Below are 56,337 nucleotides of genomic sequence, written 5' to 3' on the forward strand. Positions count from 1 at the left end.
AGGCAGAGGAAGCCGAGCGACAGTGCGATCACGCCAGTGATCTTGCCCAGCCCCGGTTTCAGCTCGCCGTCGCGATGCAACAGTTCGCGTGTTTCGGCTACCGGCCGCGCAGCACGAGTGACGGCGTCGCGCGCCGCTTGACGCCTGGAATGTTCGCTCACGGGTGATTCTTCACTGATGGGCCGGTTGGCGTTGTCGCATGGTAGTGGAAGACCGCCTGCGCAGGCTTTAAAGGGCCGCGCCGCAACCCCATGTGGGATAGTTCCGGAATCGCCACAGACCGAACACATCCCATGGATTCATTGATTGCCCTCGCCGAAAGCAAGCTGTTGTCCCCCGGCGGCATTGCCACCGGTGACCTCGACCGCGTATTCGCCCAGTTGATGGGCCCGTCCATCGACGCGGCCGACTTGTACTTCCAGCATTCGCGCAGCGAGTCGTGGACGCTGGAAGAGGGCATCGTCAAGGACGGCAGCCACTCGATCGAGCAGGGCGTGGGTGTGCGCGCGATGTCCGGCGAAAAGACCGGCTTCGCCTATTCCGACGAAATCGTGCTGCCACAGTTGCTGGAAGCCTCCAAGGCCGCGCGTGCGATTGCCCATGATGGCAACGGTGCCGGCAAGCCGCTGGCGCTGCACAATGCCCGCGCGTTGTACCCGGCGATCGACCCGGTCGAAAGCCTGCCCAATCCCGACAAGATCGCCTTGCTGCGCGAAGTCGACGCCTATGCGCGCTCGCGCGATCCGCGCATCAAGCAAGTCATCGTCAGCCTCGCCGCCACGATGGATACCATCCTGATCGCCGCCTCCGACGGCACTTTGGCTGCCGACGTGCGCCCGCTGGTGCGCATCAACGTGCAGGTAATCGCCGAGCAGAACGGTCGCCGCGAACAGGGTTACGCCGGCGGCGGTGGCCGTTACGGTTATGGCGAACTGATCGAGAACGGTCGCGCGCTCGGCTTCGCCGACGAAGCCGTGCGCCAGGCGCTGGTCAACCTCGATTCGGTCGACGCCCCCGCCGGCCAGATGACCGTGGTACTCGGACCCGGCTGGCCCGGCGTGCTGCTGCACGAGGCCATCGGCCACGGGCTGGAAGGCGACTTCAACCGCAAGGGCAGCTCCGCCTTCTCCGGACGCATCGGCGAGCGCGTCGCCGCCAAGGGCGTCACCATCGTCGATGACGGCACCCTCGCCGGTCTGCGCGGCTCGCTCAGCATCGACGACGAAGGCACCCCGACCGAGTGCACCACGTTGATCGAGGATGGCATTCTAAAAGGCTATATGCAGGACAAGCTCAACGCGCGCCTGATGGGCATGGCGCCTACCGGCAACGGCCGCCGCGAATCGTTCAACGCACTGCCGATGCCGCGCATGACCAACACCTACATGCTGGCCGGTTCGCATGATCCGGCCGAGATCATTCGCTCGGTGAAGAAGGGTTTGTACGCACCGAATTTCGGCGGTGGTCAGGTCGACATCACCAACGGCAAGTTCACGTTCTCGGCCTCCGAGGCTTACCTGATCGAAGACGGCAAGATCACTCGTCCGGTGAAGGGTGCCACCTTGATCGGCTCCGGTCCCGAGGTGCTCCATCGCGTGTCGATGATCGGCAATGATCTGGCGCTGGATGCGGGCGTCGGCATCTGCGGCAAGGATGGGCAGAGTGTGCCGGTCGGCGTGGGTCAGCCGACGCTGAAGATTGATTCGATGACGGTCGGTGGTACAGCGTCGTGATTATTGCCACCTGAATGGCGGGGCCTTTTTAGGGGCGGGCCCTGCGCGCGATGCTCCCGATTGTGCTGCTTCGCTGGTTCGAAAGATCCTGCAAGGGGAAGTACTTTCCGTGTGAACGCCTGAGTCTATCTACTCTCCAGCACACGAAGTTTCTTCAGTGCCACCGGTTTTGCTATTTTGGTGGAGCCAAACGCCAGATAGCTGCGCTGGGCAGTAAATCTAATTGTTGAGCTTCAGGACGAACCTAGGAGAAACACATGCCGGATAGCAGATATCTTGTTGGCATCGAAGCGGCAATGAAGATCGACATCGATCTATACAGAGGTGGAAATTCATCATCGCCACGTTTGGATCACGTTCGGGACAAGGACGTCGTAAAATATAAGGGCGACTTGACGGGGATCATGATGGTCAAGGGTATGTCCGGAGGCATTTCGACGTTCACGGCCCCCAAGGCGGAAACCAATTGGTGGTGGATAAAGGCCGGGACCCGGTGCCAGCCAAGCTGGTCGTTACGCGCGATACAACGGATCCAAAAACCGGGATCACCCACTACACCATCTGCCCAGCTTCAGACATTTTTCTAACGGAATTCGTCACCCAACTTCAGTCATTCCTGAATATTGAGAGACTTCCGATAGAGCGCGCGATTGAGCTCGGTGGGCGCTGGGAGAATAGATAAAATGATGACTATCGAATGGTCCGAGGTCAATTGTCTGATAGAGGCGTTGGTGCTTCTGGAAGCAAAACATAAAGTGATTCTTGAGGACGCTTCTATCGACGAAGATACTCGCTCTGATCATGTGAATGATCTGGCATACGTCGAAATTCTCATGCACAAGTACGAGCAAATGCGTGATCAAATCCAGGCCGGATAGGCCCCGGTAACAGGCATGACTCCCGGCCCGATCGTCATTCCGGCGAAGGTCGAAATCGCACTTGCTTCTACTCTGCATGCAGAAAAGCATCGCCCGCGAGCGGTGACGGGAGGTAACACCCGGAGAGTCAATCACGAAAACGGGGTCGGGTTCAGTTATCGCAGGGCTGCTTCGGTTGACCGGATGCCGCCGGTGAAGTCTTCGGGCCATCGACTAAGTGTTCGGCCGCTTGCTCGGCCACGTGCGAGGCGGCGGGCGTCGTGGTGAGCAGGCGTCGTTGCGGATTGGCAGGGCCGGGCTGCCATTCCTCGGGGGTGGCGCGATCTTGCAGGTCGGTGCGCAGCTCGTCGCTGCAGCCGGCGAGGAACGCATCCCAGTCATGCGCCGATTTCAGGGTGATCGGTGCCGCCGTGCCGTGAATCAGCACGGTGGCCTTGCCGGCGCGTATCAGGCGCAAAGTATTCAACACGGTGCCGGGACTCTTGCCGTCCCAGATCATCAGGCCGAAGTCGGCGGCCGCGGCCATCTCGCGATCTTTGGCGGCGTAGAACTGGAAGCCCCTGGCTGCCTTCGGCGGCGTAACGGCATACAGGCTCCACTGCCCGAGGTTGTTGCGTGGACGATCGCCCGAGCAGTACACGGTGACCTTGCGGTAGTTCGCCTCATGCAGAAATTTCTGCACCGCCTTGTCGGCACCGTTGGCATCGCCGACGACCACGTCATGGTTCTTGTCCATGACATTGTTGATCCGCTCCCTGACTTGGCTGGACAGGCGCGACACATGGCGTGAGCCACCGATAAAGATCGTGCTCAATGATGGCTCCGCGTGCGGGTGATGGTGTGGAAAACGGGGTCATGTGGAATACGGGGTGCAAGGGAAAACGGGGTCAGGTTCACTTACAAGCGTTTGATTTTTATGTGGCACCCGGCGCCTTACCGCAACCGTAGTGCCTGCGGCAGAAAACGGGGTCAGGTTCACTTACAAGCGTTTGATTTTTATGTTGCAACCGGCGCCTTACCGCAACCGTAGTGCCTGCCGTGTGCTGCCATCTCGGCTCTGCTCTGGCCCTTCTGGAAAACGGTGGAAAACGGGGTCGGGTTCAGTTATCGCAGGGCTGCTTCGGTTGACCGGATGCCGCCGGTGAAGTCTTCGGGCCATCGACTAAGTGTTCGGCCGCTTGCTCGGCCACGTGCGAGGCGGCGGGCGTCGTGGTGAGCAGGCGTCGTTGCGGATTGGCAGAGCCGGGCTGCCATTCTTCGGGGGTGGCGCGATCTTGCAGGTCGGTGCGCAGCTCGTCGCTGCAGCCGGCGAGGAACTGATCCCAGTCATGCGCCGATTTCAGGGTGATCGGTGCCGCCGTGCCGTGAATCGAAAACGGGGTCAGGTTCACTTACAAGCGTTTGATTTTTATGTGGCAACTGGCGCCTTACCGCAACCGTGGTGCCTGCCGTGTGCTGCCATCTCGGCTCTGCTCTGGCCCTTCTGAAACGTGCGGGCCACGATGGCCCGCTGCTCTACCCAGGGTCCCTTGTGCGGCGGTGAGGCGGGGACGACAGGCCGCGCAGCGGGAGTTGACAGGGATGTCGGCTCCTTTTCGCACGGGCAGGAGCCCGTTCGAAAAGCCCGGCCCCGGCTCACGTACTTGTTGGGCAGGATGCCCAACAAGCGCCAAGCGGGGTGGCCTTTCTCTTTGGTTAGCTTTCTCTTTGGCCACGCAAAGAGAAAGTAACTCGCCCTCCGAAGGAGGACGAAAGCTCTGACCCTGGAAGCGGCAAAAGCATCGCGCACAAGGTGCGCTCCTACAGGATACAAACAGCGAGCCGATCAGCCCTCGGCTGAATCATACGTCTGCACCAGATCCTTCAACAACTGAAAAATTTCCCGGTACGCCTTTGGCGGCTTGTTCGGTATGTCCTTCTCGACGCGCGCCTGCCGCACCAGCGAACGCAGATGTTGGCGATCGACCTGCGGATGCTCGGCGATCAATTCGGACAACGCCGCTTCGTCTTCGGCGATCAACCGATCGCGCATGGACTCCAGCCGATGCATCGCCGCGGTTTCCTGCCGCTGCTTCTCGCGGTTTTCGCCGAGCTCGGCGCGCACGGCGGCGAAGTCTTCTTCCTCGAAACGGCGCATGACCTTGGCCAGGAAGGCGAGCTGACGCTTTTTTGCGCCGTGCGAGGTGGTGCGGCGGGTGACGTCGATTTCGTGGCGCACGTCGTCGGGCAGCGGCAGCTTGGCCAGCCGACTCGGTTGCAGGTCGACCAGTTGCTGGGCCAGGGCGAGTACGGCCAGCGCATCGCGGCGCTGCTGGGTGCGGCTGGGGCCGTAGTCCGCTTCTTCTTCGAGTTCGTATTGGTTGCGGCTGCGGCTCGGGCTCACGGTGTCATTCCAGAATAGGGGTGGATCAGGTGTGCGGGTCTTCGCGGCCAGTCAGGTTGACTGCGTGGTTGCCACCGGCGGGCGCTGTGTCAGCTTGTTCCAGTGCGAAGCGGGGTAGCGGTTCGCCATCCAGTTCGACGGTCTCACAGAACATGGCTGCCGGACGTACCCACAGGCCGAAGTCGCCGTAGAGTGCCTGATAGACCACCAGTGGCTCCATCGTTTCGCTGTGTCGTGCGGTGCCAAGCACGCGATAGCGTTGACCCTTGTAGTGGCGATAAATGCCGGCGGCAGGTTGCATGGACGTGCTCCGCAGCTCTTTCATTTGGCGTTCGTGCCCCCAATTCGGGAGCCGACGGTCGCGAACCGCCTATTCTACCCGCCTAATAGCCAGGAATGCCCAACGTGAGCGAAGTTGCCATCTGCCAGACGCCGGACCGCAGTGAACAGGAAATGGAGCGACTGGCCGAACTTGCCGCTGACGTGATCCGCCGTACCAAGGCCGCGGGCGCCAGCCAGGCCGAGGTGGCGGCCAGCATCAGCAGCGGGCTGAGCGTGAATGTGCGGTTGGGCGAGGTGGAGACGGTTGAACATACCCGCGACCGCGGCTTCGGGCTGACCGTGTATTTCGGCCAGCGCAAGGGCTCGGCCAGCACCGCCGATCTCAACCCCGATTCGATCCAGGCGACGATTGACCAGGCCTGCGCGATCGCCCGCTATACCGAGGAAGATCCCGCCGCCGGGCTGGCCGATGCGGCGCGCATGGCGACGGCTTTCCGTGATCTGGACTTGTGGCATCCGTGGCCATTGGATACCGCGCAGGCGATCGAGCTCGGTATTGCCATCGAGGATGCCGGCCGCGCGCATGCGGGCATCAGCAATTCCGACGGCGCCAGCGTGCAGGCCGGGCAGGGTGTGTCGGTGTATGCGAATTCGCACGGTTTTGTCGGACGCGAGCGCGGCACGCGGCACTCGCTGTCGCTGGCCTTGATCGCCGGTGACGACGACGGCATGCAGCGCGACTACTGGTACGACAGTGTGCGTGCTGCCGGTGACTTCATGAGTGCGCAGGCGCTTGGCGACAAGGCGGCCGAACGCACGCTGGCGCGACTGGGCGCACGCAGCCTGTCGACGCGGCAATGCCCGGTGCTGTTCGTGCCGGAGCTGGCGCGTGGCTTGATCGGCCATTTGCTCGGCGCGGTAAGCGGCGGTGCGCTGTATCGCCAAGCCAGTTTTCTGCTCGACCACGTCGGCAAGTCGGTAATGCCGGGGTGGCTCAATATCAACGAACGCCCGCATCTTCTGCATGGCCAGGGTTCGGCCAATTTCGACGCCGAGGGTGTGGCCACGGTGGACAGCGCGCTGATTGAAGGCGGCGTGCTGGCGCGTTACATGCTGAGCAGTTATTCGGCGCGCAAGCTGGGCTTGTCCTCGACCGGCAATGCCGGTGGCATCCACAACCTGATCGTGGATGCGGGAGCGGCCGACGGCGAGTCTTCGGATTTCGAAGGCATGCTGGCGCGGCTGGGTACCGGTCTGCTGCTGACCGAGGCGATGGGTCAGGGCGTATCCATCGTCACTGGCGATTACTCGCGGGGTGCTTCGGGTTTCTGGGTCGAGAACGGCAAGATCGCTTATCCGGTGGAAGGCGTCACGATTGCCGCCAATCTGCGCGACATGTTCACCGGCATTGTCGCCGTGGGCAGCGATGTGGACCCTCGGTCGCACCTGCTCACCGGTTCGATCCTGCTGGAGCAGATGACCGTGGCTGGCGAGTAGGTCGTAATAGCTTTCGCCTGTGCCGCAAGTTTACTCGGCAAGCCGGAGGAAGCTTGCTAGGATCGTCAGCACCGGTGTTCGATCGCCGACCTGTTGATCACGTTTCGATCCTGAAGGAGATGCGCATGAGCGTTCCACCCGAGTCCGTGATTCCGCCGCCGCCGCCGAGCGAGCCGCCGATGGCCAGCGGGCCTTCTGCTGAAGAACGTCAGTGGGCCATGTTTGCGCATTTGTCGGCGCTGGTCGGTCTGCTCATTCCCTTTGGCAGCATCATTGGTCCGCTGGTGATCTGGCTGATCAAGAAAGACACCATGCCGTTCGTCAACGATCAGGGCAAGGAAGCGCTGAATTTCAACATCACCATGGGTATCGCGGCGATTGTGTGCTCGATGCTGATGTTGATTCTGATTGGCTTCCTGTTGTTGCCGGTACTGGTCATTCTGTGGCTGGTGTTCGTGATCATCGGCACGATCAAGGCCAACGAGGGCACCGCGTATCGTTACCCGTTCACCCTGCGTCTGGTCAGCTGAGCGTCAAGCAACACGTAACGAAAGGGGGCGGCGCGAGCCGCCTTTTTTTATGGGCGTCGCCCGTCAGTAGTGGCGGTGGGCCGCGTACAAGGCTAGCTCACGCAGCCCGCCCGCGTGGTTGCCCAGTGGCGCGATCGCCGCCAGTGCATGGTCGGTGAGTTCACGCAAGCGTGCGCGTGAAGCGTCCAGGCCGATGATCGAGGGGAAGGTGGGTTTGTCGGCGGCGGCGTCCTTGCCGGCGGTCTTGCCGATCACTGCCGATTCGCCTTCCACATCGAGAATGTCGTCGCGCACCTGGAAGGCCAGCCCGACAGCGTGGGCGTAGTGATCCAGCGCTTTTTGCGTGTTGGTGTCGGCGCCTGCAGCGAGCGCACCCAACTGCACTGAGGCGCGAATCAGCGCGCCGGTCTTGCACGCGTGCATGTGTTCCAGTTCGGTCAGGCTCAGTCGCTGGCCCACCGCAGCAAGGTCGAGTGCCTGACCGCCGGCCATGCCTTCCGCACCGCACGCCCGGCCCAGTACCTGCAGCATGGCGATGCCGGTGGTGGCGTCGGTCTGGCGCAGCGTGTCGTCGGCCAGCAATTCGAAAGCCAGCGCCTGCAGTGCATCGCCAGCAAGAATTGCCATCGCCTCGCCGAACACGATGTGGCAGGTCGGGCGACCGCGGCGCAGCGCGTCGTCGTCCATCGCCGGCAGATCGTCATGCACCAGCGAATAAGCGTGGATCAGTTCGACCGCGCAAGCCGGTGCATCCAGCGCTGTGCTGTCATGTCCCAGCGCGTGGGCGGCGGCGTAGACCAGCAACGGGCGCAGCCGCTTGCCGCCGCCGAGCACGGCATAGCGCATCGCGCGGTGCAGTTCGGCAGGGGAATGGTCGGCTGGCGGCAGATGCCGGTCCAGCGCCTGTTCGGCGCGCTGGATCAGGGACTGCAACGCGGGGCCGAGCTCGGCGTGATCAGAGTTCGGGTTCAAACGGTTGGGCGCCGTCGGGGGCATCGGGATCGAGCAGCAGGCGCACGCGCAATTCGGCTTGTTCCAGTGACTGCTGGCAATGACGAAACAGGCCGATGCCACGCTCGAACGAGGCCAGCGAGTCGTCGAGACTCATGTCGCCACCTTCCATCTTGGCGACCAGTTGTTCCAGCTCGTCGAGCGAGTGTTCAAAGTCGGCGGCGGGCGGAGTCTTGCTGGTTGCGGAAACGGTCTTGGCCATGACCCGCAACGCTAACGCAGAGGGGCCCGGGAATCAATCCAGAAAGCCAACCCATCAACAAGACCCGATCCACCATGCCACGGTGATGCACGAAGTCCCGACCCCCGCTCGGCACCTTCGCCTGCTCTCCCACTGGCGGGAGAGGATCGAGGAGAGGGTACGCGGCCAAGCCGATCCGTCAACGCAGATCAACGTCCCGGACGCCAAAGGGGGCGGGCACCGGCCTGCCGGAAAAGAGCCGCGCCGCGTGCGCTGATCCATCGATCGGCGACCGCGACCAGTTCGCGGTCGGCATGAATCATGGGACAGGCCTGGCGCTGCCATGGCGGCAGCCGCGCCTGCTGGAACAGATCGCGCAGTTCGCGGGTATGCGGGTTGCCTTCGGGCTTGATCCGTTCGCCACCGCGGCGCAGTTGCACGCGCAACGGCTGGGCCAGTCGCGCGCCGGGGTCGTCCAGCGACAGTTCACCGCCATCCGGCAGGGCCAGGGGTTCGCCGTGCCAGTCGGCGCACCAGTCCTCGACGATCTCGTTGGCTGCCGGCAGTGACCACAAGCGATCCTTCCAGATATGCAGCTCGGTATCGTCCCAGCGCACGCACGGCAGTCGGCCGGCGCGCGCCAGGCATTGCTGCTCTATCTGTCGGCGCTGCGCGGTGGTCGGTGCGCTGCGGCCTCGCGCATGCAGCCAGTGATCGAGCAGCGGTTCGCGCAAGGCCGGTGCCAGGGCCAGCCAGCCGCTCGCGTCCAGGCTGCCGCTGGCCGGGTCGCGCAGCGTGGCGAAGGCGAGCAGCCACTGGCTGCGCAACGTGTCGGCTGCGGCGCGGCTGAGTGCGGCGCTGTGCAGGATCGAGTCGCTGGCCTGCGGCCAGTAGTGCGCCAGTTGCGGCAAAATTTCGTGGCGCAGGCGATTGCGTGCCAGTCGGGTGTCGGCATTGGAGGGATCGTCGAGGCAGTCGAGCTGATGCGCGGCGACATAGTCGTGCAATTGCTGGCGAGATAGTTCGAGCAACGGTCGCCACAACTGGCCGCGACCGAACGGACGCAGCACGCGCATGCCGCCGAGTCCATCGGGGCCAGCGCCGCGCAGCAATTTCAGCAGCACCGTCTCCACCTGATCGTCGCGGTGATGGGCAAACAGCAGCAGCTCGCCGTTGCCCAGTTCACTAGCCAGTGCGGCATGACGCACTTCGCGTGCGGCGGCTTCCAGGCCCAAACCGCTGCCACGTTGTACCTGCACCGGCAACACGTCGCAGCTGATGTCGAGCGCGCTGCAGAACGTCCGGCAATGTTCAGCCCAGGCGGAACTGTCGGCATGCAGGCCGTGATCGACATGCAGCGCGCGCAGCCCTCGCGTGCGTGCTTGCGGCATGTGCGCCAGCGCGTGCAGTAGCGCGGTGGAATCGGGGCCGCCGCTGAGCGCGACGCACAGCGGCGCCGGTGGCATGCCTGTCAATGCGACGAGCAGATGCTTCTGCAACGTATCGCTCACTTTGGATCGCTCATTTCTTTGCGACACGCTGGCGCACGTAGATATGCTTGCCGTTGCCGATCTGGCGTTCCTCGGCATCGAACAAGCCGATGCCCTTGATCAGTCCACTGAGCTTGGCGTAACCGTAGTTGCGCGAATCGAAATCGGGCGATTGCTTGTTGATGATGCTGCCGATGGTTCCCAGCCCGGCCCAGCCGCTTTCATCGGAGGCCGCTTCAATGGCGTGGCGCAACAGGTTCATCAAATGCGTGTCGCCACGCAATTCCTTGGCCGAACGCTGCTTTGGCGGCGCTTCGGTTTCAGCGGTGCTGGGTGAGGTGCCGGCCAGTACTTCGGTGTAGATGAACTTGTCGCAGGCGGTGCGGAACGGTTCGGGCGTCTTGCGCTCGCCGAAGCCATAGACGGTGAGTCCGGACTCGCGGATGCGCGAGGCAAGGCGAGTGAAATCGCTGTCGCTGGAGACAATGCAGAAGCCATCGAAGCGATCGGCGTAGAGCAGGTCCATCGCGTCGATGATCATCGCCGAGTCGGTGGCGTTCTTGCCCACGGTGTAGCGGAATTGCTGGATGGGCTGGATCGAATGGCGCAGCAGCACTTCTTTCCAGCCATTCAGATCCGGCTTGGTCCAGTCGCCGTAGATGCGCTTGACGTGGGCGGTGCCGTACTTCGCGACTTCGGCCAGCAGGCCCTCGATGATCGCTGGTCGCGCATTGTCGGCGTCGATCAGGACGGTGAGCTTGTCATGGGCCATGGCGGGTTCCGGCAGTCAGAAGGTGCTGCCGATGGTAGCGCCAAGTGCGTGATGGCTGCGGGAGCGCGGCCGGCACTTATTCCTGATACGCGCCATAGCTGCGCAGCCGCTTGTAGCGCTGCGCGAGCAGGTCGCTGACGGGCATCGCTTCGAGCTCGTCGAGCTGCTTCAGCAGCACCGCCTTCAAGCGAATCGCCATCGAACGCGGGTTGCGATGGGCGCCGCCGAGCGGCTCGCGCACGACCTTGTCGACCAGGCCCAGTTCGAACAGGCGTGGTGCGGTCATGCCGAGTGCTTCTGCCGCATCTTTCACTTTGTCCGCGCTCTTCCACAGGATCGAGGCGCAGCCTTCGGGCGAGATCACCGAATAGGTCGAGTACTGCAGCATGTTGGTGCGGTCGCCCACACCAATCGCCAGTGCGCCACCGGAGCCACCTTCGCCGATCACGGTGCAGATGATCGGCACCTTCAGCTCGGCCATCTCCAGCAGGTTGCGCGCAATCGCCTCGCTCTGCCCGCGCTCCTCGGCACCGACGCCGGGATACGCTCCCGGAGTGTCGATCAGGGTCAGCAGCGGCAGGCCGAAACGTTCGGCCATCTGCATCAGGCGCAATGCCTTGCGGTAGCCCTCGGGGCGCGGCATGCCGAAGTTGCGGCGCACCTTGGTCTTGGTATCGCGGCCCTTCTGGTGGCCGATGATCACCACCGAGCGGCCGTTGATGCGGCCCAGACCGCCGACGATGGCGGCGTCTTCGGCATACATGCGATCGCCGGCCAGTTCGTGGAATTCCTCGCAGATCACGCCGATGTAATCGAGCGTATACGGCCGCGCCGGGTGGCGCGACAACTGGGTGGTTTGCCACGAGTTGAGGTTGCGGAAGATGTCGGCAGTCTTGATCTTCAGCTTCTCACGCAGCCGGCCGACCTCATCTTCGATATTGAACGCCTGGCCGTCGCTGGCATGGCGAAGCTCTTCGATCTTCGCGTCCAGTTCGGCGATGGGTTGTTCGAAATCGAGGAAGTTAGGGTTCATTCGTAGAAATTCATCGTGCTGAAGCGCTCCAGTATACCGTTCCGCAGCAAAACGCGAGAACGCCTCCGTATGGCTGGGATCGGTCGGAGGCGACCTGCCGCGGGCGCCGGGATTGGGTTATCTTCCGCCCATCACGCATCTACCGCCGGATCACCGTCATGCCCAACCCGCCCGTCATCGACAACGCGAAACTTGACCGCATCGTGGCCGAGGCCCGGCGTGCTGCCGAGCAGCGTGAACTGGGTTACCGCGAGCGGGCGCTGAAGATGTACCCGTGGATCTGTGGCCGCTGCGCGCGCGAGTTCACCCGCACGAACCTCACTGAACTGACCGTGCATCACCGCAACCACGATCACGACTTCAACCCGGCCGATGGCAGCAACTGGGAGCTGCTGTGTGTGTATTGCCACGATAACGAGCATTCGCGGCATATCGACCATGTGCGCGGTGGCGTGATGGCGGTGGAGGAAGCGCCGCCGGCTACCGGCAATCCGTTCGCGGATCTGAAGGCACTGATGGAGCGGGGCAAGAAGTAGTCCGCGTCATTGCCGCTGATAGGTGCCGTTGAAGCGCACATTCATGCCGCCGCATTGTTGATTGTCGCTGACCACCAGAAACTTGCCGGCCAGAATCGCCGTTACGCGGCAGTCTTCTTCCACGAACCGCACCTGACGACCCTGCGGCCGTGCCGTGCCACCCATGGAGCCCAGATTGGGGCCGCCCGGGAACTGCTCCAGCGGTGGGTCGGCCATCGGGTAGTACGCCTCGCCATCGGCGTGCAGCGACGACCCACGACGTGAGAGGGTGATGACGTTGTCATCCAGCGTCCAGCGCCCCTCCCAGTCGCTCAGTGACGGCGTGTCGGATCGTGGCAGCAATCGATCCTTGCGCAGCCAGCCGGCATGACCATCATGGCTATCGGGGAAGAATGCGCAGACATACTCACCGACCGGCTTGGTGGTCAGTACCGTGTCGCCGGGAACGAGATACGCCTTTTCCCGGCATGCTGACTGATCACTGGGGCAGCCTATGCCCTTCCTGATGAAGAACAGAGGTCCTTCACCTTGCACCGTCGCCACGGCGATGGCCGTCTCTGGAGTTGCGTTGCCATCACAGGAAAACGGGGCTTCGGGGTTCTGGCTTTGTGCGTGCGTCGTGCCGCCGGCCACGCTGAGGAAGCCCAGAAGCAGGAGTTGGGGGACGGGTCGGATGACGCTCTCCTTGTCGTTGGAATGTGCCGAAGGAATCGCTGTGTTCCATCTTGGTGACCCGCCTTGGCTCGGGTGGCGTTCAATCTTGTTGCTTGACGATACGCAGTCGAGCGGCTTGCACGCCGGGGAGTGCACGCACCGCACGCAGCAGGTCGGGTACGGCTTCCACGCGCCACGCCTCGCCCAGTTCCAGGTCGGCCTGGGCGCTGCGGTTGCGGTAGCCGTGGAGGGTCACGCTGGCGCGACCGCCACGATAGCCGGCCAGGGTCTTCTGCAATTGCGCGATGAAATCGGGGCCGATGCCGTTCAATTTCAACTGCAGCAATCGCGCGTGCTTGCGGCAGGCATCGGCCAGTGACAAGGCGCTGCGTGCGCGCAACTGGAAGCCGCCGCCGGAGAAGTCGTCGATGCGCAGGCCGCCTTCGACAATCAGCATCTGGTCGCGGGTGAGCAAGGGCGCAATCTGCTGGTATAGCTCCCCGAAGAAACTGACCTCGATGATGCCGCTGCCGTCTTCCAGGCGCACGAAGGCATCGCTGTCGCCGCGCTTGCGCACCGCGGTGACCATGCCGGCGACGGTCCACGGTGTATCGGGGCCACGGCGGAAGCGGTTGTTGTCGCCATCGTCATTCTTGCGCGGCTTGGGCGGTTGGTAGCGATCGACGATTTCACCCAGCGGGCAGGTCGACAGCTGCGCCAGTTCTTCCTTCCACGGATCGGTCGGATGACCTGATAGATAGTGACCGAGGGTGTCGCGCTCGCCCTGCAGCTTTTGTTCCAGTGGCCATTCGGCCACCGTCGGCAGATCGATCTTCACGACCGGCGTGGTGCTACCCATGGCCGCACCGAACATGTCGTTCTGGCCGGACTGGCGATCGCGCAGATGTTGTTCGGCGGCCTTGATCGCATCGGGCAGTTGCAGCATCAGGCTGGCGCGATTGGCGGCCAGTGCATCCAGCGCACCGGCCATGATCAGCGCTTCCAGTACGCGTCGGTTGAGCTTGGTCGGATCAACGCGGCGGCAGAAGTCGGCCAGGTCGGTGTACTTGCCGTTGGCGCGTTCGGCCACGATGGCTTCGCAGGCGCCTTGCCCGACACCCTTGATCGCGCCCAGACCGTACTGGATCACCTTCGGCTCGATGGCGACGAACATGTAGTCGGACGCATTGACGTCTGGCGGCTGCACGGCGATGCCAATGGCGCGCGCTTCGTTGAGGAAGGTCACGGCCTTGTCGGTGTTGTCCATATCCGCGGAAATGGTCGCGGCCATGAATTCGGCAGGGTAGTGCGCCTTCAGCCAGGCGGTCTGGTAGGAGACCAGCGCATACGCGGCCGCGTGCGACTTGTTGAAGCCGTAGCCGGCGAATTTTTCCATCAGGTCGAAGATGGAATCGGCTTTCTCGCCGGTCAGCCCGTCCTTCGCCGCACCTTCGCGGAACTTGGCGCGCTCCTTCGCCATTTCCTCCAGCTTCTTCTTGCCCATCGCGCGGCGCAGCAGGTCGGCGCCGCCGAGCGAGTAACCGCCAACGATCTGCGCCATCTGCATGACCTGCTCCTGGTAGACCATGATGCCGTAGGTCTCTTTCAGGATCGGCTCGACGCGCGGGTCGGGATATTCCACTTCCTCGCGACCGTGCTTGCGCGCCACGAAGCTGGGAATCAGGTCCATCGGGCCGGGTCGGTACAGCGCCACCAGCGCGATGATGTCCTCGAAGCGGTCGGGCTTGGCGTCCTTGAGCATGCGCTGCATGCCGGAGGATTCGAGCTGGAACACGGCGATGGTCTGCGCCTTTTTCAACAGCTCGTAAGGCTTGGGGTCGTCCAGCGGCAGCTTGGAAATATCCAGCGGCTCTTCGCCGGTCTTGGCGCGACGCCGATTGATCGCCTTCACCGCCCAGTCGATGATGGTCAGCGTGCGCAGGCCGAGAAAGTCGAACTTCACCAGGCCGACCGCTTCGACGTCGTCCTTGTCGTACTGGGTCACCACGCCGCCACCGCCGGCTTCGCAATACAGCGGTGCGAAGTCAGTCAGCGGCGTCGGCGCGATCACCACGCCACCGGCGTGTTTGCCGGCATTGCGGGTGAGGTTTTCCAGGCTCAGCGCCAGATCGATCAGCGCGTGCGCGTCCTCGTCCTGCTCGTAGGTTTCGCAGAATTCCTTGACGACGCGGTCAGGCTCTTTCTTCGATTTCTCGGAACGGCCCAGCGCATCGGACAGGGTGAGATCCAAGGGGCGCGGCGGCACCATCTTGGCCAGCCGGTCGACCTGACCGTAAGACATGCTGAGCACGCGACCGGAGTCGCGCAGCACGGCCTTGGCCGCCATCGAGCCGTAGGTGATGATCTGGCTGACGCGGTCGCGACCGTATTTGCGCGCGACGTAATCGATCACCTCGTCGCGGCGATCCATGCAGAAGTCGATGTCGAAGTCAGGCATCGACACGCGTTCGGGATTCAGGAATCGCTCGAACAGCAGGTTGAACTGCAGCGGGTCGAGATCGGTGATCTTCAGTGCCCAGGCGACCAGCGAGCCGGCACCGGAACCGCGGCCCGGGCCGACTGGAATGCCGTTCTGTTTGCCCCAGTTGATGAAGTCCGCCACGATCAGGAAGTAGCCGGGGAAGCCCATCTCGATGATGACGTCGAGCTCGCGCTCCAGCCGGGCGTCGTAGTCTTCGCGGCTGTGGTCAGCAGCCAGGGGAGCAAGCGCCAGGCGCTCTTCCAGGCCCTGGCGCGACAGCTCGCGGATGTGGCTGTTGAGGTCGTGACCTTCGGGCACCGGGAAGTCGGGCAGGTAATACGTGCCGAACTGCAGCTCAAGCGTGCAGCGCCTGGCCAGCTCGACGGTGTTTTCAAGCGCTTCGGGCAAGTCGGCGAACAACGCCGCCATTTCGTCCGGAGTCTTCAGATACTGCTGGTCGCTGTATTCGCGTGGTCGCTTGGGATCAGCCAGCACGCGGCCCTGGTTGATGCATACGCGTGCCTCGTGTGAACTGAAGTCATCCTGCTTGAGGAAGCGCACGTCGTTGCTGGCCAGCACGGGCAACTGAAGTTCGCTGGCCATGGCCAGCGCGGCGCTGTTCCAGTGTTCTTCACCGTCGCGCCCGCAGCGGGTCAGTTCCAGATACAGCCGCTCCGGGAACCGCCGCGCCAGTGGACGCAGTTTGGCCAGTGCAGCATCGTGGCCCTGGCCGATCGCCAGTCGCGCGACTTCACTGTCGCGACCGAGCAGCGCGATCAGGCCGTCGGTGGCGGCGGCGGTGAGCCACGCGGAGTCGATCAGCGCACGACCACCGTGCTGACCTTCCTGCCATGCACGGGAAACCAGCCGCGACAGGTTGAGATAACCGTCGCGGTTCTGGCACAGCAGGGTCAGTCGCCATGGGCGCGGGTCATCCGATGACGAGACCCACAGGTCGCAACCACCGATCGGTTTGATGCCGGCCGCGCTGCATGCCTTGTAGAACTTCACCAGCGCGAACATGTTGCTGTCGTCGGTCAACGCCACCGCGGGAATGCCATCGCGCACGCACGCGGCGACCAGCGCCTTGATGCGGATGGTCGAATCGACCAGCGAATATTCGCTGTGCAGGTGCAGGTGGGTGTAGCTGACGGTCATGCAGATTTACGCGCTGAATCCATGCAGGCTACCTGTCGCTGCGTGCAGCGGCAAGATTGACTTGTGCGCCGTTTGCGCGAAGCGCGCCAGAGCTGCTTATGGAGCTGAACTCATGGCCTTGTGACGGCTGCGGTGGCTGCCGGCTGTTCCAGCATCAGGGCATTGATTTCGCCAAGCAGGCTATCGAGCATGTCCTCGCCGTAACCGACATGGATATGGGCAATCGTGCCGTCACGATGCAACATCACCATCACCGGAATGCCGCTTACGCCGTACGGTTTGCCGATCGCACCATCGCGATCCCAGGTGACCAGCAGTTCCGGCAGGCTGCTGCGCAGCACGCGCGACGTACGCACGAACGTCTCGCGGTCCTCGCGATAGTTGACCGCAACGACTTGCAACGGCAGTCCGCGCTGGGTAGCCACGGCCTGCAACTTCGCCAGTACCGGAATTTCTTCCATGCAGTAGCCACACCAGGTGGCCCAGAAACTGATTACCACCACCTTGCCGTGCAACGACGAGACGGTTACATCCTGCCCGTGTTGGGTGCTGCCCAGCGTGTCCGGCGGGGTATCACCAGGCTGCAGTTTCGGTCTTGCGCTGGCGACTGCGTTGAAGCAGAACAACAGGCCAAGCAATGTGATCGCGATTCGGCACATGTCATGCGTTCCGCAGAGGAAGTGGCCAGCGTAGCAACAGGGATGCAGGTGAGGAAGGCGGCACGCGGCGTCTTGCTGCCGCGGGCTACGCCATCGCCGCGAGTTGGCGATAGCGTAGCCCGCCGCTCAGAACAGTCGCGCCTGATCAAGCAGTAGGCGTACCGGGGCAAAGCTGCGGCGGTGCTGGGGGCAGGGCCCCAACTGTTGCAGCGCTGCCAGATGCGCCGGTGTCGGATAACCCTTGTGTACGGCAAAGCCATAGCCGGGGTGCAGTGCATCCATCGCCACCATCAGCCGATCACGGCTGACTTTGGCAAGGATCGATGCGGCGCTTATCGACGGCTCCAGCGCGTCGCCACCGACGATGGCGCGACCGGCGCAGGGCAGGTCCTTCGGCAGCTTGTTGCCGTCAATCAGTGCTTCGTGTGCGGCAGGTGTGAGGCCGACAACCGCCCGGCTCATGCCGGTCATGGTGGCCTGGAAGATGTTCAGCCGATCAATTTCGTCCGGTTCGATCAGGATCACGCACCAGGCCAGCGCGCGCTCGATGATCTGCGGGTAGAGCGCTTCGCGTTTCGCTGCGCTGAGTTTTTTCGAATCGTTCAGTCCGCTGATTGGACGCGTCGAATCGAGGATCACGGCGGCGACAGCCAGCGGGCCGGCCAGCGGGCCGCGTCCCGCTTCGTCGACACCGGCGATGAGCACGCCCGCGCTGCTCAAAGGCGGGGCGGCAGCGGGATGCTCAAGCACCGTCTTGCGCTTGATCAATCAACTCGGCAATCGCCGCCGCGGCACGATCACCGGCGTGGTCGTGAAAACCACCTTGCAGCACGTGATGCAGGTGCTCGAACGCAGCGACAATGGTGCCGCGTCGCTCGCTGTTCTGAAACAGCGCCAGCGTGGCGGCCGCGAGCTTGTCGGCGGTGCAGTTTTCCTGCATCAGTTCCGGTACCAGCATGCCGCCGCCGATGTCGATGCCGCTGGCACGCGCCAAAATGTTCGGCAACGAGTAGACGTCGGTCTTCAGCATTTTCAGGGCGCGCGCAATCCGGTAACTCATGGGCGCCACGCGATAGCCGACCACCATCGGACGCTTGGCCAGCATTGCCTCGAGTGTGGCGGTACCCGAGGCCAGCAACACCACGTCGGCAGCGAGCATGGCCTCATGTGCCTGACCGTCCATCAGCACCGGTTTGCTGCCTTGCTGCGGCAGGCTGGCCAGCAAGGCAGCGAGTCGGTCGCGCACTTGCGGGTTGGCAGCCGGAATGATCACCTGCAGCCCGGGTATCGCCGCTGCCACGCGGACGGCGGCATCAATGAAGGGTTGGCCCAGTCGGCCCACTTCAGACAGCCGGCTGCCCGGCAGCACGGCGAGCACGGGTGCTTGCTGCGACAACTGCAGCGTGTCGCGCGCGCCGACGCGGTCGGAGACCAGCGCGAAGCGATCGGCCAGCGGGTGGCCGACGAAGCGCGCGTCGATGCCGTGCTTCGCATAGATCGCCGGTTCCATCGGGAACAGACAGAGCACACGCTGCGCGCTGCGGCCGATTTTTTCGGCGCGTTTCTCGCGCCACGCCCAGACCGAGGGACTGACGTAGTGCACGGTCAGCAGACCCGCCTGTTTCAGCCGTTGTTCCACGCCGAGGTTGAAATCCGGCGCGTCAATACCGACCACCACATCGGGCTTTGCCTTGAGCAGTCGCGCAACCAGCGTCTTGCGCAGGCGCAGCAGTCGCGGCAAATGGCGAACGACTTCACTGAAGCCGAACAGCGACAGCTCGCCAATGTCGTACCAGGACTCAAACCCCTCGCGCTGCATGCGCGCACCGCCGATACCGACGAAGCGTGCTTGCGGGTAGCGCTTGCGCAAGGCGACGATCAGGTCCGCGCCCAACTGGTCGCCGGATTCTTCGCCGGCAAGCATGGCGATCAAGGGAGTGTGCTTGGAGACGTCGATGTCTTGCATTTCGTCTCCTGGGTGAAGCGGACGCCGTGGCGTGTGTGGGTTCTTCCGACCAGCATGCAACGCTGGTCAGTCACATGTCAGCGCGCCAGCGACCGCTCGCTCTGGTCGACGAACTCCAGCATGGCGCGTACATCGTCGCTTTCGCGGGCCTGTTCGACCAGCTTTTCGCGTGCCTCGGGCAGCGACAGACCGGCCATGTACAGGGTGCGGTAGGCACGTTTGATCGCGGCGATGCGTGGCGCATCGAAGCCGCGACGCTTGAGGCCTTCACTGTTGATGCCGCGTGGACGACCGTGCTGCTCGTTGGCCATCATCACGAACGGCGGTACGTCATGACCGACCAGACAGCCCATGCCGATGAACGCGTGGGCGCCGACCTTGCAGAACTGGTGCACGCCGGAGTAGCCGGAAAGGATGGTCCAGTCGCCGATGCTGACGTGTCCGGCCAGCGCCGAGTAGTTGGAGAACACCACGTTGTTGCCGATCTGGCAGTCGTGGGCGATATGCACATAGGCCAGCACCCAGTTGTCGTTGCCAAGCCGGGTGAGTGCACCACCGTCACCGGTGCCGCGATTGATGGTGGTGAATTCGCGAATCAGGTTGCGGTCGCCAATCACCAGTTCGGTGCGTTCGCCCTGCCACTTCTTGTCCTGCGGATCGCCACCCAGCGAAGCGAACTGGTTGATCCGGTTGTCGCGGCCGATTCGGGTCGGTCCTTCAATCACCACATGCGGACCGATCACGGTGCCGTCGCCGATCTCCACGTCGGCACCGATCACGCTGTACGCGCCGATGCTGACGTTGGCGCCGATGATGGCTGACGGGTCAATCACCGCGGTGGGATGAATCATTTGCCCGACCTCGCTGCGCACATCAGTTCGCAGCTGGCCACTTCCTTGCCGTCGACCAGCGAGCGTGCGGTAAAGATGCCCATGCTGCGCATCAACCTTTTCAGACTGACTTCCATGCGCACCTGATCACCCGGAACCACCGGCGCACTGAAGCGTGCGTTGTCGACCTTGACCAGATAGAACAGCGCACTGACCTGGTCGCCTTTCATGTGGCGGCTGATCTGGGTGAGCAGGCCGGCCGCCTGCGCCATCGCCTCGATGAGCAATACGCCGGGCATCACCGGGTGACCGGGGAAGTGCCCCTGGAAGAACGGTTCGTTGATGGTCACGTTCTTGATCGCCACCACGCTGACGTCGGGTACGATCTCGACCACCCGGTCCACCAGCAGGAAAGGGTAACGATGCGGAAGCAAGGCCTGGATCTGCTCCACATCGATCGGCAGGGTCAAGAGGTCGCTGTTGTCAGTCATTGTTGTTGTCCTTCTCCAGCGTCGACAGGCGACGCGCGTACTCGTCCAGATGTTTGAAGCGTGCAGCATTCTTCCGCCACTGGCGGTTGTCCTGCAGCGGCACGCCCGATGAATATTCGCCGGCCTCGCGGATGGAATGCGTCACCAGGCTCTTGGCGGTAATGGTAACCCCGTCGGCGAGTTCCAGATGACCGAGCACGCCGGCGTTGCCGCCGATCATGCAGTAGCGGCCGATCTTCGCGCTGCCGGCAACCGCGGCGCAACCGGCCATGGCGGTGTGCGCGCCGATGTGGACGTTGTGGGCGATCTGGATTTGATTGTCCAGTCGCACGTCTTCTTCCAGCACGGTGTCGTCCAGTGCGCCGCGGTCGATCGTGGTGTTGGCACCGATCTCGCAGTCGTCACCGATGCGCACGCCGCCCAGTTGCGGCAGCTTGATCCAGCCACCGTGGTCGGACACGCTGCGATCGAAAGCGAGGCCGAAGCCGTCCGAGCCGATCACTGCGCCGGGATGCACCAGTACGCGCTGGCCAAGCGTCACTCGGGTGACCAGGGTGACCCGGGCCACCAGACGGCAGTCGGCACCGATCGTGCAGTCTTCGCCGATGATGCAGTGCGGGCCCAGCACCACGTTGTCGCCGATCACGGCGCGCTCGGCGATGACGCAGCCGGGACCGATGCTGGCGCTGGAGCTGATCTGCGCACTGTTGGCCACTACCGCAGCAGGATGAATGCCTGCAGGGGCGACGGGCACCCGCTCGAACAGCGTAGCCAGCTTTGCGTACGCCACGTAGGGATCGCTAGCGATCAATGCAGCGGTGGGACACTGCGCCAGATCGGCTTCGCGCAGGACGACCACGCCGGCGCGGGTCGCCGCCAGCTGGACGGTGTATTTGCTGTTCGAGAGAAAGCTGAGCTGGCTCGGTCCGGCCGCTGCCAGGGTGCCGACGCCGTCGATCACCCGGGTGCCGTCACCGTTGGCGACCAAACCCAGGTGCTGTGCCAGTTCGGCCACCGTGTAATGGATTGTGCTCATGCTTGCTCCGGAACTGCCGGCCATTGTAAAGGGTGGCGGCATGGCGTGCAGTCGACCCTTCCGGCAAAAGAAAGCGCGGCCAGGCCGCGCTTTCCTGATTCAACGGATGGACGTGTTCAGAACTGGCTGCCGAAGGTGAACTGGATGCGTTCCTGATAGTGACGGTCGGCCTCCTGCGAGCGTAGCGGCACGGCCAGGCTGATGATCAGCGGTCCGATCGGTGCTTGCCACTGCAGCGACAGGCCGGTTGATGCCCGCAGTTCCGAGGAGTTGAAGCTCTTGTAATCCTTGAACGCGTTACCGACGTCCATGAACCACGAGACGCGTGCGGTGTTGACGTCCTTGAGGAACGGCAGCGGCAGGAACACCTGCGCCGTGCCCAAGACCTTGAACGCGCCACCGATTGGCTGAGCGTAGTAACCGCCGCCGCCGCACATGCCCTTCAGATCAGGGACGCTGCCGTCGATGCACACGCGTGGTCCCAGCGTGTTGTCCTGGAAGCCACGCACGTCACGCACACCGCCGGCATAGTAGTTCTGCCAGAACGGCAGGTCCTGGCGCATGTCGGTAAGAGTACGGCCCGGGGTTTGTGCCTGGGTGGCCGTGTTCAGCGCATCGAAGGCAGCATCGGTGATGCCGTTCTTGCCGTAGGTCTTGCCGTAACCGAGCTGACCATCGAGGTAGAGCACAAAGCCCTTGCCGATCGGCCAGTAATGATTGAGTTCGGTGGTGAGCTTCCAGTACTGCACGGTCGAGCCGGGCAGGGCGACGTCACTCGACGCCGACATCAGGCCGCCGCGGGTCGGAGCCCAGTAACTGTTGCGGGTGTCGTGGTTCCAGCCCAGCGTGCCAGTCCAGGTATGGATGGTCTTGTTGCCGATCTGGTTCTGGTAGTCGACCAGCACCCGAGGGCTGTATCCCGGGAACAGGTTTACCTTGTTGGTACTGATGCCCAGACCCACGCGCAGACCATCGGTTTCGCTGATCGGAATGCCCAGGTAGGAAGAGAAACTCTTCGCGCTGGTGGCGTAGTTCGCGAAATCGGTATTGCCGTAGTCGGTCTTTGAATACGACGCGCTGTAGCCGAGGCCGATGCCGCTGTCGGTCAGATACGGGTTGTAGTAATTCATCGACAGGCGCGTGTAATAGCTGCTGCGCTCGCCGCTGACCGAGACACTGTCACCGGTGCCGAACAGATTGTTCTGCGACACCGAGGCATTCAGGATGATGCCGGAGTATTGCGAGTAGCCCACGCCGAACTGCATGCTGCCGGCGGATTGTTCTTCGACCTTGACCGTGACATCCACCTTGTCCTGGGTTCCAGGCACGAGCTTCTTGTCGATGTCGACTGTCTTGAAATAGCCAAGCCGCTGCAGACGCACCTTGGAGCGGTCGATGGCCGCCTGCGAATACCACGAGCCCTCAAGCTGACGCAGTTCGCGGCGCAGCACGCCGTCTTCGGTGCGCGTATTGCCCTGGAACACCACGCGGCGCACGTAAACGCGCTGGCCGGGCTCGACGTACATGGTCAGGTCGACCGTGCGCTTTTCCTTGTCCAGCTTCGGGATCGGAGTGACCTTGGCGTAGGCGTAGCCGATATTGGCCAGTACCGCCTTGATCGCCTTGCTGCTCGCTTCGATCGCGGCGCGGTTGAAGGTCTCACCTTCCTTCACGAACACCAGCTGGCGCATGGTCTTCTCAGGCAGGATCAAGTCACCGAGCAACTTGACGTCGGTCACCTTGTAGATCTCGCCTTCCTTGATCGAGGCGTCGATGTACATCGCGCGCTTGTCCGGCGAAATAGCCACCTGGGTGGAGTCCACGCCAAAGTCGGCATAGCCGCGATCCATATAGTAGGACTGCAGCTTTTCCAGGTCGCCGGAAAGCTTTTCGCGTGAATACTGGTCGTTCTTCGAGTACCAGGACATCAAGCCAGTGGTGTCTGATTCGAAATTTTCGCGAATGTCCTTGTCGGTAAACGCATGGTTGCCAAGGATGTTCAGCTCCTTGATCTTGGCGGCCTTGCCTTCGCGGATTTCGATTTCCACGGCAACGCGGTTGCGATCCAGACGGGTTACGTGCGGGTCGACCGAGACGTTGTACTTGCCGCGGTTGTAGTACTGCCGGATCAGCTCTTGCTGCACATTGTCCAGTGCCAGTCGATCAAAGGTCTCGCCTTCGGTGAGGCCGATCTCTTTCAGGCCCTTTTTCAGGTCGTCGGTCTTGATGTCCTTGTTGCCGCGCAGGGTCAACTTGGCGATTGACGGTCGTTCGACCACCTTGATCACCAGGATGCTGCCTTGGCGATCCATCTCGACGTCGCTGAAGAACTTGGTCTGATACAGCGCGCGGATGGCGCGCTGGGCGCCGTCGTTGGTCAGCTGGTCGCCCTTGTTGATCGGCAGATAGTTGTAGACGGTGCCGGCGGAAATCCGGCTGAGGCCGTCGATGCGGATGTCGGACACCACGAACGGGTCGAACGCAAACGCATTGGCGGAGAGGGAGGCAAGCAGGATCAGCGCGGCGATACGCTTCATCGTCGATTCCGTTAGGTTATTTCGATGAAGCGGCCAGCGCGGCCGCTCCGATCAGAAGCATGAGGCAGGGCCAGGCCCTGTCTCGAAAAAAGAAAGCTGCTCCCTGCCAGGGCAGGGCGCGACCAGGAACGTTGTTGCACCACATTGCGGCTGGTGCAGCCCGCCGTGTCGCGTGAATGCCGCAGTCGTCGTGCAGGAACATCACGACGGCAGCATGCGGTGAATATCGTTGTAAAAAGCCAGCCCCATCAGGGTGAACAACAAGGCAATGCCGATGTACTGGCCGATCACCATCGTCTGTTCGCTGACCGGGCTACCCTTGACCAACTCGACAACATAATACAGCAGGTGTCCGCCATCGAGGACCGGGATCGGCAGCAGGTTGAGGATCGCCAGGCTCAGCGATACCAGCGCGAGGAAATTGAGGAACCAGGGCAGGCCCATGCTGGCGGACTGGTTGGCAACCGAGGCAATGCCGATGACGCCGGACAGGTTGTTCGTCGATGCCTGACCGCTGACCATCTTGCCGATCAGGTTGAAGGTCTGCGCGGTGTTGCGCCAGGTGGCTTCGAGCGAGGCGGAAAACGCCTTGATCGGCCCATAGCGAAGGGTGACCTGTTCCGGGCCCGTGCCCATCACACCGATGACCCAGCGAGCCGGCTGGCCTTGCAGCGACTCGTGTCGCGCCTCGACGCTCAGCTGCACAGGCTTGCCATGGCGGTCGATGGCCAGGGTCAGGCGTGGCGACTTTGCCGCTTCAACCGGCACCAGCGTCTGGAAGGCGGCATAGTCGGCCACCGGCAGGCTGTTCACCGCCACGATGCGATCACCGGCTTGCAGACCGCCCAGGGCCGCCGGTTGCCCGGGCATGACGCTGGCGACCACAGCCGGTGACGACGCGAGCTTCAGGCCCAATTGGTCGAGGTATTTGGCCACGCCTTCACCAGCCGGCAGTTCGTCCAGCGGCAATACCAATTCGCGCGAACGACCGTCGGCTCCGCGCACGGTCAGTGGCAGTGGCGTGCGCCCAAGCAGCGCGTTGACCACGCCGTCCATCGCGTCGGTGTACGTGCTGACCTGTTCACCATCCACGCTGAGGATGCGGTCGCCGGGCAGGATGCCGGCCTGGGCGGCGATGCTTTGCGGCGTGGCGGTCACCAGCGGCGCGGCATCCGGTCGGCCGAGCATGAACATCAGCCAGAACGCAGCAATGGTGAAGATCAGATTGAAACCCGGGCCGGCGGCGACAATGGCGATGCGTCTCCACACCGACTTGCCGGTGAATTCCTGGCCCTGCAGCGCGGGGTCGACCTCGCCCTCGCGGGCGTCCAGCATCTTGACGTAGCCGCCCAGCGGGATCGCGGCGATCTGGTATTCGGTGCCATCGCGGCCGATGTGCTTCCAGATCGCGTTGCCGAAGCCGACCGAAAAGCGCAGCACCTTGACCCCACAGCGGCGCGCGACCCAGTAGTGGCCAAATTCATGAAAGGTCACCAGGACGCCAAGCGTCACCAGCAACCAGAACACCGAGCCGAAGAAGGAAGTCATCAAGTACCGGGGCGGAAAGTCATCGAAGCAAGAATATCAGCAAGCATTGCGCAGGACGCGACGTGCGGCAGCCCGCGCCATGGCGTCGCGTTCACAAAGCGTTCCAACATCGACCACGGCTTGCGCCGGCAGTTCCGCAAGCACGGACTCGACCACGTCAGCGATCGCCAGGAACGGCAGCGCACCAGCGAGGAAGGCTTCCACGGCAACCTCGTTGGCCGCGTTCAGTACTGCAGGGGCATCGCCGCCGGCGCGCAGCGCCTGAAAAGCCAGGGCCAGGCAGCGGAAGGTGACCAGGTCAGGTTGCTCGAACTGCAGCGGGGCGCAACTGGCGAGGTCCAGCGAGGCTACGCCGGACTCGACCCGTTCCGGCCAGGCCAGTGCGTGAGCGATTGCCGTGCGCATGTCCGGGTTGCCGAGCTGGGCGAGTACCGAGCCATCGACATACTCGACCATTGAATGAATCAGGCTTTGCGGATGCACCACCACGTCGATGACATCCGCTGGCGCGGCGAACAGATGGTGGGCCTCGATGACCTCCAGGCCCTTGTTCATCAGGGTGGCTGAATCGACCGAGATCTTGCGCCCCATCACCCAGTTGGGGTGTTTGCAGGCCTGCTCCGGCGTGATCTCAGCGAGCTCAGCACGACCGCGACCCCGAAATGGTCCGCCGGAAGCGGTCAGAATGATTCGACGCACACCGTGCTTGCCAAGGTCGGGTCGGCCGCCTGGAAGGCACTGGAAGATCGCGTTGTGTTCGGAGTCGACCGGAATCAGCACGCCACCGCTGGCAGCCAGTGCTTCGAGCAACAGCGAGCCGGCCATCACGATGGATTCTTTGTTGGCCAGCAACAGCCGTTTGCCGGTGCGTGCGGCGGCCAGCGTGGATTCCAGTCCGGCGGCGCCGACGATGGCGGCCACCACGGTGTCACACAGCTCACTGGAGACGGCGGCAGTCAGCGCGTCATGGCCGCTGGCCACCTCGCAATGCACCCCGGCCGCAGCCAGACGACGCGCCAGCTCGGCTTCCAGCGCCGGATCGGCAATCACCGCCAGCTCGGGGCGATGCTTCACACACAACGCGACCAGTGCCTCGACCTGGCGGTGCGCGGTCAACACAGTGGCGCGAAAGTGCTGCGGGTGGCGTGCGATGACATCAAGCGTGCTGCCACCGATGGAACCGGTGGCGCCCAGAACGGCAACCTTGTGCATGTCAGATATCCAGCAGCAACAGACCGGCGGCGAATACCGGCAACGCGGCGAACACGCTGTCCAGTCGATCCATCAAGCCGCCGTGGCCGGGGAAAATGCTGCCGGAATCCTTCACCTGGGCATGTCGCTTCATCAGGCTTTCGAGCAGGTCGCCGACGATTGATATGGCAACGGTGATGGCCGCCAGCACTGACAGCGCGAGCAGCGAGCTGCCGCGGACACCGAGCAGCCAGCCGCCGATATCGGCAATCAGGACGCCGGCCACCATCGCGCCATAGGCGCCAGCCCAGGTCTTGCCGGGGCTGATCTGCGGCGCCAGTTTGCGTTTGCCGAAGGTGCGCCCGCTAAAGTACGCGCCGATGTCCGAAGCCCACACGATCAGCAGCGCCAGCAAGGTCCACCAGTGACCATGCGGCAGGCGGGCATGGATGCTGGTCAGGGCGACCCAGGTGGGAAAGATCACGAACGCACCGGCAATCAGTTTCAACGCGAGGTTTTCACGGGTCGGCGCCGCGCCAAAGGCGAAATGGCGCAACCACCAGCAGGCCACCACCCACCATGCCACGCCGGCGGCCAGTAGCCACGGTGTCCAGGCGCTGCCTTGAACCAGCCAGAGCAAGCCAAACACGATGGCGGCGACGGCCATCAGGGCCATCCGCGCGGAGCGGTTCGTCAGCCCGCTCAGCTTCGCCCATTCCCACCAGGCACCAAGGAAGGCCAGTGCAACGATCGCGCCGAAGATCCCGGTGGGTGCCAGCATGATGATCAGGATCGTCAGCGGCGCGAGCACCAGGGCGGTGAGAATGCGCTGAAGCAGCATGGGAATCCTCTACGTAACAGGGGCGACCTGCTCACCGGTGCGGCCAAAGCGGCGCTCCCGGCGGGCATAGTCTTCGATGGCCCGACGCAGACAAGTCTGGTCGAAGTCAGGCCACAGGGTATCGGTAAAGTACAGCTCGGCGTAGGCCACCTGCCACAGCAGGAAATTGCTGATGCGGCATTCGCCGCCAGTGCGGATGAACAGATCCAGTGGTGGCAGTTCGGCCAGGCTCATCCACTGAGCCAGTCGCGCCTCGTCGATGTCGTCAACCTGCAGTTCACCGCGAGCTACGGCGAGGGCAGCCTGACGACTGGCTTGCACGATGTCCCAGCGACCGCCGTAGCTCACTGCAATATTTACCTGCAGCTTGCTGTTGCTGGCGGTACGTGTCATTGCGGCCTGCATGCGTTCGCGCAGGTTCGGCTCGAACGCCGCCAGGTCGCCGATGAAGCGCAAGCGCACGCCATGACCGTGCAGCTCGTCCACTTCCTTGTCCAGCGCACGGACGAACAGGCTCATCAGTGCGCCCACTTCTTCCTGCGGGCGCTGCCAGTTTTCGCTGGAGAAGGCGAACAGGGTCAGCGCCTGCACACCTTCGCGCACGCAGGCCTCGATCACTTCACGCACGGCTTTGCGGCCGGCGTTATGGCCGAAACTGCGCGGGCGATGCCGCGCTTTTGCCCAACGCCCGTTGCCGTCCATGACGATGGCAATGTGACGCGGAACCGTGGCCGCTGCGGCGCCGGTCATGGTGGCTGTGATGACGCTCAGAGCGCCATCAACTCATCTTCCTTCGCCTTGACCACGGCGTCGATGTCCTTCACCGCGCGGTCGGTGAGCTTCTGGATATCACTGTCCGCGCCGCTTTCGTCGTCTTCGGTGATCAGTTTTTCCTTGAGCAGATCCTTGACCTGCTGCAGGGCGTCACGACGCACGTTGCGGATCGCGATCTTGGCGTTCTCACCTTCGTGGCCGACTCGTTTGGCCAGCTCGCGGCGACGCTCTTCGGTGAGTGCCGGCATGTTCAGGCGAATCACGGTGCCTGCCGTGGTCGGCGTGATACCCAGGTCAGAAGCCATCAAGGCCTTCTCGATCGGCGCCACCATGTTCTTTTCCCACGGCGTGATCAGGATGGTGCGTGCGTCGGACAGCGAGACCGAGGCAACCTGCGACAGCGGCATGTCCGAGCCGTAGTACGACACCTTGATGCCGTCCACCAGCGAGGTGCTGGCACGGCCGGTGCGGATGCGGGTGAGGTCGTGCCTGAGCGAGTCGATGCTCTTGCCCATGCGGGTTTGCGCATCTGTCTTGATGTCATTGAGCATGTCGTGCGTCCCGGTGAATCGTGCAACGTTTGATTATAGCAGTGGCTGCCTGCGCGGCTGCTTGCGGCGCGTTCAGCCGTTGTCGACCAGGGTGCCGATCGACTCGCCACGCATGATTCGCATGAGGTTGCCGGCCACGGTCATGTCGTAGATGCGCAGCGGCATCTGCTGGTCACGGCACAGCGCGATCGCCGCGGTGTCCATCACGGCCAGCTTGCGCTCGATCACATCGTCGTAGCCAAGACGATCGTAGCGGGTGGCTTCCGGGTGCGTGGCCGGGTCGGCGGTGTATACGCCATCGACCTTGGTGGCCTTCAACAACAGGTCCGCGCCGATTTCCACCGCGCGCAAGGCGGCGGCCGAATCGGTGGTGAAGAACGGATTGCCGGTGCCGGCAGCGAACAGCACGATGCGGCCTTTTTCGATGTGACGGATCGCGCGGCGGCGGATGTAATCCTCGGCCACGTCGTGGATCTGGATGGCGCTGGTCACGCGTGCGTAACCGCCGCGCTTCTCGATCGCGTCCTGCATCGCCAGCGCGTTCATCACGGTGGCCAGCATGCCCATGTGGTCGCCGGTAACCCGGTCCATTCCGGCGGCGGCTAGGCCGGCGCCACGGAAGATGTTGCCGCCGCCGATCACGATGCCGATCTGCACGCCGGTCTTCTGTACTTCGATGATTTCATCGGCCAGTCGGCCGATCACCTTGGGATCGATGCCGTAATCGGCCTCGCCCATCAAGGCTTCCCCGGAGAGCTTCAGCAGGATGCGGCGGTATTTCGGCTGGTCGCTCATGGGGGCTCCGGATTGTGTGGGGTAAACCGGCTTATTGTAGCGGCAGCCGCGTGGGGCAGGGGCGTTTGTTGGGCCTGGTCAGCATATTTTTCGACCAATCAGACGAGGAAGGTCTGGATGCAACGGCATGACGCGCAAAACACGATGGGTGGGAAACCCTGGAATACGGCCGAAAAGCAGCGTCATCTCTTCATGGCCGTTGGTTCTTCGCCGGGTCGTGACCGGTCAGGGCCCGCAGCATGTCGGCGACCGGGCTTTGCGTTGCCCGATGCAGATTGTCTGCGGCTTTCGCTGGCTCAGGCTGCGGTGCGGCTCGCAAGCAGATCGCAGCGGGGAATCCGCTTTTCGGAAGGCATCGACAAGGCAAATAAAAAAAGGCCGCGATTGCTCGCGGCCTTTTCTGTAGCGGAATGACTTGGCAGGCTTAGCCCTGCATCGCCTTGGCCACTTCGGCCAGGTAGTCTTCCTGCACTTTCTCGATGCCTTCGCCAACCGCCAGGCGGGCCACCGAGATGACGTCGGCGCCTTCCTTCTTCAGCGCATCGGCGACGGTGACATTGGTGTCCAGCACGTAGGGCTGGCCGAGCAGGGTCACTTCGGAGACGATCTTCTGCACCTTGCCGGAGATGATCTTTTCGAGGATCTCGGCCGGCTTGGCCTTTTCCTTGTCGGACATCAGGCTCAGCGCGATCTCTTTTTCCTTGGCCAGGAATTCGGCCGGGACGTCTTCAGCGCGGATATGCGCCGGGTTCATCGCGGCCACGTGCATCGCGATGCCCTTGGCCAGCTCTTCGGAGCCGCCGGTGAGCGTCACCAGCACGCCAATGCGGCCGCCGTGGATGTAGCTGCCGATCACGCCGTCGGTGTTGACCACGGCCATGCGGCGCACGTCGATCTTCTCACCGATGGTAGCGATCAGCGTCTTGGCGGCTTCCTCGACATTGCTGGCACCCGGGTAAGCGGCGGCCTTCAGTGCGTCGATGTCCGTGGCACCGGAATTCAGCGCGACGTCGGCGACGGTGTCGCTGAATTTCAGGAAGCTCTCGTCCTTGCCGACGAAATCGGTTTCGCAGTTGATTTCGACCAGCACGGCCTTGCCGGCGCTCTGCGCGGCCACGATGCGGCCTTCGGCGGCGACGCGGCTGGCCTTCTTGTCAGCCTTGGCGAGGCCGGACTTGCGCAGCCATTCCATCGCGGTTTCGATGTCGGCATTGTTCTCGACCAGTGCCTTCTTGCATTCCATCATGCCGGCACCGGACCGCTCGCGCAGTTCCTTGACCAGTTGGGCGGAAATATTGCTCATCGTCATTCCTCTAATACGTGAATGGCGCGATGGCGAACGAACGCCACCGCGCGGTGATCTCGGGCAGGACCGGACGGCGGTCAGTGACCGCCGTCGGTGCGCTTACCTGGCGTCGTTGCGCGGACCGCGGCCGCCGTCACGACCACCGTCACGGCCGCCTTCGCGGCGCGGGGCAGACTTGCGCGGAGCAGCATCGCGACGCGGACGATCAACCTTGGCCACCGGGTTGCCTTCTTCGTCCAGTTCGACGAAGTCGTTGCCGTCACCCTGGGCGGCAGCCGGCGCAGCGGCCTTGCCTTCGAGGATGGAGTCGGCGGCAGCACGAGCGTACAGCTGGATCGCGCGGATCGCGTCGTCATTGCCCGGGATCGCATAGTCGACCAGTTCCGGGTTGTAGTTGGTGTCGACCACGGCGATCACCGGAATGCCCAACTTCTTGGCTTCCAGCACGGCGATGTCTTCGTGGCCGATATCGATCACGAACAGCGCGTCGGGCAGGCGATTCATGTCCTTGATGCCGCCCAGCGAAGCCTGCAGCTTGTCGCGTTCGCGACGACGGGCCAGCACTTCGTGCTTGACCAGCTTCTCGAACGAACCGTCGGTCTCAGCTGCTTCCAGTTCCTTCAGGCGCGAAACGGACTGCTTCACGGTGCGGAAGTTGGTCAGCATGCCGCCGAGCCAGCGCGAGGTGACGAACGGCATGCCGGCGCGGGCAGCCTCTTCGGCCAACGGCTCACGGGCCGAACGCTTGGTGCCGACGAACAGGATGGTGCCGCGCTTCTGCGCCAGCGCCGACAGGAAATTCATCGCGTCGGTGAACAGCGGCAGGGTCTTTTCGAGATTGATGATGTGGATCTTGCCGCGGGCGCCGAAGATGTACGGAGCCATCTTGGGGTTCCAGTAACGGGTCTGGTGACCGAAATGGACGCCGGCTTCCAGCATCTGACGCATGGTGACTTGTGCCATGGGTGTCGCTCCGAATTGTCGGTTCCCTTCAAAGAAGGAACCTGGGGGTTGGGACCTCCACGCATCCCCGGCTTCGACCGCGACTTGCCCGATTTTTTGAGTGGGTGAGGCGCAGCACCCCGAAGGCGGTGCCGATGCGTGTGTGGCGTTGGTTTGGGTGTTGAACCGCTGAGGGTTACAATCCCGGTTCGCTTTGCGCTGAATGACTGCCAAAACAGTTACGTCAGATCAGCAAAACTCGGAAATTGTAGCCGGTTCGCCGGCGCTGCGGCAAGTCACTGGATTCAGAGGGCTTTCGCCGCCACATCGAAAGTGGAATGCATGGCTATTACCCTGAAATCCCCCGAAGACCTCGAAGGCATGCGCGTTGCCGGCAAGCTGGCTGCCGAAGTGCTGGCCATGCTGAAGGAGCACGTCAAGCCGGGCGTCTCCACCGAAGAGCTGGATCGGCTTGCCTACGAGCACATCGTCAATGTACAGAAGTCGATCCCGGCGAATGTCGGCTACCACGGCTTTCCGAAGACCCTGTGCACCTCGGTGAATCATGTGATCTGTCACGGCATTCCGAACGTGGGCAAGGTGCTCAAGGATGGCGACATCGTCAATTGTGATGTCACCGTCATCAAGGATGGCTGGCACGGGGATACCAGCCGCATGTATATCGCGGGCACGCCTTCGGTGCTGGCCAAGCGACTGGTTGATACCACCTTCGAGGCGATGATGCGCGGCATCCAGGCGGTGCGCCCGGGTGCGACGCTGGGTGATGTGGGTCATGCCATTCAGCAACATGCCGAGGCGGCCGGTTTTTCGGTGGTGCGCGAGTACTGCGGCCACGGCATCGGCAAGATTTATCACGACGAGCCGCAGGTACTCCATTACGGCAAGGCGGGCACCGGCATCGAGCTGAAGAAGGGCATGACCTTCACCATCGAGCCGATGATCAACGCGGGCAAGCCGCAGACGCGGCAATTGCCGGACGGCTGGACGGTAGTCACCCGCGACCACTCGCTGTCGGCGCAATGGGAGCACACCATCGCGGTGACCGACGATGGCTTCGAGATTCTCACCGCGTGGCCTGATCAGGCTTAAGCGGAGCACGAACGAGGGGGTGGGGAACGGGGTCAGGCACGATGTGCTTTACTCGTTGCCACGCCCTTTTTTTGTTCTTCAAGGTTTGCCATGCCCGCGTCCATTGTTGCCTTGCCACCGCTGCCACGCCTGCCTGTGGCGGTGCCGCGTTCAGGCGTTGCTACCGAGGCGCGGCGTGCGCTGAGGCAGCTGCTGGGTGATGTTGACCGGGCCCTGGCTACCGCATTTCGTGATGGTGCTGACGCCACTGCACTGGCGCATCGTCGTGGCGAATCGGTGGCGCGTGTCGTTGCTCACGTATGGATGGCCTGCCTGGGTGAGGTGGCTGGCGCCGCGCTGTTTGCGGTCGGTGGATTTGGCCGTGGTCTGCTGTTTCCCTGTTCCGACGTGGATCTGCTGGCGCTGGCCGAGGCGCCGGACCCGGCACGGCTGCGCGCGATTGAACAGTGCTTTGCCACCTTGTGGGATATCGGTCTGAAGGTCGGTCACGCGGTACGCGATCCTGCTCAGTGCCGCGCGCTTGCGGCGCAGGAAGCGAGTGTCTTCACCAGCCTGCTGGACGCGCGTCGACTGGCGGGCGATCCGGAAATGGAAGGTGTGTTGCGCACCATCGTCGATGATCCGGGACTGTGGCCGCCGCGCGAGTATCTGGCCGCGCGACTGGCCGAGCGCAATGCGCGGCATGCGCGTTACGACGACACGGCCTATAACCTCGAACCGAATCTGAAGGATGGCCCCGGCGGCTTGCGCACGCTCGATTCGCTGCGCTGGATGGGTCGTCGGCTGGCGCATGCCAATGACCTGGCCGACATGGTGACCGAAGGCTTGCTCGACCCTGCCGAACAAGCCGTTCTGGAAGAGTCCGAGGCGACCTTGCGCCGCTATCGCTATGCGCTGCATCTCGAAGCGGGCCGGCCCGAAGAGCGTTTGCTGTTCGACTATCAACGGGGGCTGGCCGAACGACTGGGTTTCGAGGACGAACACGCGAAGAATCTCGGCGTCGAGCAGTTCATGCAGGGCTATTATCGCGCAGCCAGCCAGGTGGAACGGCTTGGTGTGCAGGTGGCCGAGCGCTTCGAGGAAATGCTGGAGTCACCCGGCGAGGCGCTACCCGTCGGCGAGGCGTTCGTGCGTTATGGATCGCGACTGGCGGCGATCGATCCGCAATTGTTCATGCGACGCCCGGCCGCACTCGTGGAAATTTTTATTGCCCGGCTGGATCAGCCTGGCTTGGTCGGCTTCACCGCGGACACCATGCGCCGCATCCATCAGGCCACCGCCGTGCACGCGGACGCGCTGGCCGATGACCGCGAGGCGCTGGCGGCTTTTCTGCATCTGCTGCGTCGGGGTGCGCCCGCGGTGGAGGCATTGTGGCGAATGAATCGACACGGCTTGCTGGCGGCGATCCTGCCGGCTTTCGGCAAGGTGTTCGGGCGCATGCAGTACGACCTTTTCCATGTCTATACGGTCGACGAGCACACCTTGCGCGTGCTGCGCAACCTGGCGCGCTTTGCCGATCCGGCGGCGCAGAGTGAGTTTTCGCTGGGCTGCGAGATATGGGCCAGCCTGCCGACGCCTGAAGTGCTGCTGCTGGCCGGGTTGTTCCACGATATTGCCAAGGGACGCGGCGGCGATCACTCGATCTTGGGCGAGCAGGATGCGAGAGCATTCTGCAGCCGTCTTGGCTTGCCACCTGCCGATGTCGAACGGATTGCCTGGTTGGTACGCCACCACCTGCTGATGAGCACCACGGCACAACGCCAGGACATCACCGATCCTGACGTCGTGCATCGTTTTGCCGAGTTGGTGGTCAATCGCGAGCAGTTGGGCCAGCTCTACCTGTTGACCGTGGCGGACATCATCGGCACCAGTCCGCGGCTGTGGAATGGCTGGAAGGACCGCCTGCTGGCTGACCTGTATACCGGCACTCGCTATGCGCTGCGCAGCGACGTGGAACTGCCTCGCGACATCGGCGAGCGTGTGCGCGATTGTTCCGAATATGCGCTGGCGCTGTTGCTGGATGAGGGACATGTCGAAGCAGAAGTGATTCGCGTGTGGGCGGGCTTTCCGCAACTGAGCTTCCTGCGCCACCGGCCCGAGCAGATCGCCTGGCAGACCGCGGCCATCCTCCATGCAAACGGCGCCGTGCCGTTGGTGGCCGTGCATCCGTTGTCGGTGCGCGGCAGTACCGAATTGTTTGTTTATACGCCCGACCGCGATGGTCTGTTCGCCACGGTGACCGCGGTGCTCGATCGCTTGCGTTTCTCGGTGATGGAGGCGCGCATTCTCAGTTCAACGACCGGCATGGCGCTGGATACTTTCCTGTTGCTCGACGCAGACAGCCAGCAGCCGGTAAGCCTGGCCCGCGCTGAGGAATTGCAGCAGCGGCTACAGCGTGCACTGGCACAGTCCACTGGCGTGCAGCCGAGCAAGCGCGGCATGTCGCGCCATCAGAAGCACTTCCAGATGACTCCGCGCATCAGCTTCCATGCGGCGGGTGATCGCACGCAACTGGCACTGATCGGTACGGATCGTCCGGGGTTGCTGGCCGCGGTGGCCCAGGTGATGTCGAGCGCGGGCGTGCGCGTGCACGATGCGCGCATTGCCACCTTCGGCGAGCGCGTGGAGGATTTCTTTCAGCTCACCGATCGGCACAATGCGCCGCTCAACGAGGCCGTGCAGCAGCGCTTGCTGCAGGCCTTGCTGGAACGCGTGGGGCCGGCGGCAGGTTGAGCAACCGCGCCCGCGCTATCATCCCGTTGCTGCACGCCGCAGTGGCCATTCGTTTCCTTCATGACCTATCTGTTGATCAAGTCGTTGCACCTGCTGTTCGTTATCGCCTGGATGGCTACGGTGTTCTACCTGCCGCGGATACTGGTGAATTTGTCCGAAAGTGCCGGTGAGCCCGCAGTGCAGGCGCGACTGCAATTGATGGGGCGACGTTTGTACAAGTTCGGCCACAACATGTTCGGCATCGCCTTCGTGTTTGGACTGGCGCTGTGGCAGGGCTGGCGGGTGTTTCCGCAAAGCTTGCCGAACGTCAGCGCCGGCATGCACTGGATCGACGCCAAGCTGACCCTGGTGGCGCTGCTGCTGGCTTATTTCATCTGGGCCGGGCGCCTGCTCAAGCGCAGCATGAAGGGTGTGGCGCTGCCGTCGTCAAAGGCGATGCGTTGGTTCAATGAGTTGCCGGTGCTGCTGTTGCTGGGTGTGCTCTGGCTGGTGATTGCCAAGCCGTTCTGAAGCCGTGATGTCCGCGCCGGATAACCCTCGGTATCGACCATGCGCCTGGGTCAAGCCGAGGCGTTGGCGGAGGGGATTGACGGCAAATTTGGGCTAAACTAGCGTTTCAGCAGCATCCACAAGCCCAAGGTGGCCTGCGCGCAGGTCGAGTGTGTGACATGACGACTACCTGCTTGCACGGTTAATCCACCGCGCCTTGTGTTGTTATTTTCAGAGAAGGGCGGACGCCCTTTTTTGCTTTCCAGAGAATGGTTCCCATGATTGAAATTACGCTACCCGACGGCAGCAAACGGCCGTTCGATCACCCCGTTACCGTGCAAGACGTGGCCGCTTCCATCGGCGCCGGTCTGGCCAAGGCGACGTTGGCTGGCAAGGTCGACGACAAGCTGGTCGATGCCGGCTACCTGATCGAACATGATGCCAGCCTGCAGATCGTCACCGAGAAAAGCCCGGAGGCGCTGGAAATCCTGCGCCACTCCACGGCCCATCTGATGGGTCAGGCGGTGCAGCGGCTGTTCCCCGGCGCACAGGTCACGATCGGTCCGGTAATCGACAACGGGTTCTTCTACGACTTTGCCTATGAGCGTCCGTTTACCCCGGATGACCTACCGAAGATCGAGGCGGAAATGCTGAAAATCGTCGCCGAGCAGTTGCCGGTGACCCGCAGCGTGAAATCGCGCGACGAGGCGGTGGCGTTCTTTCGTGGCATGGGCGAGAACTACAAGGCCGAGATCATCGAAGGCATTCCGGCCAACGAAGACCTGTCGCTGTACTCGCAGGGCGAATTCACCGACCTGTGCCGCGGCCCGCATGTGCCAAACACCGGCAAGCTGCACTCATTCAAGCTGATGAAGGTAGCTGGTGCCTATTGGCGCGGCGATTCGAACAACGCAATGCTCAGCCGCATCTACGGCACCGCGTGGCTCAACGACAAAGACCTGAAGGCGCACCTGTTCCAACTGGAAGAGGCCGAGAAGCGCGACCATCGCAAAATCGGCAAGCAGCTCGACCTGTTTCACCAGCAGGAAGAAAGTCCGGGCATGGTGTTCTGGCACCCCAACGGCTGGGCGATCTGGCAGCAGGTCGAGCAGTACATGCGCGGTGTCTACAAAAAGAGTGGCTATCAGGAAGTGCGTTGTCCGATGGTGCTGGATGTGTCGCTGTGGAAGCGTTCCGGCCATTGGGACAATTACGCCGAGAACATGTTCTTCACCGAGTCGGAAAAGCACACCTTCGCGCTGAAGCCGATGAACTGCCCGGGTCACGTGCAGGTGTACAACACCGGCCTGCACAGCTATCGCGAGCTGCCGATCCGCTACGGCGAGTTCGGTGGCTGCCATCGCAACGAGCCGTCTGGCGCGTTGCACGGCATCATGCGCGTACGTGCATTCACCCAGGACGATGGACACATTTTCTGCACGCCGGAGCAGGTCGAGGCGGAAGTCACCGCGTTCCACCTGCAGGCGATGAAGGTCTACAGCGATTTCGGCTTCACCGACCTGGCGATCAAGCTGGCGTTGCGCCCTGAAAAGCGCATCGGATCGGATGAATTCTGGGATCGCACCGAGGGCATGCTGCGCAATGCGCTGCGCGCCGCGGGCGTTGAATGGGAGGAATTGCCGGGCGAGGGTGCGTTCTACGCACCGAAGATCGAGTACCACCTGAAGGACTCGATCGGCCGCGCCTGGCAGGTCGGCACCATGCAGGTCGATTTCATGATGCCGGAGCGTCTGGACGCCGAATACGTCGACGAACATTCGCAAAAGAAGCATCCCGTGATGCTGCACCGGGCCATCGTCGGCTCGATGGAGCGCTTCATCGGCATTCTGATCGAGCACCATGCCGGCCTGTTGCCGGCCTGGCTGGCCCCGGTACAGGCGGTGGCCTTCAATATCACTGACGCGCAGGCCGATTACGTCCGCGAAGTGACGCAAACCCTTGTCGATAAAGGTTTCCGGGTACAATCGGATTTGCGCAACGAGAAAGTCGGTTATAAAATCCGCGAACATACGATGCAGAAAGTGCCGTACCTGCTCGTGGTCGGTGACCGCGAGAAAGAGATGGGAACAGTTTCTGTGCGTACCCGTTCCGGTGAGGATCTGGGCAGCATGACGCTGGCCGACTTCGTCGAGCGATTGGAGACCGAAACCCGGCGCTGAGCGAAAACGCTCAGCCTTGGCGGTCAGTGACATTACTTCTTCTGGAGGATCGTGGTATCGCAACCACCGACAACAAGGGCAATCGTCGTAACCTGGAAATCCGTGTGCCGCGGGTGCGTGTCATTGGTGCGGATGCCGAACAGCTTGGCATTCTGACCCGCGACGAAGCGCTGGCGCTGGCGCAGGAAGCTGGCATGGATCTGGTCGAGATTCAGCCCAACGGCGATCCGCCGGTATGCCGCATCATGGATTTCGGCAAGTTCAAGTTCGAAGCCCAGAAGAAGGCGCAAGCCGCCAAGAAGAAGCAGAAGCAGGTCGAGATCAAGGAAGTGAAGTTCCGTCCGGTCACGGACGTGGGCGACTACCAGATCAAGCTGCGCAACATGCTTCGATTCCTGGAAGAAGGCGACAAGGTCAAGGTCACCATCCGCTTCCGCGGTCGCGAGATGTCACATCAGGATCTGGGCCAGAACCTGGCCAAGAAGATTCAGGAAGACGTCGGCGAGAATGGCCAGATCGAGTCCTTCCCGCGTCTGGAAGGTCGTCAGATGGTCATGATGATCGGCCCGAAGAAGAAATAAGCTGACGCGACACCCTTGGGTGTCGCGTTGCCCGCAGGAGCGCACCCTGTGCGCGATGGTTTTCGGCTTCGTGGCCAGGATCATCGCGCACAGGGTGCGCTCCTACTGGTATCGGAGTGGCGAACTCCGTATAATCGCCGGTTCGACCCGCCTGGATGGGTCGTGCACCGATCATGGCAGGACGGAAAGTGTGGCTGGGCCCTCGGGGTACTGGTCGCCGCCAGATCAGTCAGAAACCGGGACCTCCATATCGGAGTCGTCCCACTCAAGGAGCATTCCATGCCCAAGATCAAGACCAACCGGGCGGCTGCGAAGCGTTTTCGCAAAACCGCGTCGGGCAAGATCAAGTGCGGTCACGCGTTCAAGTCGCACATCCTGACCAAGAAGTCGACCAAGCAGAAGCGTGGTCTCCGTGCACCGAACCACCTGAAGGCGTGTGATGCGCCCGGCGTGGCTCGCATGCTGCCCTACTTGTAAGGAGATAGACCATGGCTCGTGTAAAGCGTGGCGTCACCGCCCGTCGTCGTCACAAGAAAATCATCGGCCGCGCGAAGGGTTACTACAATGCCCGCCGCAAAGTCTTCCGCGTAGCCAACCAGGCCGTCATCAAGGCTGGACAGTACGCATACATCGGTCGCAAGCAGCGCAAGCGCCAGTTCCGTGCACTGTGGATCGTGCGCATCAACGCTGCCGCTCGCATGTTTGGCCTGTCCTACAGCCGCCTGATCAATGGCCTCAGCAAGGCCGGTATCACCGTTGACCGCAAGGTCCTCGCCGATATCGCCGTGCACGACATCAAGGCGTTTGAAGTGATCGCCGAGAAAGCGAAGGCCAGTCTGGCGGCGTAATTTGTGTGCAGCCCTTTGGGCTTGCGCCTTCAGGGATGAAGGAACAAGTTAAGTGCGGGGAGGAGGCCAATGCCTCCTCCCCGTTTTCGTTTTGGATAGTGATTTTTGCGTTTGCCTTCTCTCTCTTTGGGAGAGGATCGAGGTGAGGGTACGGGGCTTGCCCCATACTTCAGTCGAAGCATGCTTCGATCAGGCGACGGCGCAGAGTGACCCCTCACCCCGCCCTCTCCCGAAGGGGAGAGGGGAAGTAGCGAGAAGCGCATCTTATGGACGATCTGGACAGCCGCGCCGCGCAGGCGCTGGCCGATATCGACAAAGCCGATACGCTGGAGGCGCTCGACGCGCTGCGCGTGGGCCTGCTGGGTAAAAGCGGCATTGTCACTGCCGCGCTGAAGACGCTTGGTGCACTGGCGCCGGATGAGCGCAAGGCGCGTGGCGCCGAGGTCAACCGGGTCAAGGAACAACTGGCTGACGCGCTGGCTGCGCGCAAGCAGGTGCTTGAACAGGCCGAGCTTGATCGCCGACTGGCTTCCGAAAAGCTTGATATCAGCCTGCCGGGGCGCGATGGCGAGCGCGGCGGCATCCATCCGATCACCCGCGCGCTGGAACGCATCAGTGCGATCTTTGCGCGGCTGGGGTATCAGCGTGCCGACGGTCCGGAGATCGAGGACGACTGGCACAATTTCGAGGCGCTGAATTTTCCGCCGCACCATCCGGCGCGCGCCATGCACGACACGTTCTACTTTGGTGACGGCCGCCTGCTGCGCACGCATACCTCGCCGGTGCAGATTCGCTCCATGGCCGGTCGCCAGCCGCCGATCCGGATCATTGCGCCGGGCAAGGTCTATCGCAGCGATTCGGATCAGACCCATTCGCCGATGTTCCACCAAATCGAAGGCCTGCTGATCGACGAGACCTCGAGCTTTGCGGATCTGAAGGGTACGCTGGCCGAGTTCATTCGCGCATTCTTTGAGCGTGATTTCGAGATGCGTTTCCGACCCAGCTATTTTCCGTTCACCGAGCCGTCGGCTGAGGTGGATATTCGCTGGGATGCCGAAGATGGCTCCACCCGCTGGCTCGAAGTGCTCGGCTGCGGCATGGTTCATCCGAACGTGCTGAAGAATTGCGGCATCGATCCGGAGCGCTATACCGGCTTTGCGTTTGGTCTGGGCGTGGAGCGCTTTGCCATGCTGCGTTACGGCGTCTCCGACTTGCGCGCGTTCTTCGAGAACGACCTGCGCTTCCTCAAGCAGTTCGCGTAAGCCGGCAAGGAATCTGAAACGATGAAATTCTCCGAGAACTGGCTGCGCGAGCTGGTCGAGATCCAGGCCGATCGCAGCACCCTGTCCCATGCCCTGACCATGGCTGGTCTGGAAGTAGAGGAACTCACTCCGCTGGGCGACGATCTGGCTGGCGTGGTGGTGGCTGAAATCATTGCTGCGGAAAAGCATCCCGAGGCGGATCGCTTGCAGGTGTGCAAAGTCGACACCGGGCAGGGCGAACCGCTGCAGATCGTTTGCGGCGCACCGAACGCGCGGGTGGGCATCAAGGTGCCGCTGGCGACGGTCGGCGCGAAGCTGCCCGGCGGTATCGCCATCAAGGCGGCGAAACTGCGTGGCGTCGAGTCAGCCGGCATGTTGTGCTCGGCGAAGGAACTCGGCGTCGACGCCGATGCCTCCGGGCTGCTGGAGCTGCCGCTGGATGCACCGATTGGTCAGTCGCTGGCTGATTATCTGGGTCTGCCCGATGCCAGCTTCGAACTGAAACTCACGCCAAATCGTCCCGACTGCCTGGGTCTGGTGGGATTGGCTCATGACGTGGCAGCGCTGTTTGGTAGTTCGGTGAAGGTGCCGGTTCAGGCCGCAGTAGTGGTTACCAGCGAAGCGCGTCGTGGCATTCGTCTGGAAGCAGGCAAAGACGCGCCGCGCTACCTCGGCCGTATCGTCGAAGGCATTGATCCGGCCGCGCGCACGCCGTTGTGGATGGCTGAACGTCTGCGTCGCGCGGGCCTGCGCCCGATCAGCGCCGTGGTCGACGTCACCAACTATGTGATGCTGGAACTCGGCCAGCCGATGCATGCATTCGACAACGATGCGCTCGAAGGTGACATCGTGGTGCGCCACGCGCGTGCGGGCGAAACCTTGAAGATTCTGGATGGCAGCGAGGCGCAGCTCGATCCGGGTTTCGTGCTGATTGCCGACGAAAAGAAAGGCCTGGCGGTAGCCGGAGTGATGGGTGGTCATGCCTCACGCGTCACCGATGCCACGCAGAACATCTTTCTTGAATCGGCGCATTTCGCCCCGGCGGCGATCATGGGGCGCGCGCGCAAGCTGGGCCTGCATACCGACGCGTCGCATCGCTTCGAACGCGGGGTTGATCCGGAACTGCCGCGGCGTGCGCTGGAACGTGCCACCGAATTGTTGCAGGCGATTGCCGGTGGCAATGCCGGCCCAGTGCTGGTAGCCGAAAACCTGGCCGACCTGCCATCGCCAATGCCGGTGACCTTGCGTCGCACGCGCCTGCAGCGGGTTCTGGGTGTTGTGGTGGCTGATGCTGAAGTGGCGCGTATCTTCACCGCGCTGGGCATGCAGGTGGTGGTGGTTGCGGAAGGCTGGCAAGTCACCGCGCCGAGTAGCCGCTTCGACATCGAGCGCGAGGAAGACCTGATCGAGGAAGTCGCGCGGATCTTCGGTTACGACAACATTCCTACGGCCACACCAGCCGGTGCATTGACCCTGGCGGTCGAGCCGGAGGCGCGTATCAACGAGCTGGCCTTGCGCGAGCAACTGGCAGCACGTGGCTACTTCGAAGCCGTCAACCTGTCCTTCGTGGCGGCCGACCTGCTGGCAAGCTGGGGTTTCGGCAAAAACCTGGTGCCGCTGGCCAATCCGCTTTCCGCTGATCTGGCGGTGATGCGGCCGTCGCTGCTGCCCGGACTGATGGATGCGCTGCGCCACAACCGCGCCCGTCAGCAGGAACGCGTGCGTTTGTTCGAGGTGGCCCGCGTATTCGCGGCCGGTAATCCGCCTGTCGAAACACCCTCGCTGGCGATCGTCGCCTGTGGCAACGCTCGTGCCGAACAGTGGGGCGAACCCTCGCGCACGCTGGATTTCCACGATCTCAAGGGTGATCTGGATGCCCTGATCGCCTGGGGCGGCGAACCCCAGCGCTGGTCGGTGCATGCCGACGACCTGCCGGGCTGGCTGCATCCGGGGCGCAGTGCACGGGTGGCTTGTGATGGCGATACCGTGGGCTACCTCGGAGCATTGCACCCGCAACTGGCCAAGGCGCTCGATCTGGGAGCCGACGTGCATGTGCTGGAACTGGCACTGGAGCCCGTGCTTCGGCGCCGGCTGCCGCAAGCGAAGGCGGTCGCCCGGTTCCCGGCCGTGCGCCGGGATATCGCCATGGACGTGCCGGAAGCGGCAGCCTGGTCACAGATTGAGCAGACAGTTCGCAGCACGCTGGGCGAACGGCTGCAGGAACTTCGGCTGTTTGACCGCTACAGCGGGAAAGGGGTCGAAGCAGGCCGAAAAAGTCTCGCTATGGGCTTGATTTTACAGGACGCTTCACGCACCCTTACGGACGACGACGCGGACCGCTGCGTACGAGAAGCGATAGCTGCGTTGGAGCAAACATGCAAGGCGAAGTTGCGAGGATGAGATGGCGCTGACCAAGGCGGAGATGGCCGAGCGGCTTTTCCTCGACGTGGGCCTCAACAAGCGTGAGGCCAAGGAATTCGTGGATGCCTATTTCGAGGTAGTTCGCGGAGCGCTGGAAGAGGGCGAGCAGGTGAAGTTGTCCGGTTTCGGCAATTTCGACCTGCGCCTGAAAAACCAGCGACCAGGGCGCAATCCCAAGACCGGCGAGGAGATTCCGATCTCCGCCCGCCGTGTGGTGACGTTCCGACCGGGACAGAAACTCAAGGTGAGAGTCGAGGGCTATGCTGGATCAAGGGAATAACACCGAACTACCGGCCATTCCGGCCAAGCGCTACTTCACCATTGGTGAAGTGGGCGAGTTGTGCGGTGTAAAACCCCACGTGTTGCGCTACTGGGAGCAGGAATTCCCGGCTCTCAACCCGGTCAAGCGTCGCGGCAACCGACGCTACTATCAGCGCCACGACGTGTTGATGATCCGCCAGATCCGCTCGCTGCTGTACGACGAGGGTTTCACCATCACCGGCGCGCGCGCGCGACTGGAAGGCCCGCAGGCCCGGATGGAGCAAAGCATGTCACACCAGATCGTGCGTCAGGTGCGCATGGAACTGGAAGAAGTCCTTACTCTGCTGCGTCGCTGAAGGCTTCCGAACACACTGCGCAAGCTGTTAGACTTGCCAGCTTGCCAAATCATCGGGGCGTAGCGCAGCCTGGTAGCGCATCTGCCTGGGGGGCAGAGGGTCGTCGGTTCAAATCCGGCCGCCCCGACCAATTCGGCAAGAGAAAAAAAGCGCCCTTGGGCGCTTTTTTGTTGGGAACGGGGAACGGGGAACAAGGCAAACGCGTTCAAGCTTCGTTCCCCGTTCCCGCCCTCAGTACAGCACCCGGCTGCGCAAGGTGCCCGGAATCGCCGCAAGTTGCGCCTTCAGCACGTTCGCCTGTGCCTCGTCGGCGCTCACATCGATCACCACGTAACCCACTTCGCTGTCGGTCTGCAGGAACTGCGCGTCGATGTTGATATTGCCGGCCGAGAACAGTTCGTTGATGCGCGACAGCGTGCCTGGCACGTTGCGGTGGATGTGCAGCAGGCGTCGGCTGTGCGGATGTTCCGGCAGGGTGACTTCGGGGAAATTCACCGCCGAGAGGGTGGAGCCGTTGTCGCTGTAACGCACCAGCTTGCTGGCCACTTCGATACCGATGTTGTCCTGCGCCTCCAGCGTGCTGCCACCGATATGCGGGGTCAGAATCACGTTGTCCATGCCGACCAGCGGTGACACGAATGGATCGTCGTTGCCCTTCGGCTCGACCGGAAACACGTCCACGGCGGCACCGGCGAGATGGCCGTCGCGCAGCATGGCAGCGAGCGCGTCGATATCCACCACGCTGCCGCGCGAGGCGTTGATCAGCATGGCACCGGCGCGCATTTTCGCCAGTTGCTCATGGCGGATCATCAGTTGTGTTGCAGGCGTTTCCGGCACGTGCAAGGTGACCACGTCGGAGCGCTCGAGCAATTCGTCCAGGCTTGATACGGCGCGCGCATTGCCCAGCGACAACTTGGTTTCGATGTCATGGAAGATCACCCGCATGCCGAGGCCCTCGGCGAGCACGCCGACCTGGGTGCCGATGTGGCCGTAGCCGATGATGCCAAGCACCTTGTCACGCGTTTCGTAACTGCCGCTGGCGGACTTCGACCAGCCGCTGCGATGGCACTGCGCATTTTTCTGTGGAATGCCGCGTAGCAACATGATGGCTTCGGCAATCACCAGCTCGGCGACGCTGCGCGTGTTGGAGTAGGGCGCGTTGAATACCGGCACGCCGGATTTGTGTGCGGCGCCCAGATCCACCTGGTTGGTGCCGATGCAGAAACAGCCCACCGCGATCAGTCGCTTGGCATGACTCAGCACCTCGCCGGTGAGCTGGGTGCGTGAGCGGATGCCCACGATATGCGCGTCGCTGATGCGTTGCTTCAGTTCGTCTTCCGGCAGTGACTTCGCATGCAGTTCGACATTGCTGTAGCCGGCCCGGTGGAACACGTCCACGGCACTGGCACTGACTCCCTCCAGCAGCAAAACCTTGATGTCCTGGCGCGGGTAGGAAGTCTGCATGTCTTGTTCCATTTCGGGTGGCGGCGAAGACCCTCAGAGTAGGCGAGCTTTTGTCGCACTGCAACACTGGACGTGGCGCGGAGCTGCTGGCAGTCTGTGTGGATACTGGGAGCCGAAGCATGTCCGACCCGCGTCTCGCTGATTTGTCCCGTCGCCTTCCTGACCTGCGCCTGCTTACGGCATCGGGTGAATTGGAACACTACGGCCGCGACTGGACCCGCCGCTGGACACCAGCCCCACTCGCGATAGCGCTGCCTTCAACAACAATGGACGTCCAAACGATTGTGCGCTGGGCCAACGAGCACCATGTAGCCATCGTGCCGTCCGGTGGTCGCACGGGTCTGTCCGGCGGCGCGGTGGCGGCGAATGGCGAGCTGGTGTTGAGCCTGGAACGGATGAACCAGGTGGTGGATTTCAACGCGGTGGACCGCACGCTGACAGTGCAATCCGGCATGATTCTGCAGCACGTACAGGAGACCGCTCGCGGGCATGGCCTGCACTATCCAGTCGATTTCGCGGCGCGTGGTTCCTGCTCGATTGGCGGCAACATAGCCACCAATGCCGGTGGTATCCGGGTGATTCGGTATGGCAACACGCGCGAATGGATCGCTGGCTTGACGGTGATAACGGGCAGCGGCGAGTTGCTCGAACTCAACCGCGGGCTGGTCAAGAATTCCAGCGGCTATGATTTCCGCCAGCTCATGATTGGTTCGGAAGGCACGCTGGGCATCGTGGTCGAAGCGACCCTCAAGTTGACCGATCCACCACCACCATCGCAGGTGATGTTGCTGGCCCTGCCCGATATGGAAGCATTGATGCAGGTGTTCGCGCTGTTTCAGTCGCGGCTGGCCTTGCAGGCATTCGAATTTTTTACCGATCACGCGCTGGATCACGTGCTGGCGCACGGCGCGCAGCGCGCCATCGAGGGCGAGTATCCGTATCACGTGGTCACCGAGTTTGATGCCGTGGATGAGCGCATGCAGGACGCGGCGTTGGCTGCCTTCGAACATGCGCTGGAGCAGGGGTGGGTCAGCGACGGCGTGATCGCCAACAGCGAATCGCAGGCGGCGGCATTGTGGCGGCTGCGCGAAGGCATCACCGAGAGTCTGGCGCCGCGGCGGCCCTACAAGAACGATGTGTCGGTGCGGGTCAGCGCGGTGCCGGCGTTCCTGCAGGAGATGCAGGCACTGCTGGCGCGCGAATATCCGCAGGCCGAAGTGGTCTGGTTCGGGCATATCGGTGACGGTAACCTGCACATCAACGTCTTGCGGCCCGACGGACTTGCCGAAGACGCTTTCATCGCCCAATGCGAACACGTGACGCGGTTGCTGGCCGAAACCTTGCAGCGACATGGCGGCAGCATCTCGGCCGAACACGGCATCGGACTGGTCAAACGAGCCTACCTTGGCAGCACCCGCAGCGCGGCAGAAATCGCCTTGATGCAGGGCGTTCGCAAGGTGTTCGACCCGCTCGGCGTTCTCAATCCCGGCAAGCTGTTCGAGCAGGGCTGAAAAGCCGGAAAAGCAGTCCCATGCTAGTCTTCAGGGCTTGCCTGAGCTCATGAGGAACCGCCATGTCGTCGTCATTGCGTTCGCTTTATCCGGAAGTCGAGCCGTTTGACAGCGGCATGTTGCAGGTCTCGTCGCTGCACACGCTGTATTACGAGCAGAGCGGCAACCCGAACGGCAAGCCGGTGGTATTCCTGCACGGTGGTCCTGGCGGTGGTACCAATCCGAAGTGCCGACGTTTCTTCGATCCGGCGGTCTATCGCATCGTGCTGTTTGACCAGCGTGGTTGCGGCAAGTCGACTCCGCACGCGGAACTGAGCGGCAATACCACCTGGGATCTGGTCGCTGATATCGAACGCGTGCGCGAACACCTGTCGGTTGATCGCTGGCAGGTCTTCGGCGGATCGTGGGGCTCGACGCTCGCGCTGGCGTATGCGCAGACGCATCCGGACAAGGTCACCGAGTTGGTTCTGCGCGGTATCTTCATGCTGCGCCGCGCCGAACTGGAGTGGTTTTACCAGAAGGGTTGTGATGCCTTGTACCCCGACGCGTGGGAAACCTATCTCAACGCGATTCCGGAAGTTGAGCGAGGCGACTTGATGAGCGCCTACCATCGCCGCTTGACCAGCACGGATGCGAAGACGCGTGCCGACGCGGCACGCGCCTGGTCGGTATGGGAAGGCGCCACCAGTTTCCTGTGGCAGGACAAATCCCATATCGAGTCCAGTGGCGAAGATGAATTCGCGCTGGCGTTTGCGCGCATCGAATGCCACTACTTCGTCAACGGTGGTTTCTTCGAACATGACGACCAGCTGCTACGCAATATAGACCGCATCCGCAATATTCCGGCGGTCATCGTGCAGGGTCGCTATGACGTGGTCTGCCCGCTGCGCAGCGCATGGGATTTGCACCGCGCGTGGCCCGAAGCCGATCTGCATATTGTGCAGGATGCCGGTCACTCGGGGTTCGAGCCGGGCATCCTGCATCAGTTGATCGAAGCGACTGATCGCTTCGGAAGCGCAGCGCCATAGACGTTCTCCCTCACCCGGCCATCTCCCCGTCGGGGAGAGGGCCGGGTGAGGGGCAGAGCCACAGATAAAGTTGATCGAAGCTCGCGCCGCCTGTCAGTCTGCCGCTGGGCATGCCGGCTGGAGAAGACAGGTACTCAGTCGTTGGCCGGCAGTTGCTTGGTACCGAAAATCTTGTCGCCGGCATCGCCGAGGCCGGGCAGGATGTAGCCCTGTTCATTGAGTCGTTCGTCGATCGACGCGGTATAGATTTCGATATCGGGGTGGGCGGCGGTAATTCGGTCCAACCCCTCCGGCGCGGCAACCAGAAACAGGCCCTTGATGCGTTTGCAGCCGGCTGCTTTCAGCATGTCGACGGTAGCAACCAGAGTGCCGGCGGTGGCCAGCATCGGGTCGACAATCAGCGCAATGCGCTCGTCCATGCGACCGGTGAGCTTCTCGTAGTAGGTGATCGGTTTCAGCGTCTGCTCGTCGCGCTGCAGGCCAACGACGCTGACCTTGGCAGCAGGGATGAGGTCGAGCACGCCCGGCAGCATGCCCAATCCCGCGCGCAGGATCGGCACAATGGTAATTTTCTTGCCCTTGATCCGGCGCACCTTGATCGGCCCGGCCCAGCCATCGATCTCTTCCTCGACGGTTTCCAGATCTTTGGTGGCTTCGTAGGTGAGCAGGGCGGCGACCTCGGAGGCCAGTTCGCGGAATTCCTTGGTACTGATGCCGGCACGACGCATCAGGCCCAGCTTGTGCTGGATCAGCGGGTGGCGAACTTCGACGATCTTCATGGCAACTGACTTCAATGGCAGCGCGTGGCGCAATAGTCAGTGAGCTTAGCGAAGCTCGGTTGCCCACGCACGCATCGCCTGCGTGGGCAACGGCCGGGGTAACTTAGTGCGCGGCAGGTGCGGCAGCGTCACCCTTCAGGCAGCCGCTCATGAAGGTCTTGCGATCGGCACCCTTGAGCGCCTTGGTCTTGGCATCGGCGTTGCAGGTTTTCATCTTTTCCTGCTGGGTGGCTTTGGCTGAAGGCGCGGCCATCATGGTCTGACCCTTCAGGCAGGAACTCATGAACGCCTTGCGCTCGTCGCCCTTCTTGCCAGTTGCCTCTTTGTTGCAGTCAGCCATGCGCTGCTGCTGTGCGGTGCGTGGCTTTGCCGGTGCAGCGGTGCTGGCTTGCGGCGTGGCGGCGAAGCTGGCGCCGGCAAAGGCGAAGGCGGCACCGATTACAAGCAGACGAAGTGAAATCGACATCGTTGAGGTCTCCCTGGGAAACCGGCGGCTGCCGGCTGTACCAGTCTAGGCCTGGTGGGGGCATCCGGGGAGTAGGTGAAACCCGGCATGCATGAAGTATTCATCTGCGGCGACGCGTCATGGGTGGCGGCCCCTGAACCATCGGCGCAAGCGGTAGACGCGCTTCGGGCCTGGCATCGTCGAGCTTTTCAAGCAAACCCCTGGCCGATTGCCACGACCGGGCCACTTCCGTGCACCACGGAGCGAAGGTCGCTCGCCCGGAAGCGATTTGCCGCCGCAAGAGATCACGCCGATATTGCGTCCCCGCAGGTACTTCCTGCCGCAGCTCGGGCGTGGGCTTGGTCCAAGCGTGAACTTCGTGCCATATTCACTTTCGAGTCCGTGTCCCCAAAACCGTGGACGCACGTACGACAAAGACTCGGCAAGCCACGTCTGCTCACGAAGCTCAAGGGGAAACGGATGCCTGCAGGGTCAGCGTTCGGGTTGGCGTCCGCTCTACGGCCGCAGCAAGCCCTGCCTGTGCGGCAGGTGCTCGCGGTGGTGGTCGGCAATGCGATCGAGTTCTACGACTTCGTCACCTATGCCTTTTTTGCGGCCCAGATCGGCCGGGCCTTCTTTCCCTCGCACGCACCGGGCGCCAGTCTGCTGGCCTCGCTGGCCACGTTCGGTGCAGGTTTTCTGACCCGTCCGCTGGGTGCCTTCGTGATCGGTCGCATGGGCGATCGGGTCGGTCGCAAGCCGGCGATGTTGTTGTCGTTCACCCTGATCGGCATCGCGGTAGTCGGCCTGCCGCTGACGCCCTCGTATGCCAGCATCGGAATCGCCGCGCCGATTCTGGTGATCGGTTTTCGTCTGCTGCAGGGTTTTGCACTGGGTGGCGAGGTGGGGCCAAGCACCGCCTTCATGATGGAGGCAGCACCGCTGCATCGTCGCGGGCTCTATATTTCGCTGCAGGCGATGAGTGCGGATGCCGCGGTGCTGGTGGCCGGCCTGGTGGGTGTTGGTCTGGCGTCGGTTCTCGATGAGTCTGCGCTGGATGCGTGGGGCTGGCGGTTAGCCTTGCTGGTGGGAGCCATCATCATTCCCTTCGGCCTGGTGTTGCGCCGCTCGCTCGGCGAGACATTGTCCGTAGCAGAGAATGCAAGGTCGCATGGCGATAGTTCGCCCTGGCGCGGCTACGGCAAGATCGCGCTGCCGGCGCTGGCGATGCTCGCGGCGGCCACTACCACCAATTACATCCTCGACTATATGACGACCTACGCTGGCAGCACGCTGGGCATGCCCACGAAAGTTGCGCTTGGCGCCACTGTGGCGGTCGGTTTGAGTGGCGTGATCTGCGATCCGATCAGTGGCTGGCTGTCCGACCGGTTCGGTCGCAAACCGGTGATGGTGGTGCCATGGATCGTGCTGCTGCTGGCGATCTTTCCGTGTTTCTGGGTGATCGGGCATTGGCGCAACGGACCGGCTCTGTATGGGGTTTGTACGTTGCTCGCGGTCGCCTCGACGCTGTCGACAGCAACGGTGCTGGTATCCATCACCGAGTCATTGCCGCAAGCGATCCGCTCCGGCGGGCTGTCGATGATCTATGCGGTTGCCATCGCCATCTTCGGCGGTTCGACGCAGTTCATGGCGGCATGGCTCACCCGGATCAGCGGCAGCGCGTTGGCACCGGCGTGGTACCTGATCGCTGCGGTTGTCGTCGGGCTGCTGGCGATTACGCGAATGGCCGAAACCGCGCCGATACGCAATCTGCAACACGCCCGCGGAAACGCGGAGGCCACCCCGCTGCAAGCGGGGTGGCCTCCGATGGAACCCTGACGGATCAGGTGGTCAGGCTGCTTCGGCCTTGGCCTTGCGCGGACCTTCCAGCAAGGCCTTGCGCACATGCGCGACGACCAGGTCGACTTCGGCACTGGTGACGTTGAAGTGCGGGGTGAAACGCAGCGAGTTGGTGCCGCCGTGGATCACGCCGATGCCATGCTCGCGCATGTATTCCTCGGTGGAACCGGCGCCGTAGCACTTGTACTCCGGGGCCAGCTCGCAGGAGAACAGCAGGCCAGTACCTTGCACCTTGGTGATCAGGCCGCCCAGCTCGTTCTTCAGCGCGTTGAGCTTGTCGACGAATTCCTTGCCGCGCTCGCGGATGTTGTTGCGCACGGCATCGCTGAGTTCGCCCATAGTGGCCAGCGCCACGTCCAGTGCGCGGGGGTTGGCGGTCATGGTGTTGCCGTAAATGCCCTTGCGATACAGCTCGGCGGTAGCGGCGGTGACGGCCAGCACCGACAGCGGATACTGCCCGGCATTGAGCGCCTTGGAGAAGGTTTCCATGTCCGGCGGCGGCAGATTTTCAAAGCCGGGATAGTCGACGAACGACAACACGCCGTGTGCACGCAGGCCGGCCTGGATCGAATCGATCAACAACAGACTGCCGTGTGCGCTGGTCAACTCGCGTGCTGCCTTGTAGAACTCGGCCGTGACGGCGCGGCCCGGGTCGCCTTCGCCCATCACTGGCTCAAGGAACATCGCCTCGATGAACCAGCCGTGTTTGTCTGCATCAGCGAACGCCGCCTGCAGTTGGGCGACGTCATACGGCGCCACCGTGATCACGCTGTCTTCGTGGCGATAGCTGGCCAGGTTCTGTTGATAGGCCTTGCGACTGGAGTCGGAATACAGCGCCGGCTTCTCGGTGCGGCCGTGGAAGGCGCCCTTTACCGCGAGACGCTTGATCGTGCGGCCCGCGTAGCGGCCACCTTCGTCGGTCATGTTCTTGGCGTTGACGTCGGCAATGCGGCAGGCCAGGGTGACCGACTCGGAACCCGAATTCAGGCACATATAACGCGTATACGGGCTGCCGCCGCGACTGCGACCCAGTTCCTTGTTCAGCGCCTTGGTGAACTGCAGCTGCGCCACGCTGGGCGACATCACGTTCGCCATCACCTGGGGGCGGCCAAGGGCAGCAAGAATCGCTGCGTCGTTGTGGCCGAAACCGAGCATGCCGTAGCCGCCATTGTCGTGCACCACGGCGCCTTTCAGGGTGACGATCCACGGGCCACGGGCTGCGGCCGGCAGGTAAGGATTGATCGCATCGTCCGGGTAGAAATTGACGAAACCGGCTTGTGCCTGGGCCAGCTGCTCGGTTTCATCGAGCTTGAGGAAGTCGCCCAGATCGGCACGCAGCTCATGGTGGCGAGCCGCCGCTTCGGCAATCGCCTGAACCAGCAACGGGTCGTTGGCAGCCATGCGCTCGATGCTGGCGTCATCCAGGCCGATGGTGCGCGGCTTGCCGCCGAAATCGCGCAATTCGCGCAGCTGATTGATCACACCCATGACTTTCTCCTGAGGTAAACGTCGGCGCCTCGCACCCAGCGCAAAGCAGGCCGATGGATCTGCACATGGGCGACGTAGGCCCGAAACCCGCCTTGATCACCGACTCCAGCGTGAAAAACCCGCTACGGAGCACCGGATCAGCGCTGGCTGCGCAAGATCATCCCCTGAGCATAACGCGGCGGGCCGGGTCTCCGGTACCCCCGGGGTGACGGCTGTCACCTGCGATGGCTGACGCTGGCCCATGGGGAAAGCGCTCCAAACAGCCTAATTTGCAAGGCATTCCAGAGAAGGTATGGCTCGATGAATACTGCAGAACAGGTGGTTGCCCGGCTTGCCGGCGCGATCAAGCGTTACGGCTCGCTCACTGCGCTGGATGGCGCCGATTTGCTGGTACGCCACGGCGAACTGCTGGCCCTGCTTGGCCCGAACGGGGCGGGCAAGACCACCGCGATCGCCTTGCTGTTGGGTCTGATTCGGGTCGATGAGGGCAGCGCGCAGCTGTTTGGTGGTGACCCACAGGCGATCGAACCACGTCGGCGCATCGGGGTGATGCTGCAGCACGCGGAGCTTCCGCCGACACTGCGCGTGGGCGAGTTGTTGCGCCTGACCGCGAGCTACTACCCGAACCCGCGTTCGCTGCAGGAATCGGCAGCGCTGGCTGGAGTGACCGACCTGCTCAAGCGGCCTTACGCAAAACTTTCCGGCGGCCAGCAACGGCGTGTGCAATTCGCGCTAGCCCTCTGTGGGCGCCCCGAACTGCTGTTTCTTGACGAGCCGACGGTGGGTATGGACATCGAGGCGCGCCAGCAATTGTGGGCGACGATTCGCCAATTGATCAGCGAAGGTTGCGCGGTGTTGTTGACCACGCACTATCTGGAAGAGGCCGAAGCGCTGGCTGACCGCGTTTGCGTGATGTCACACGGCAAGGTGATCCATGAAGGTACGGTCGAGACGCTGCGCGCGCGCGTGGCGCAAAAGCGTATCCGCTGCGTCACCACGCTGACGGCGACTGCCGTCGGCAGCTGGCCCGGAGTCAGCGAAACCCGCCTGCAGGATGGGCGCCTGCACATTGTCACTGCCGAGGCAGAGGCGGTCGTGCGTCGCCTGCTGGAGGCCGATCTGCAACTGAGCGAGCTGGAGGTTCAGCGTGCGGGTCTGGCCGAAGCGTTTACCGAACTTACCCGTGACGCCGCCACCTCGGTGGCTTCCGACCAGCGTGAGGCTGCCTGAATGGACATCGTGATGACTGACGTAACGGCGGTTCCCATCGTGACCATGTCGCGCCGTCGCGTGCTGGGTGCCTACCTGGAAGAGGCGCGCAGCGAATGCCTGCGCTACATGCGCAACCCCAGTTTCATGCTGCCAATCATGCTGTTTCCGGGGATGTTCTATCTGTTGTTTGGCGTGTTGATGGCTAAATCCAACGGCGCCGACGCGGCGCGCTACCTGCTCGCCAGCTACGGTGTATTCGGGGTGATGAGCCCTGGCTTGTTCGGCTTCGGGGTGTCGCTGGCGCTGGAACGTAACAGTGGCCTGCTGACTTTCAAGCGTGCGCTGCCGATGCCGCCGGGTGCCTATCTGATCGGCAAGATGGTGATGGCGATGGTGGCTGCCGCCGGAGTGATCCTGTTGCTGCTGGCGATGGCGACGACACTGGGCCATGTGTCGCTGGCCGCGCCGCAGGTCGGTGCCTTGTTGCTGGTCGGCGTACTTGGCGTGTTGCCGTTCTGTGCGCTGGGCATGTTTGTCGGCACGGTGTTCAAGGGGCAGGGTGCACCCGGTGTGCTGCAGCTGATCTATCTGCCGATGTCGTTCATGTCAGGCTTGTGGTTCCCCTTGCCGATGCTGCCGAAGTTCCTGCAGCAGATCGCGCCGATCTGGCCGAGCTATCACCTGGACATGTTGGCTCTGGCCGCGGTGGGCATGAACAAGCAGCCGCTGTTCGCGCATGTGCTGATGCTGTTGGGGTTCACGGCCGGCTTCCTGCTGCTGGCGGCGCGGCGCTTGCGCCGGCATGGTTGAAGTAGCATGCGATGCAGCCTGCCCATTCCGCGAAACGACACGCCATGATCCCCGCCTTCATTAGCCGATGGTTCCTTCCGGCCCAGGATTCCGCCGTCGCCGACGACTTGCGACGCGGCAAGTCGCCATGGGCCGACAGCGTGCATCTGTTGTGGTCGCTGTGGATCTTCATCACGCCGATGTTCGACCACGGATTGCGCGGCTACACCACGACCTGGCTGTTGTTCACGCTGGCCTCGTATCCGGTGTTTCTGCTGCTGTTTGCCAGGATGCAGCTGGCTTCGCGTCGGACCGCCTATCGCTACGCCTGGGGCATGGCGGTGCTGTGCTTCGGTCTGATGCGCTGGTATCCCAGCGGCCTCAGCTATTTCGTGTACGCCTGCGTGATGCTCAGTCACTGCGACCGGCGGCAGTTCCGGAGTTATGCGCTCCAGGTATTGGCGCTCAATGCGATCTATGTGGGGCTGGCGTGGTGGATCGGTTACCCGAGCGCCTTGCTGGTAATCATGCCGGTCACCGTGTTCGTGATCTGCACCATCGTAACCGTCGAGCAACTACAACACGAAAAGGATGCGGCGCTCAGCCTTTCCCATGACGAGGTACGCCGGCTCGCCGCTACGGCGGAGCGCGAACGGATCGGCCGTGACCTGCACGACTTGCTGGGGCACACGCTGTCGCTGATCACGCTGAAGCTGGAGTTGTCGCGCAAGTTGTTCGATCGCGATGTCGAGGCAGCGAAACGTGAAGTGGAAGAGGCCGAAAAAGTTGCGCGACATGCGCTGGCCGAAGTGCGCAGTGCGGTCACCGGCATTCGCGCTACGGACCTGGCAGCGGAGATGGCGTCGGCGCGGTTGCTGCTTGAATCGTCTCGCGTGCATCTGGGATACGACGCGTCGCCGGTCGACATGCCGGCAGAAATAGAGCGGGGACTGTCACTGGTGTTGCGCGAGGCGGTGACCAATATCGCCCGGCACGCCGCTGCCAGTTGCGTGCGCATCGAGCTGCGCCGGGAGCACGCTGCGGTCTGCATGCAAATCAAAGATAACGGTCGCGGCGGCCTTGCCCGCGATGGCAACGGCATGACCGGAATGCGCGAGCGTGTCCGCGCGATGGGTGGAACCTTGGGCGTCGAATCCCCGTTAGGGGGTGGCACGCAGTTGCGGGTGCTCGTGCCCGTGCCGGTGCTGCGCCTGGTCGAGTCCTCGCGCGTGGCGTCGGCAGTCAACCCGGTGCAGGCCAGCTCCAGCTATCCTGCGGCCTGAGCGGCTGCTGCGGTTTCTGCGCCAGCGCCCCCCTTTCGACAGACAGGTAAACCCATGATTCGCGTGTTGCTGGCCGAAGATCAGGCGATGGTGCGTGGCGCGCTGTCGGCGTTGCTGCAGTTGGAATCAGATATCGAAGTGCTCGGTTCG

At 62.8% G+C, this 56,337-nt stretch carries 55 protein-coding genes and 1 tRNA gene (2 of these 56 running past the window's edge); 25 read left to right on the forward strand and 31 right to left on the reverse strand.

The features are described from left to right. Positions 1-161, reverse strand: partial view of a sterol desaturase family protein gene (locus PY254_RS07165; RefSeq protein ID WP_281014770.1) — the start only. Its footprint begins 1,042 nt before the window's first position; 161 of the gene's 1,203 nt are visible here — the first part of the coding sequence; its start codon is at positions 159-161; its stop codon lies beyond the left edge, outside the window. A 132-nt stretch (positions 162-293) separates the two neighbouring features. Between PY254_RS07165 and tldD the strand changes: the two genes are divergently transcribed. Beyond that, positions 294-1,733 (forward strand): metalloprotease TldD, encoded by a 1,440-nt coding sequence (gene tldD, locus PY254_RS07170; RefSeq protein WP_281014771.1) that lies wholly within the window; start codon positions 294-296, stop codon positions 1,731-1,733. Positions 1,734-2,416: 683 nt separating this feature from the next. Beyond that, complete coding sequence (locus PY254_RS07175) at positions 2,417-2,611, forward strand: hypothetical protein (RefSeq protein ID WP_281014772.1); 195 nt, start codon at positions 2,417-2,419, stop codon at positions 2,609-2,611. Positions 2,612-2,762: 151 nt separating this feature from the next. Here PY254_RS07175 and PY254_RS07180 read toward each other — a convergent pair whose 3' ends face one another. The 4 genes from PY254_RS07180 to PY254_RS07195 all read right to left on the reverse strand — a co-directional run bounded on the left by PY254_RS07180 (position 2,763) and on the right by PY254_RS07195 (position 5,295). Further along, a complete protein-coding gene (locus PY254_RS07180; RefSeq protein WP_281014773.1) occupies positions 2,763-3,425 on the reverse strand; it encodes a hypothetical protein in 663 nt (220 codons plus the stop codon). Between the two features lie 286 nt (positions 3,426-3,711). Further along, a complete protein-coding gene (locus tag PY254_RS07185) occupies positions 3,712-4,002 on the reverse strand; it encodes a hypothetical protein (RefSeq protein ID WP_281014774.1) in 291 nt (96 codons plus the stop codon). A gap of 434 nt (positions 4,003-4,436) precedes the next feature. Further along, positions 4,437-4,994, reverse strand: coding sequence for a ribosome biogenesis factor YjgA (gene yjgA, locus PY254_RS07190; protein WP_281014775.1), 558 nt, complete (start codon positions 4,992-4,994; stop codon positions 4,437-4,439). A gap of 25 nt (positions 4,995-5,019) precedes the next feature. Then, positions 5,020-5,295: a DUF1653 domain-containing protein gene (locus PY254_RS07195; RefSeq protein WP_281014776.1), complete on the reverse strand. Its 276-nt coding sequence runs from the start codon at positions 5,293-5,295 to the stop codon at positions 5,020-5,022. 104 nt (positions 5,296-5,399) lie between these two features. On the opposite strand from PY254_RS07195, the gene pmbA reads away from it, so the two are divergent. Together pmbA and PY254_RS07205 are read left to right on the forward strand one after the other, a co-directional pair. Next, on the forward strand, positions 5,400-6,773 hold the full coding sequence (pmbA, locus tag PY254_RS07200; protein ID WP_281014777.1) for a metalloprotease PmbA: 1,374 nt from the start codon (positions 5,400-5,402) through the stop codon (positions 6,771-6,773). 125 nt (positions 6,774-6,898) lie between these two features. After that, on the forward strand, positions 6,899-7,303 hold the full coding sequence (locus PY254_RS07205; RefSeq protein ID WP_281014778.1) for a DUF4870 domain-containing protein: 405 nt from the start codon (positions 6,899-6,901) through the stop codon (positions 7,301-7,303). A 63-nt stretch (positions 7,304-7,366) separates the two neighbouring features. On the opposite strand, the gene PY254_RS07210 is transcribed toward PY254_RS07205, so the two are convergent. From PY254_RS07210 to PY254_RS07230, 5 genes are all read right to left on the reverse strand, one after another. Further along, positions 7,367-8,275 (reverse strand): polyprenyl synthetase family protein, encoded by a 909-nt coding sequence (locus PY254_RS07210; RefSeq protein WP_281014779.1) that lies wholly within the window; start codon positions 8,273-8,275, stop codon positions 7,367-7,369. After that, complete coding sequence (locus PY254_RS07215) at positions 8,259-8,516, reverse strand: exodeoxyribonuclease VII small subunit (protein WP_281014780.1); 258 nt, start codon at positions 8,514-8,516, stop codon at positions 8,259-8,261. The genes PY254_RS07210 and PY254_RS07215 overlap by 17 nt, the downstream gene beginning before the upstream one ends. A 188-nt stretch (positions 8,517-8,704) precedes the next feature. Then, positions 8,705-10,006, reverse strand: a complete 1,302-nt coding sequence (tilS, locus tag PY254_RS07220) for a tRNA lysidine(34) synthetase TilS (protein ID WP_281014781.1) — start codon at positions 10,004-10,006, stop codon at positions 8,705-8,707. A 10-nt stretch (positions 10,007-10,016) separates the two neighbouring features. Then, on the reverse strand, positions 10,017-10,757 hold the full coding sequence (locus PY254_RS07225) for an NYN domain-containing protein (RefSeq protein WP_281014782.1): 741 nt from the start codon (positions 10,755-10,757) through the stop codon (positions 10,017-10,019). A gap of 76 nt (positions 10,758-10,833) precedes the next feature. Further along, positions 10,834-11,790 (reverse strand): acetyl-CoA carboxylase carboxyltransferase subunit alpha, encoded by a 957-nt coding sequence (locus tag PY254_RS07230; protein WP_281014783.1) that lies wholly within the window; start codon positions 11,788-11,790, stop codon positions 10,834-10,836. A gap of 158 nt (positions 11,791-11,948) precedes the next feature. On the opposite strand from PY254_RS07230, the gene PY254_RS07235 reads away from it, so the two are divergent. Then, positions 11,949-12,326, forward strand: a complete 378-nt coding sequence (locus PY254_RS07235) for a YajD family HNH nuclease (RefSeq protein ID WP_281014784.1) — start codon at positions 11,949-11,951, stop codon at positions 12,324-12,326. A 6-nt stretch (positions 12,327-12,332) separates the two neighbouring features. Here the strand turns inward: PY254_RS07235 and PY254_RS07240 are convergent, their stop codons facing one another. The 15 genes from PY254_RS07240 to pyrH form a co-directional block, all read right to left on the reverse strand. Continuing rightward, positions 12,333-12,959: a hypothetical protein gene (locus tag PY254_RS07240; RefSeq protein ID WP_281014785.1), complete on the reverse strand. Its 627-nt coding sequence runs from the start codon at positions 12,957-12,959 to the stop codon at positions 12,333-12,335. Positions 12,960-13,080: 121 nt separating this feature from the next. Continuing rightward, the gene (gene dnaE / locus PY254_RS07245) at positions 13,081-16,620 is read right to left on the reverse strand and encodes a DNA polymerase III subunit alpha (protein WP_281014786.1); all 3,540 of its coding nucleotides are present in this window, start codon (positions 16,618-16,620) and stop codon (positions 13,081-13,083) included. A gap of 110 nt (positions 16,621-16,730) precedes the next feature. Continuing rightward, a complete protein-coding gene (locus PY254_RS07250; protein ID WP_281014787.1) occupies positions 16,731-17,279 on the reverse strand; it encodes a TlpA family protein disulfide reductase in 549 nt (182 codons plus the stop codon). Between the two features lie 126 nt (positions 17,280-17,405). Beyond that, a complete protein-coding gene (gene rnhB / locus PY254_RS07255) occupies positions 17,406-18,029 on the reverse strand; it encodes a ribonuclease HII (RefSeq protein ID WP_281015180.1) in 624 nt (207 codons plus the stop codon). Beyond that, positions 18,022-19,245: a lipid-A-disaccharide synthase gene (lpxB, locus tag PY254_RS07260; RefSeq protein ID WP_281014788.1), complete on the reverse strand. Its 1,224-nt coding sequence runs from the start codon at positions 19,243-19,245 to the stop codon at positions 18,022-18,024. The genes rnhB and lpxB overlap by 8 nt, the downstream gene beginning before the upstream one ends. 77 nt (positions 19,246-19,322) lie before the next feature. Further along, the gene (lpxA, locus tag PY254_RS07265) at positions 19,323-20,096 is read right to left on the reverse strand and encodes an acyl-ACP--UDP-N-acetylglucosamine O-acyltransferase (RefSeq protein WP_281014789.1); all 774 of its coding nucleotides are present in this window, start codon (positions 20,094-20,096) and stop codon (positions 19,323-19,325) included. Then, entirely contained in the window at positions 20,093-20,566 is a 474-nt protein-coding gene (gene fabZ / locus PY254_RS07270; protein WP_281014790.1) for a 3-hydroxyacyl-ACP dehydratase FabZ, read from the reverse strand. Before fabZ ends, lpxA begins: the two co-directional genes overlap by 4 nt. Further along, positions 20,559-21,602 carry a UDP-3-O-(3-hydroxymyristoyl)glucosamine N-acyltransferase gene (lpxD, locus tag PY254_RS07275; protein ID WP_281014791.1) on the reverse strand — a complete coding sequence of 348 codons (1,044 nt, stop codon included), beginning with the start codon at positions 21,600-21,602 and terminating at the stop codon, positions 20,559-20,561. Before lpxD ends, fabZ begins: the two co-directional genes overlap by 8 nt. A gap of 116 nt (positions 21,603-21,718) precedes the next feature. Beyond that, positions 21,719-24,139 carry an outer membrane protein assembly factor BamA gene (gene bamA, locus PY254_RS07280; protein WP_281014792.1) on the reverse strand — a complete coding sequence of 807 codons (2,421 nt, stop codon included), beginning with the start codon at positions 24,137-24,139 and terminating at the stop codon, positions 21,719-21,721. A 201-nt stretch (positions 24,140-24,340) separates the two neighbouring features. Beyond that, positions 24,341-25,687, reverse strand: a complete 1,347-nt coding sequence (gene rseP / locus PY254_RS07285; protein ID WP_281014793.1) for an RIP metalloprotease RseP — start codon at positions 25,685-25,687, stop codon at positions 24,341-24,343. A gap of 36 nt (positions 25,688-25,723) precedes the next feature. After that, the gene (locus tag PY254_RS07290; protein WP_281014794.1) at positions 25,724-26,899 is read right to left on the reverse strand and encodes a 1-deoxy-D-xylulose-5-phosphate reductoisomerase; all 1,176 of its coding nucleotides are present in this window, start codon (positions 26,897-26,899) and stop codon (positions 25,724-25,726) included. Position 26,900: 1 nt separating this feature from the next. Continuing rightward, positions 26,901-27,719: a phosphatidate cytidylyltransferase gene (locus PY254_RS07295; RefSeq protein ID WP_281014795.1), complete on the reverse strand. Its 819-nt coding sequence runs from the start codon at positions 27,717-27,719 to the stop codon at positions 26,901-26,903. Positions 27,720-27,728: 9 nt separating this feature from the next. After that, positions 27,729-28,469: a polyprenyl diphosphate synthase gene (gene uppS, locus PY254_RS07300; protein ID WP_281014796.1), complete on the reverse strand. Its 741-nt coding sequence runs from the start codon at positions 28,467-28,469 to the stop codon at positions 27,729-27,731. Positions 28,470-28,486: 17 nt separating this feature from the next. Further along, positions 28,487-29,044, reverse strand: coding sequence for a ribosome recycling factor (gene frr / locus PY254_RS07305; protein ID WP_281014797.1), 558 nt, complete (start codon positions 29,042-29,044; stop codon positions 28,487-28,489). A gap of 72 nt (positions 29,045-29,116) precedes the next feature. Further along, positions 29,117-29,839: a UMP kinase gene (gene pyrH / locus PY254_RS07310; RefSeq protein WP_281014798.1), complete on the reverse strand. Its 723-nt coding sequence runs from the start codon at positions 29,837-29,839 to the stop codon at positions 29,117-29,119. A gap of 117 nt (positions 29,840-29,956) precedes the next feature. Between pyrH and PY254_RS07315 the strand changes: the two genes are divergently transcribed. Beyond that, entirely contained in the window at positions 29,957-30,253 is a 297-nt protein-coding gene (locus PY254_RS07315; RefSeq protein ID WP_281014799.1) for a hypothetical protein, read from the forward strand. A gap of 10 nt (positions 30,254-30,263) precedes the next feature. Here the strand turns inward: PY254_RS07315 and tsf are convergent, their stop codons facing one another. Next, positions 30,264-31,142 (reverse strand): translation elongation factor Ts, encoded by an 879-nt coding sequence (gene tsf, locus PY254_RS07320; RefSeq protein WP_281014800.1) that lies wholly within the window; start codon positions 31,140-31,142, stop codon positions 30,264-30,266. A gap of 102 nt (positions 31,143-31,244) precedes the next feature. Further along, the gene (gene rpsB / locus PY254_RS07325; protein WP_281014801.1) at positions 31,245-32,108 is read right to left on the reverse strand and encodes a 30S ribosomal protein S2; all 864 of its coding nucleotides are present in this window, start codon (positions 32,106-32,108) and stop codon (positions 31,245-31,247) included. Positions 32,109-32,429: 321 nt separating this feature from the next. Between rpsB and map the strand changes: the two genes are divergently transcribed. The 12 genes from map to PY254_RS07385 all read left to right on the forward strand — a co-directional run bounded on the left by map (position 32,430) and on the right by PY254_RS07385 (position 44,458). Continuing rightward, entirely contained in the window at positions 32,430-33,197 is a 768-nt protein-coding gene (map, locus tag PY254_RS07330; protein WP_281014802.1) for a type I methionyl aminopeptidase, read from the forward strand. A gap of 90 nt (positions 33,198-33,287) precedes the next feature. After that, complete coding sequence (glnD, locus tag PY254_RS07335) at positions 33,288-35,930, forward strand: [protein-PII] uridylyltransferase (RefSeq protein ID WP_281014803.1); 2,643 nt, start codon at positions 33,288-33,290, stop codon at positions 35,928-35,930. Between the two features lie 60 nt (positions 35,931-35,990). Continuing rightward, positions 35,991-36,440: a CopD family protein gene (locus tag PY254_RS07340; protein ID WP_281014804.1), complete on the forward strand. Its 450-nt coding sequence runs from the start codon at positions 35,991-35,993 to the stop codon at positions 36,438-36,440. A gap of 257 nt (positions 36,441-36,697) precedes the next feature. Next, positions 36,698-38,599, forward strand: a complete 1,902-nt coding sequence (thrS, locus tag PY254_RS07345; protein WP_281014805.1) for a threonine--tRNA ligase — start codon at positions 36,698-36,700, stop codon at positions 38,597-38,599. A gap of 56 nt (positions 38,600-38,655) precedes the next feature. Next, positions 38,656-39,180 (forward strand): translation initiation factor IF-3, encoded by a 525-nt coding sequence (infC, locus tag PY254_RS07350; RefSeq protein ID WP_345781834.1) that lies wholly within the window; start codon positions 38,656-38,658, stop codon positions 39,178-39,180. 279 nt (positions 39,181-39,459) lie between these two features. Continuing rightward, positions 39,460-39,657 carry a 50S ribosomal protein L35 gene (rpmI, locus tag PY254_RS07355; RefSeq protein WP_007512063.1) on the forward strand — a complete coding sequence of 66 codons (198 nt, stop codon included), beginning with the start codon at positions 39,460-39,462 and terminating at the stop codon, positions 39,655-39,657. An 11-nt stretch (positions 39,658-39,668) separates the two neighbouring features. After that, complete coding sequence (gene rplT, locus PY254_RS07360) at positions 39,669-40,028, forward strand: 50S ribosomal protein L20 (protein ID WP_056386711.1); 360 nt, start codon at positions 39,669-39,671, stop codon at positions 40,026-40,028. Between the two features lie 266 nt (positions 40,029-40,294). Continuing rightward, positions 40,295-41,290 carry a phenylalanine--tRNA ligase subunit alpha gene (gene pheS, locus PY254_RS07365; RefSeq protein WP_281014807.1) on the forward strand — a complete coding sequence of 332 codons (996 nt, stop codon included), beginning with the start codon at positions 40,295-40,297 and terminating at the stop codon, positions 41,288-41,290. Positions 41,291-41,311: 21 nt separating this feature from the next. Continuing rightward, positions 41,312-43,690, forward strand: a complete 2,379-nt coding sequence (gene pheT, locus PY254_RS07370) for a phenylalanine--tRNA ligase subunit beta (RefSeq protein WP_281014808.1) — start codon at positions 41,312-41,314, stop codon at positions 43,688-43,690. 1 nt (position 43,691) lies between these two features. After that, the gene (ihfA, locus tag PY254_RS07375; protein WP_281014809.1) at positions 43,692-43,991 is read left to right on the forward strand and encodes an integration host factor subunit alpha; all 300 of its coding nucleotides are present in this window, start codon (positions 43,692-43,694) and stop codon (positions 43,989-43,991) included. Then, positions 43,972-44,328 (forward strand): MerR family transcriptional regulator, encoded by a 357-nt coding sequence (locus PY254_RS07380; protein WP_281014810.1) that lies wholly within the window; start codon positions 43,972-43,974, stop codon positions 44,326-44,328. Before ihfA ends, PY254_RS07380 begins: the two co-directional genes overlap by 20 nt. A gap of 53 nt (positions 44,329-44,381) precedes the next feature. Next, a tRNA-Pro gene (locus PY254_RS07385) sits at positions 44,382-44,458 on the forward strand. A gap of 101 nt (positions 44,459-44,559) precedes the next feature. Here PY254_RS07385 and serA read toward each other — a convergent pair. Then, positions 44,560-45,792: a phosphoglycerate dehydrogenase gene (gene serA, locus PY254_RS07390; RefSeq protein ID WP_281014811.1), complete on the reverse strand. Its 1,233-nt coding sequence runs from the start codon at positions 45,790-45,792 to the stop codon at positions 44,560-44,562. Between the two features lie 119 nt (positions 45,793-45,911). Here serA and PY254_RS07395 point away from each other — a divergent pair, with 119 nt between their 5' ends. Together PY254_RS07395 and pip are read left to right on the forward strand one after the other, a co-directional pair. Next, positions 45,912-47,303, forward strand: a complete 1,392-nt coding sequence (locus PY254_RS07395) for a D-2-hydroxyglutarate dehydrogenase (RefSeq protein WP_281014812.1) — start codon at positions 45,912-45,914, stop codon at positions 47,301-47,303. A 62-nt stretch (positions 47,304-47,365) separates the two neighbouring features. Further along, positions 47,366-48,331 carry a prolyl aminopeptidase gene (gene pip, locus PY254_RS07400; RefSeq protein WP_281014813.1) on the forward strand — a complete coding sequence of 322 codons (966 nt, stop codon included), beginning with the start codon at positions 47,366-47,368 and terminating at the stop codon, positions 48,329-48,331. A gap of 134 nt (positions 48,332-48,465) precedes the next feature. Here the strand turns inward: pip and upp are convergent, their stop codons facing one another. Both upp and PY254_RS07410 read right to left on the reverse strand, forming a co-directional pair. Beyond that, positions 48,466-49,110, reverse strand: a complete 645-nt coding sequence (gene upp, locus PY254_RS07405) for a uracil phosphoribosyltransferase (protein ID WP_281014814.1) — start codon at positions 49,108-49,110, stop codon at positions 48,466-48,468. Positions 49,111-49,213: 103 nt separating this feature from the next. After that, positions 49,214-49,576 carry a PsiF family protein gene (locus tag PY254_RS07410; protein ID WP_281014815.1) on the reverse strand — a complete coding sequence of 121 codons (363 nt, stop codon included), beginning with the start codon at positions 49,574-49,576 and terminating at the stop codon, positions 49,214-49,216. A gap of 459 nt (positions 49,577-50,035) precedes the next feature. Between PY254_RS07410 and PY254_RS07415 the strand changes: the two genes are divergently transcribed. Next, a complete protein-coding gene (locus PY254_RS07415; protein ID WP_281014816.1) occupies positions 50,036-51,394 on the forward strand; it encodes an MFS transporter in 1,359 nt (452 codons plus the stop codon). A gap of 12 nt (positions 51,395-51,406) precedes the next feature. On the opposite strand, the gene PY254_RS07420 is transcribed toward PY254_RS07415, so the two are convergent. Continuing rightward, positions 51,407-52,903 (reverse strand): aminotransferase class III-fold pyridoxal phosphate-dependent enzyme, encoded by a 1,497-nt coding sequence (locus tag PY254_RS07420; protein WP_281014817.1) that lies wholly within the window; start codon positions 52,901-52,903, stop codon positions 51,407-51,409. 300 nt (positions 52,904-53,203) lie between these two features. On the opposite strand from PY254_RS07420, the gene PY254_RS07425 reads away from it, so the two are divergent. The 4 genes in view from PY254_RS07425 to PY254_RS07440 are tightly spaced (at most 54 nt apart) and all read left to right on the forward strand, a layout consistent with a single transcriptional unit that may run on beyond the window. Then, on the forward strand, positions 53,204-54,133 hold the full coding sequence (locus tag PY254_RS07425; RefSeq protein ID WP_281014818.1) for an ABC transporter ATP-binding protein: 930 nt from the start codon (positions 53,204-53,206) through the stop codon (positions 54,131-54,133). Between the two features lie 12 nt (positions 54,134-54,145). After that, the gene (locus PY254_RS07430) at positions 54,146-54,925 is read left to right on the forward strand and encodes an ABC transporter permease (RefSeq protein ID WP_281014819.1); all 780 of its coding nucleotides are present in this window, start codon (positions 54,146-54,148) and stop codon (positions 54,923-54,925) included. A gap of 44 nt (positions 54,926-54,969) precedes the next feature. After that, positions 54,970-56,187 carry a sensor histidine kinase gene (locus PY254_RS07435; RefSeq protein WP_281014820.1) on the forward strand — a complete coding sequence of 406 codons (1,218 nt, stop codon included), beginning with the start codon at positions 54,970-54,972 and terminating at the stop codon, positions 56,185-56,187. Between the two features lie 54 nt (positions 56,188-56,241). Beyond that, positions 56,242-56,337: the beginning of a response regulator transcription factor gene (locus PY254_RS07440; protein ID WP_281014821.1), read on the forward strand. It continues 507 nt past the right edge of the window; only the first 96 of its 603 coding nucleotides appear in the window; its start codon is at positions 56,242-56,244; its stop codon lies off the right edge, out of view.

The sequence above is a fragment of the Rhodanobacter sp. AS-Z3 genome, from assembly GCF_029224025.1.
Lineage (GTDB): Bacteria > Pseudomonadota > Gammaproteobacteria > Xanthomonadales > Rhodanobacteraceae > Rhodanobacter.

Excerpts from the sequence above, each read along its gene's own strand:
- PY254_RS07230 (WP_281014783.1), bottom strand. The coding sequence starts at position 11,790 with ATGAACCCTAACTTCCTCGATTTCGAACAACCCATCGCCGAACTGGAC.
- PY254_RS07340 (WP_281014804.1), top strand. The coding sequence starts at position 35,991 with ATGACCTATCTGTTGATCAAGTCGTTGCACCTGCTGTTCGTTATCGCC.
- tldD (WP_281014771.1), top strand. The coding sequence starts at position 294 with ATGGATTCATTGATTGCCCTCGCCGAAAGCAAGCTGTTGTCCCCCGGC.
- dnaE (WP_281014786.1), bottom strand. The coding sequence starts at position 16,620 with ATGACCGTCAGCTACACCCACCTGCACCTGCACAGCGAATATTCGCTG.
- PY254_RS07175 (WP_281014772.1), top strand. The coding sequence starts at position 2,417 with ATGATGACTATCGAATGGTCCGAGGTCAATTGTCTGATAGAGGCGTTG.
- rpsB (WP_281014801.1), bottom strand. The coding sequence starts at position 32,108 with ATGGCACAAGTCACCATGCGTCAGATGCTGGAAGCCGGCGTCCATTTC.
- PY254_RS07215 (WP_281014780.1), bottom strand. The coding sequence starts at position 8,516 with ATGGCCAAGACCGTTTCCGCAACCAGCAAGACTCCGCCCGCCGCCGAC.
- PY254_RS07430 (WP_281014819.1), top strand. The coding sequence starts at position 54,146 with ATGACTGACGTAACGGCGGTTCCCATCGTGACCATGTCGCGCCGTCGC.
- PY254_RS07295 (WP_281014795.1), bottom strand. The coding sequence starts at position 27,719 with ATGCTGCTTCAGCGCATTCTCACCGCCCTGGTGCTCGCGCCGCTGACG.
- map (WP_281014802.1), top strand. The coding sequence starts at position 32,430 with ATGGCTATTACCCTGAAATCCCCCGAAGACCTCGAAGGCATGCGCGTT.
- PY254_RS07380 (WP_281014810.1), top strand. The coding sequence starts at position 43,972 with ATGCTGGATCAAGGGAATAACACCGAACTACCGGCCATTCCGGCCAAG.
- rplT (WP_056386711.1), top strand. The coding sequence starts at position 39,669 with ATGGCTCGTGTAAAGCGTGGCGTCACCGCCCGTCGTCGTCACAAGAAA.
- bamA (WP_281014792.1), bottom strand. The coding sequence starts at position 24,139 with ATGAAGCGTATCGCCGCGCTGATCCTGCTTGCCTCCCTCTCCGCCAAT.
- PY254_RS07415 (WP_281014816.1), top strand. The coding sequence starts at position 50,036 with ATGCCTGCAGGGTCAGCGTTCGGGTTGGCGTCCGCTCTACGGCCGCAG.
- lpxB (WP_281014788.1), bottom strand. The coding sequence starts at position 19,245 with ATGCAAGACATCGACGTCTCCAAGCACACTCCCTTGATCGCCATGCTT.
- lpxD (WP_281014791.1), bottom strand. The coding sequence starts at position 21,602 with ATGAGCACAATCCATTACACGGTGGCCGAACTGGCACAGCACCTGGGT.
- PY254_RS07205 (WP_281014778.1), top strand. The coding sequence starts at position 6,899 with ATGAGCGTTCCACCCGAGTCCGTGATTCCGCCGCCGCCGCCGAGCGAG.
- glnD (WP_281014803.1), top strand. The coding sequence starts at position 33,288 with ATGCCCGCGTCCATTGTTGCCTTGCCACCGCTGCCACGCCTGCCTGTG.
- PY254_RS07235 (WP_281014784.1), top strand. The coding sequence starts at position 11,949 with ATGCCCAACCCGCCCGTCATCGACAACGCGAAACTTGACCGCATCGTG.
- tsf (WP_281014800.1), bottom strand. The coding sequence starts at position 31,142 with ATGAGCAATATTTCCGCCCAACTGGTCAAGGAACTGCGCGAGCGGTCC.
- PY254_RS07250 (WP_281014787.1), bottom strand. The coding sequence starts at position 17,279 with ATGTGCCGAATCGCGATCACATTGCTTGGCCTGTTGTTCTGCTTCAAC.
- PY254_RS07195 (WP_281014776.1), bottom strand. The coding sequence starts at position 5,295 with ATGCAACCTGCCGCCGGCATTTATCGCCACTACAAGGGTCAACGCTAT.
- lpxA (WP_281014789.1), bottom strand. The coding sequence starts at position 20,096 with ATGATTCATCCCACCGCGGTGATTGACCCGTCAGCCATCATCGGCGCC.
- PY254_RS07225 (WP_281014782.1), bottom strand. The coding sequence starts at position 10,757 with ATGGCCCATGACAAGCTCACCGTCCTGATCGACGCCGACAATGCGCGA.
- uppS (WP_281014796.1), bottom strand. The coding sequence starts at position 28,469 with ATGACCGGCGCCGCAGCGGCCACGGTTCCGCGTCACATTGCCATCGTC.
- pyrH (WP_281014798.1), bottom strand. The coding sequence starts at position 29,839 with ATGAGCGACCAGCCGAAATACCGCCGCATCCTGCTGAAGCTCTCCGGG.
- pheT (WP_281014808.1), top strand. The coding sequence starts at position 41,312 with ATGAAATTCTCCGAGAACTGGCTGCGCGAGCTGGTCGAGATCCAGGCC.
- fabZ (WP_281014790.1), bottom strand. The coding sequence starts at position 20,566 with ATGACTGACAACAGCGACCTCTTGACCCTGCCGATCGATGTGGAGCAG.
- serA (WP_281014811.1), bottom strand. The coding sequence starts at position 45,792 with ATGCAGACTTCCTACCCGCGCCAGGACATCAAGGTTTTGCTGCTGGAG.
- ihfA (WP_281014809.1), top strand. The coding sequence starts at position 43,692 with ATGGCGCTGACCAAGGCGGAGATGGCCGAGCGGCTTTTCCTCGACGTG.
- PY254_RS07410 (WP_281014815.1), bottom strand. The coding sequence starts at position 49,576 with ATGTCGATTTCACTTCGTCTGCTTGTAATCGGTGCCGCCTTCGCCTTT.
- PY254_RS07290 (WP_281014794.1), bottom strand. The coding sequence starts at position 26,899 with ATGCACAAGGTTGCCGTTCTGGGCGCCACCGGTTCCATCGGTGGCAGC.
- PY254_RS07420 (WP_281014817.1), bottom strand. The coding sequence starts at position 52,903 with ATGGGTGTGATCAATCAGCTGCGCGAATTGCGCGATTTCGGCGGCAAG.
- upp (WP_281014814.1), bottom strand. The coding sequence starts at position 49,110 with ATGAAGATCGTCGAAGTTCGCCACCCGCTGATCCAGCACAAGCTGGGC.
- rpmI (WP_007512063.1), top strand. The coding sequence starts at position 39,460 with ATGCCCAAGATCAAGACCAACCGGGCGGCTGCGAAGCGTTTTCGCAAA.
- PY254_RS07395 (WP_281014812.1), top strand. The coding sequence starts at position 45,912 with ATGTCCGACCCGCGTCTCGCTGATTTGTCCCGTCGCCTTCCTGACCTG.
- PY254_RS07315 (WP_281014799.1), top strand. The coding sequence starts at position 29,957 with ATGCAACGGCATGACGCGCAAAACACGATGGGTGGGAAACCCTGGAAT.
- thrS (WP_281014805.1), top strand. The coding sequence starts at position 36,698 with ATGATTGAAATTACGCTACCCGACGGCAGCAAACGGCCGTTCGATCAC.
- PY254_RS07425 (WP_281014818.1), top strand. The coding sequence starts at position 53,204 with ATGAATACTGCAGAACAGGTGGTTGCCCGGCTTGCCGGCGCGATCAAG.
- pip (WP_281014813.1), top strand. The coding sequence starts at position 47,366 with ATGTCGTCGTCATTGCGTTCGCTTTATCCGGAAGTCGAGCCGTTTGAC.
- pheS (WP_281014807.1), top strand. The coding sequence starts at position 40,295 with ATGGACGATCTGGACAGCCGCGCCGCGCAGGCGCTGGCCGATATCGAC.
- rseP (WP_281014793.1), bottom strand. The coding sequence starts at position 25,687 with ATGACTTCCTTCTTCGGCTCGGTGTTCTGGTTGCTGGTGACGCTTGGC.
- PY254_RS07435 (WP_281014820.1), top strand. The coding sequence starts at position 54,970 with ATGATCCCCGCCTTCATTAGCCGATGGTTCCTTCCGGCCCAGGATTCC.
- frr (WP_281014797.1), bottom strand. The coding sequence starts at position 29,044 with ATGCTCAATGACATCAAGACAGATGCGCAAACCCGCATGGGCAAGAGC.